General features: G+C 73.2%; 57 protein-coding genes and 1 pseudogene (2 of these 58 only partly in view). 28 read left to right on the top strand and 30 right to left on the bottom strand.

The genetic code is table 11. The features are described 5' to 3' along the window. Positions 1–482, bottom strand: the 5' portion of a protein-coding gene (locus tag OG299_RS32460; RefSeq protein WP_327363381.1) for a hypothetical protein. 142 nt of this gene lie to the left of the window's left edge; the window shows 482 of its 624 coding nt (coding positions 1–482); its start codon is at positions 480–482; its stop codon lies beyond the left edge, outside the window. Positions 483–758: 276 nt separating this feature from the next. On the opposite strand from OG299_RS32460, the gene OG299_RS32455 reads away from it, so the two are divergent. Continuing rightward, entirely contained in the window at positions 759–1,424 is a 666-nt protein-coding gene (locus tag OG299_RS32455; protein WP_327363380.1) for a class I SAM-dependent methyltransferase, read from the top strand. A 24-nt stretch (positions 1,425–1,448) separates the two neighbouring features. Here the strand turns inward: OG299_RS32455 and OG299_RS32450 are convergent, their stop codons facing one another. Further along, positions 1,449–1,874 (bottom strand): GNAT family N-acetyltransferase, encoded by a 426-nt coding sequence (locus OG299_RS32450; RefSeq protein WP_327363379.1) that lies wholly within the window; start codon positions 1,872–1,874, stop codon positions 1,449–1,451. A gap of 195 nt (positions 1,875–2,069) precedes the next feature. Between OG299_RS32450 and OG299_RS32445 the strand changes: the two genes are divergently transcribed. From OG299_RS32445 to mug, 5 genes are all read left to right on the top strand, one after another. Then, positions 2,070–3,410 carry a hemolysin family protein gene (locus tag OG299_RS32445; protein WP_327363378.1) on the top strand — a complete coding sequence of 447 codons (1,341 nt, stop codon included), beginning with the start codon at positions 2,070–2,072 and terminating at the stop codon, positions 3,408–3,410. Further along, positions 3,407–4,432: a hemolysin family protein gene (locus OG299_RS32440; protein WP_266631442.1), complete on the top strand. Its 1,026-nt coding sequence runs from the start codon at positions 3,407–3,409 to the stop codon at positions 4,430–4,432. Before OG299_RS32445 ends, OG299_RS32440 begins: the two co-directional genes overlap by 4 nt. Positions 4,433–4,501: 69 nt before the next feature. Next, on the top strand, positions 4,502–5,293 hold the full coding sequence (locus OG299_RS32435; RefSeq protein WP_266631440.1) for an SGNH/GDSL hydrolase family protein: 792 nt from the start codon (positions 4,502–4,504) through the stop codon (positions 5,291–5,293). 71 nt (positions 5,294–5,364) lie between these two features. After that, the gene (gene purB / locus OG299_RS32430; RefSeq protein WP_030300188.1) at positions 5,365–6,798 is read left to right on the top strand and encodes an adenylosuccinate lyase; all 1,434 of its coding nucleotides are present in this window, start codon (positions 5,365–5,367) and stop codon (positions 6,796–6,798) included. Further along, complete coding sequence (mug, locus tag OG299_RS32425; RefSeq protein WP_266633715.1) at positions 6,795–7,349, top strand: G/U mismatch-specific DNA glycosylase; 555 nt, start codon at positions 6,795–6,797, stop codon at positions 7,347–7,349. Before purB ends, mug begins: the two co-directional genes overlap by 4 nt. On the opposite strand, the gene OG299_RS32420 is transcribed toward mug, so the two are convergent. The 3 genes from OG299_RS32420 to OG299_RS32410 are packed head-to-tail and all read right to left on the bottom strand — an operon-like array spanning position 7,346 to position 9,508. Next, positions 7,346–7,780 carry a hypothetical protein gene (locus tag OG299_RS32420; protein ID WP_327363376.1) on the bottom strand — a complete coding sequence of 145 codons (435 nt, stop codon included), beginning with the start codon at positions 7,778–7,780 and terminating at the stop codon, positions 7,346–7,348. The two genes, mug and OG299_RS32420, sit on opposite strands and share 4 nt — an antisense overlap. A 40-nt stretch (positions 7,781–7,820) precedes the next feature. After that, the gene (locus OG299_RS32415; RefSeq protein WP_327363374.1) at positions 7,821–8,570 is read right to left on the bottom strand and encodes an ABC transporter permease; all 750 of its coding nucleotides are present in this window, start codon (positions 8,568–8,570) and stop codon (positions 7,821–7,823) included. 26 nt (positions 8,571–8,596) lie between these two features. Continuing rightward, positions 8,597–9,508 carry an ABC transporter ATP-binding protein gene (locus OG299_RS32410; protein ID WP_327363373.1) on the bottom strand — a complete coding sequence of 304 codons (912 nt, stop codon included), beginning with the start codon at positions 9,506–9,508 and terminating at the stop codon, positions 8,597–8,599. Positions 9,509–9,616: 108 nt separating this feature from the next. Between OG299_RS32410 and OG299_RS32405 the strand changes: the two genes are divergently transcribed. From OG299_RS32405 to OG299_RS32395, 3 genes are all read left to right on the top strand, one after another. Next, positions 9,617–10,792 (top strand): sensor histidine kinase, encoded by a 1,176-nt coding sequence (locus OG299_RS32405; protein ID WP_327363372.1) that lies wholly within the window; start codon positions 9,617–9,619, stop codon positions 10,790–10,792. A 4-nt stretch (positions 10,793–10,796) separates the two neighbouring features. Continuing rightward, on the top strand, positions 10,797–11,447 hold the full coding sequence (locus OG299_RS32400) for a response regulator (protein ID WP_266631429.1): 651 nt from the start codon (positions 10,797–10,799) through the stop codon (positions 11,445–11,447). Positions 11,448–11,563: 116 nt separating this feature from the next. Further along, positions 11,564–12,721: an ROK family transcriptional regulator gene (locus tag OG299_RS32395; protein WP_266631427.1), complete on the top strand. Its 1,158-nt coding sequence runs from the start codon at positions 11,564–11,566 to the stop codon at positions 12,719–12,721. 414 nt (positions 12,722–13,135) lie between these two features. Here the strand turns inward: OG299_RS32395 and OG299_RS32390 are convergent, their stop codons facing one another. Further along, the gene (locus OG299_RS32390; protein ID WP_266631425.1) at positions 13,136–13,897 is read right to left on the bottom strand and encodes a GntR family transcriptional regulator; all 762 of its coding nucleotides are present in this window, start codon (positions 13,895–13,897) and stop codon (positions 13,136–13,138) included. A 344-nt stretch (positions 13,898–14,241) separates the two neighbouring features. Between OG299_RS32390 and OG299_RS32385 the strand changes: the two genes are divergently transcribed. From OG299_RS32385 to OG299_RS32370, 4 genes are all read left to right on the top strand, one after another. Further along, positions 14,242–15,093, top strand: a complete 852-nt coding sequence (locus tag OG299_RS32385; protein WP_327363371.1) for an alpha/beta fold hydrolase — start codon at positions 14,242–14,244, stop codon at positions 15,091–15,093. 106 nt (positions 15,094–15,199) lie between these two features. Beyond that, a complete protein-coding gene (locus OG299_RS32380) occupies positions 15,200–16,795 on the top strand; it encodes an alkaline phosphatase D family protein (RefSeq protein WP_327363369.1) in 1,596 nt (531 codons plus the stop codon). 165 nt (positions 16,796–16,960) lie between these two features. Beyond that, positions 16,961–18,424: a GNAT family N-acetyltransferase gene (locus tag OG299_RS32375; RefSeq protein ID WP_327363367.1), complete on the top strand. Its 1,464-nt coding sequence runs from the start codon at positions 16,961–16,963 to the stop codon at positions 18,422–18,424. Positions 18,425–18,586: 162 nt separating this feature from the next. Next, entirely contained in the window at positions 18,587–20,290 is a 1,704-nt protein-coding gene (locus tag OG299_RS32370; protein ID WP_266631417.1) for a DUF885 domain-containing protein, read from the top strand. A gap of 86 nt (positions 20,291–20,376) precedes the next feature. Here the strand turns inward: OG299_RS32370 and OG299_RS32365 are convergent, their stop codons facing one another. Continuing rightward, positions 20,377–20,904 (bottom strand): rhodanese-like domain-containing protein, encoded by a 528-nt coding sequence (locus OG299_RS32365; RefSeq protein ID WP_327363365.1) that lies wholly within the window; start codon positions 20,902–20,904, stop codon positions 20,377–20,379. Between the two features lie 94 nt (positions 20,905–20,998). Here OG299_RS32365 and OG299_RS32360 point away from each other — a divergent pair, with 94 nt between their 5' ends. Further along, entirely contained in the window at positions 20,999–21,445 is a 447-nt protein-coding gene (locus tag OG299_RS32360; protein ID WP_327363364.1) for an Lrp/AsnC family transcriptional regulator, read from the top strand. Here OG299_RS32360 and OG299_RS32355 read toward each other — a convergent pair. From OG299_RS32355 to OG299_RS32345, 3 genes are all read right to left on the bottom strand, one after another. Next, a complete protein-coding gene (locus OG299_RS32355; RefSeq protein ID WP_327363363.1) occupies positions 21,435–24,446 on the bottom strand; it encodes an AAA family ATPase in 3,012 nt (1,003 codons plus the stop codon). The genes OG299_RS32360 and OG299_RS32355 overlap by 11 nt on opposite strands. Beyond that, entirely contained in the window at positions 24,443–25,609 is a 1,167-nt protein-coding gene (locus OG299_RS32350) for an exonuclease SbcCD subunit D (RefSeq protein ID WP_327363362.1), read from the bottom strand. Before OG299_RS32350 ends, OG299_RS32355 begins: the two co-directional genes overlap by 4 nt. 122 nt (positions 25,610–25,731) lie before the next feature. Next, the gene (locus OG299_RS32345; protein WP_266631407.1) at positions 25,732–26,358 is read right to left on the bottom strand and encodes a YigZ family protein; all 627 of its coding nucleotides are present in this window, start codon (positions 26,356–26,358) and stop codon (positions 25,732–25,734) included. 101 nt (positions 26,359–26,459) lie between these two features. On the opposite strand from OG299_RS32345, the gene OG299_RS32340 reads away from it, so the two are divergent. Continuing rightward, positions 26,460–26,864, top strand: a complete 405-nt coding sequence (locus OG299_RS32340) for a CoA-binding protein (RefSeq protein WP_327363361.1) — start codon at positions 26,460–26,462, stop codon at positions 26,862–26,864. Positions 26,865–26,947: 83 nt separating this feature from the next. Beyond that, positions 26,948–27,576: pseudogene (locus OG299_RS32335) on the top strand (EamA family transporter); the annotation flags it as partial. Positions 27,577–27,620: 44 nt separating this feature from the next. Here OG299_RS32335 and OG299_RS32330 read toward each other — a convergent pair. Continuing rightward, on the bottom strand, positions 27,621–28,394 hold the full coding sequence (locus OG299_RS32330) for an acyltransferase (protein ID WP_266631403.1): 774 nt from the start codon (positions 28,392–28,394) through the stop codon (positions 27,621–27,623). A 157-nt stretch (positions 28,395–28,551) separates the two neighbouring features. Between OG299_RS32330 and OG299_RS32325 the strand changes: the two genes are divergently transcribed. Beyond that, on the top strand, positions 28,552–29,103 hold the full coding sequence (locus tag OG299_RS32325; RefSeq protein ID WP_266631401.1) for a gamma carbonic anhydrase family protein: 552 nt from the start codon (positions 28,552–28,554) through the stop codon (positions 29,101–29,103). Between the two features lie 66 nt (positions 29,104–29,169). On the opposite strand, the gene OG299_RS32320 is transcribed toward OG299_RS32325, so the two are convergent. The 4 genes from OG299_RS32320 to OG299_RS32305 all read right to left on the bottom strand — a co-directional run bounded on the left by OG299_RS32320 (position 29,170) and on the right by OG299_RS32305 (position 33,278). Further along, positions 29,170–29,817, bottom strand: a complete 648-nt coding sequence (locus OG299_RS32320; protein ID WP_266631399.1) for a DedA family protein — start codon at positions 29,815–29,817, stop codon at positions 29,170–29,172. A 57-nt stretch (positions 29,818–29,874) separates the two neighbouring features. Further along, the gene (locus OG299_RS32315) at positions 29,875–32,385 is read right to left on the bottom strand and encodes a beta-glucosidase family protein (RefSeq protein ID WP_327363360.1); all 2,511 of its coding nucleotides are present in this window, start codon (positions 32,383–32,385) and stop codon (positions 29,875–29,877) included. A 115-nt stretch (positions 32,386–32,500) separates the two neighbouring features. Then, positions 32,501–32,701 (bottom strand): DUF2191 domain-containing protein, encoded by a 201-nt coding sequence (locus OG299_RS32310; protein WP_266633713.1) that lies wholly within the window; start codon positions 32,699–32,701, stop codon positions 32,501–32,503. A gap of 124 nt (positions 32,702–32,825) precedes the next feature. After that, positions 32,826–33,278, bottom strand: coding sequence for a DUF4442 domain-containing protein (locus tag OG299_RS32305; RefSeq protein WP_327363359.1), 453 nt, complete (start codon positions 33,276–33,278; stop codon positions 32,826–32,828). 96 nt (positions 33,279–33,374) lie between these two features. Between OG299_RS32305 and OG299_RS32300 the strand changes: the two genes are divergently transcribed. Then, positions 33,375–34,409, top strand: a complete 1,035-nt coding sequence (locus OG299_RS32300) for a DUF8017 domain-containing protein (protein WP_266631393.1) — start codon at positions 33,375–33,377, stop codon at positions 34,407–34,409. 102 nt (positions 34,410–34,511) lie between these two features. After that, a complete protein-coding gene (locus OG299_RS32295; protein WP_327363358.1) occupies positions 34,512–35,852 on the top strand; it encodes an MFS transporter in 1,341 nt (446 codons plus the stop codon). On the opposite strand, the gene OG299_RS32290 is transcribed toward OG299_RS32295, so the two are convergent. The 5 genes from OG299_RS32290 to OG299_RS32270 all read right to left on the bottom strand — a co-directional run bounded on the left by OG299_RS32290 (position 35,839) and on the right by OG299_RS32270 (position 39,855). Continuing rightward, complete coding sequence (locus tag OG299_RS32290) at positions 35,839–36,630, bottom strand: spermidine synthase (protein WP_266633711.1); 792 nt, start codon at positions 36,628–36,630, stop codon at positions 35,839–35,841. The genes OG299_RS32295 and OG299_RS32290 overlap by 14 nt on opposite strands. Before the next feature lie 86 nt (positions 36,631–36,716). Next, positions 36,717–37,565, bottom strand: a complete 849-nt coding sequence (locus OG299_RS32285) for a patatin-like phospholipase family protein (RefSeq protein ID WP_327363357.1) — start codon at positions 37,563–37,565, stop codon at positions 36,717–36,719. A gap of 106 nt (positions 37,566–37,671) precedes the next feature. Then, positions 37,672–38,853, bottom strand: a complete 1,182-nt coding sequence (gene tuf / locus OG299_RS32280; protein ID WP_327363356.1) for an elongation factor Tu — start codon at positions 38,851–38,853, stop codon at positions 37,672–37,674. Between the two features lie 101 nt (positions 38,854–38,954). Further along, positions 38,955–39,086 (bottom strand): hypothetical protein, encoded by a 132-nt coding sequence (locus OG299_RS32275; protein ID WP_267000744.1) that lies wholly within the window; start codon positions 39,084–39,086, stop codon positions 38,955–38,957. 52 nt (positions 39,087–39,138) lie between these two features. Beyond that, complete coding sequence (locus tag OG299_RS32270; RefSeq protein ID WP_327363355.1) at positions 39,139–39,855, bottom strand: DNA alkylation repair protein; 717 nt, start codon at positions 39,853–39,855, stop codon at positions 39,139–39,141. A gap of 49 nt (positions 39,856–39,904) precedes the next feature. Here OG299_RS32270 and OG299_RS32265 point away from each other — a divergent pair, with 49 nt between their 5' ends. From OG299_RS32265 to lnt, 5 genes are all read left to right on the top strand, one after another. Next, the gene (locus OG299_RS32265; RefSeq protein ID WP_266631383.1) at positions 39,905–40,630 is read left to right on the top strand and encodes a TVP38/TMEM64 family protein; all 726 of its coding nucleotides are present in this window, start codon (positions 39,905–39,907) and stop codon (positions 40,628–40,630) included. Between the two features lie 48 nt (positions 40,631–40,678). Further along, positions 40,679–41,557, top strand: coding sequence for an undecaprenyl-diphosphate phosphatase (locus OG299_RS32260; protein WP_266631381.1), 879 nt, complete (start codon positions 40,679–40,681; stop codon positions 41,555–41,557). A gap of 124 nt (positions 41,558–41,681) precedes the next feature. After that, entirely contained in the window at positions 41,682–41,858 is a 177-nt protein-coding gene (locus OG299_RS32255) for a DUF8839 family protein (RefSeq protein ID WP_099893904.1), read from the top strand. Positions 41,859–41,927: 69 nt separating this feature from the next. Beyond that, positions 41,928–42,398, top strand: a complete 471-nt coding sequence (locus OG299_RS32250; protein WP_266631376.1) for a nuclear transport factor 2 family protein — start codon at positions 41,928–41,930, stop codon at positions 42,396–42,398. A 69-nt stretch (positions 42,399–42,467) separates the two neighbouring features. Beyond that, positions 42,468–44,060 carry an apolipoprotein N-acyltransferase gene (lnt, locus tag OG299_RS32245; protein WP_327363354.1) on the top strand — a complete coding sequence of 531 codons (1,593 nt, stop codon included), beginning with the start codon at positions 42,468–42,470 and terminating at the stop codon, positions 44,058–44,060. Here lnt and OG299_RS32240 read toward each other — a convergent pair. Beyond that, complete coding sequence (locus OG299_RS32240) at positions 44,005–44,910, bottom strand: Gfo/Idh/MocA family protein (protein ID WP_266631372.1); 906 nt, start codon at positions 44,908–44,910, stop codon at positions 44,005–44,007. The two genes, lnt and OG299_RS32240, sit on opposite strands and share 56 nt — an antisense overlap. An 83-nt stretch (positions 44,911–44,993) precedes the next feature. Here OG299_RS32240 and OG299_RS32235 point away from each other — a divergent pair, with 83 nt between their 5' ends. Both OG299_RS32235 and OG299_RS32230 read left to right on the top strand, forming a co-directional pair. Then, positions 44,994–45,518 (top strand): DinB family protein, encoded by a 525-nt coding sequence (locus OG299_RS32235; RefSeq protein WP_327363352.1) that lies wholly within the window; start codon positions 44,994–44,996, stop codon positions 45,516–45,518. 117 nt (positions 45,519–45,635) lie between these two features. Beyond that, positions 45,636–46,190, top strand: a complete 555-nt coding sequence (locus tag OG299_RS32230; protein ID WP_327363350.1) for a hypothetical protein — start codon at positions 45,636–45,638, stop codon at positions 46,188–46,190. A 67-nt stretch (positions 46,191–46,257) separates the two neighbouring features. On the opposite strand, the gene OG299_RS32225 is transcribed toward OG299_RS32230, so the two are convergent. From OG299_RS32225 to OG299_RS32190, 8 genes are all read right to left on the bottom strand, one after another. Next, positions 46,258–46,782 (bottom strand): hypothetical protein, encoded by a 525-nt coding sequence (locus OG299_RS32225; RefSeq protein WP_266633709.1) that lies wholly within the window; start codon positions 46,780–46,782, stop codon positions 46,258–46,260. Between the two features lie 94 nt (positions 46,783–46,876). Continuing rightward, a complete protein-coding gene (locus OG299_RS32220; protein ID WP_266633707.1) occupies positions 46,877–47,545 on the bottom strand; it encodes a uracil-DNA glycosylase in 669 nt (222 codons plus the stop codon). A 123-nt stretch (positions 47,546–47,668) separates the two neighbouring features. Continuing rightward, positions 47,669–49,252 carry an ABC transporter substrate-binding protein gene (locus OG299_RS32215; protein ID WP_266631366.1) on the bottom strand — a complete coding sequence of 528 codons (1,584 nt, stop codon included), beginning with the start codon at positions 49,250–49,252 and terminating at the stop codon, positions 47,669–47,671. A 152-nt stretch (positions 49,253–49,404) separates the two neighbouring features. Next, the gene (locus OG299_RS32210) at positions 49,405–50,175 is read right to left on the bottom strand and encodes an SDR family oxidoreductase (RefSeq protein ID WP_266631364.1); all 771 of its coding nucleotides are present in this window, start codon (positions 50,173–50,175) and stop codon (positions 49,405–49,407) included. A 21-nt stretch (positions 50,176–50,196) separates the two neighbouring features. Beyond that, on the bottom strand, positions 50,197–50,958 hold the full coding sequence (gene fabG / locus OG299_RS32205) for a 3-oxoacyl-ACP reductase FabG (protein ID WP_266631362.1): 762 nt from the start codon (positions 50,956–50,958) through the stop codon (positions 50,197–50,199). 179 nt (positions 50,959–51,137) lie between these two features. Further along, entirely contained in the window at positions 51,138–51,521 is a 384-nt protein-coding gene (locus tag OG299_RS32200; protein ID WP_327363349.1) for a DUF3037 domain-containing protein, read from the bottom strand. Continuing rightward, entirely contained in the window at positions 51,518–52,363 is an 846-nt protein-coding gene (locus OG299_RS32195) for a HipA family kinase (RefSeq protein WP_327363348.1), read from the bottom strand. The genes OG299_RS32200 and OG299_RS32195 overlap by 4 nt, the downstream gene beginning before the upstream one ends. A gap of 18 nt (positions 52,364–52,381) precedes the next feature. After that, complete coding sequence (locus OG299_RS32190; protein WP_266631356.1) at positions 52,382–52,996, bottom strand: cysteine hydrolase family protein; 615 nt, start codon at positions 52,994–52,996, stop codon at positions 52,382–52,384. A 76-nt stretch (positions 52,997–53,072) separates the two neighbouring features. Between OG299_RS32190 and OG299_RS32185 the strand changes: the two genes are divergently transcribed. After that, positions 53,073–53,531: a pyridoxamine 5'-phosphate oxidase family protein gene (locus OG299_RS32185; RefSeq protein WP_266631354.1), complete on the top strand. Its 459-nt coding sequence runs from the start codon at positions 53,073–53,075 to the stop codon at positions 53,529–53,531. A 21-nt stretch (positions 53,532–53,552) separates the two neighbouring features. Here the strand turns inward: OG299_RS32185 and OG299_RS32180 are convergent, their stop codons facing one another. Then, entirely contained in the window at positions 53,553–54,455 is a 903-nt protein-coding gene (locus OG299_RS32180) for a LysR family transcriptional regulator (protein WP_327363347.1), read from the bottom strand. A 74-nt stretch (positions 54,456–54,529) separates the two neighbouring features. Between OG299_RS32180 and OG299_RS32175 the strand changes: the two genes are divergently transcribed. Beyond that, positions 54,530–54,849, top strand: the start of a protein-coding gene (locus OG299_RS32175; protein ID WP_327363346.1) for a DMT family transporter. The gene runs 613 nt beyond the window's last position; only the first 320 of its 933 coding nucleotides appear in the window; it begins with the start codon at positions 54,530–54,532; its stop codon lies beyond the right edge, outside the window.

The following is a 54,849-nucleotide window of genomic DNA, read 5'->3' as shown; positions in this document are numbered from 1 at the left end:
GATGCGTACACGCCTCCGCCCTCCAGCTTGTAGCCCATCCCGGTCAGGAGCCCGCTGAGCTCCTCCTTCGACTTCGGTGCGCCCTTCCCGTCGTCGCCGCCCAGCGCCTTCTTGATCCGCGCGGCGTGCGCGTCGCCCCGGCACTTGGTCGCAGGCGTGAGCGCGGCCTCGTTCTTGTACGCGTGGTTCTCCGCGTACTTGCGCGCCTCGGGGTCCGTGGGCAGTTCACCGGGCGCGGCCGACCCGGCCGGGGCCGCACTCGCCCTGCCCTCGCACAGCTCGGCCACCTCGGGGAAGAGCTTGTCGTGGCGGGCCACCGCGGCCGCCGCCTCGGCGGCGTAGTCCGGGGTCCGGACGGGCGAAGGCACCGGGGACGGGTCCGCAGCCGCGCCGCTCCCGGACACCGTGGTGCCGCAGGCGGTCAGTGCGAGCAGTCCTGCCGCGAGCAGCACGGCTCCGGCGGGGGTGGTACGGAAGGTCACGGGGTCTCCACTTTCCCTGGGCCGGCCCCGGCGGGCGGGGCGGATCACCCGATTGTCTCCACCGCAGGTCCCGGGCTCCTGAGTACGCGTACTCAATCCGGACGCGGACAGCCGTCCCTGGCGAGCGCCCCGGCGGCGGGCGGCGGGCCGCGGGAGGCGGAGGACGGGCCGCGGAAGCCGGTCCCGCCCGGCGGCGCCGGTTTTGCGGGCCGCCCGGACGGGGAACAGCCCGGCAGGGAAACCGCATCCGCCGCCACCCCGCCCCGGAGACCCGCCATGGCCACGCCGCACCAAAACCCGGACTCCGTCGACCACCCGCTCTTCGCCCGGTTCTACGCCCGGTTCAGCACCGCCGCCGACACCCGCGGAGGTATCGCCGCCCTCCGCAGCGAGCTGCTGCACGGGGTGTCCGGCCGGGTCATCGAGATCGGCGCCGGCAACGGGCTCAACTTCGCCCACTACCCGCGCGCCGTCTCCGAGGTCGTCGCCGTCGAACCGGAGCGGAGGCTGCGCCGGCTAGCGGCCGACGCCGCCCTGCGCGCCGAGGTACCCGTCGACGTCGTGCCGGGTGTCGCCGAGGCCCTCCCGGTCAAGAGCGAGGCCTTCGACGCCGCCGTCGCCTCGCTCGTGCTGTGCACCGTACGGGACCTGCCCCGCTCGCTCGCGGAGCTCCACCGGGTGCTGCGCCCCGACGCCGAGCTCCGCTTCTTCGAGCACGGCCGGGCGCCCACCCGCGGCATGGCCGCCGTCCAGCGCACGCTGGACCGGACCGTGTGGCCGCACCTCTTCGGCGGGTGCCACACCTCCCGGGACCCGGCCGCCGCGATCGAGGCCGCCGGATTCCGGTTCGTCTCGTACCGCAGTTTCCGGCTGCCCGAGCGCGGACCGGCCCTCCCCACCTCGTACTGCGTGATCGGTTCCGCCCGCCGCGGTCCCGCTTAGGGGGTGCCCGGCGCCCGGCGGGCCTCAGCCGCCCAGCGGCTTGACCCAGCGCGTCCAGATGTCCTGGCGGTGGTAGCCGGCCGCGTCCCACGCCCCGTGCGCCTGCTCGTTGCGGTCCAGCACCATCGCGTCCGCACGCCGTCCGCCGAGCGCCTCGAAGCGCTCCTCCGCGGCGGCCAGCAGCGCCGATCCGATGCCCTGGCGGCGGTGGGCCGGGTGGACCGCGAGCCGGTAGAGGTGGCAGCGCCACCCGTCGAAGCCGGCGATCACGGTGCCGACCAGTTCGCCTTCGCGCCGGGCGTGCAGCAGGGCGTGCGGATCGCGGGCGTGGAGCTGCTCGACCCCGGCGAGGTCGTCGCTGATACTCGTTCCCTCGGCAGCGGTCTTCCAGAAGTCGAGCACGGCGGTGAGATCGGCGGCCGACGCAGGACCGACGTGAAGATCGTTCATGTCCGGATCCCATCATCCGGGTGCGCTCCGCCAAATGAATGATCCGTTCTCTTTGCTCGTCCTTTACTCTTGTGACAGCAAGTCGACCGACCCGATCGAAAGGTGTGAGCGTCCGTCCATGGGCGAGCCCCCCAGTACCCGACATCGCGCGATACCCCTCCTCCTGACTGATCATGGAACGGAGGTGACCGACCGATGACCGAAGTGCTCCTGCTCCTCGTGGCGCTGCTGCTCTGCCTTGCCTGCGGAGTCTTCGTAGCGGCGGAGTTCTCGCTGACCACCGTCGAGCGCAGCGAGCTCGACCAAGCCGTCGAGCGCGGCGAGCGCGGAGCCGAGAGCGCCCTCGCGGCCGTGCGCAGCCTGACGTTCCAGCTGTCCGGCGCCCAGCTCGGCATCACCGTGACCGGCCTGGTCATCGGCATGATCTCCAAGCCGTCGATCGCCGCCCTGCTCCAGGGCCCCTTCGAGGCCATGGGGCTGTCGGCCGGCGCCGCCTCCTCCACCGCCCTGATCCTCGGCACGGTGTTGTCGACCGTCGTCCTGATGGTCGTCGGCGAGCTGGTGCCCAAGAACTGGGCGATCTCGTCCCCGCTGGCCATCGCCAAGCGGGTGGCCACCATGCAGCGCGTCTTCAGCCGCGCGTTCCGGCCGTTCATCAGCCATCTGAACAGCACGGCGAACCACATGGTCCGCCGGTTCGGCATGGAGCCGGCCGAGGAGCTGGCCTCCGCGCGCACCCCGCAGGAGCTGGTGGCGCTGGCCCGCCACTCCGCCAAGGCGGGCGCGCTGGAGAAGGACACCGCCGAGCTGTTCGTACGGACCCTGAACCTGGCCGACCTCACCGCGGAGAACGTGATGACCCCGCGGGTCCAGGTCACCGCCCTCGACGTGCACACCACCGCCGAGGACGTGGCGAACGCGACCCTGGCCACCGGCCTGTCGCGCTTCCCGGTCTACCGGGGCGGCCTCGACGCCGTCGTCGGCACCGTCCACATCAAGGACGTGCTCGCGCTGCCCGCCGAGGAACGGCGCCGCAGGCCCGTCTCCCAGCTGCTGCGCCAACCGCTGCTGGTGCCGGAGTCGCTGACCGTGGACCGGCTGCTTGACCTGCTGTCCGGCCGCCAGACGATGGCCGTGGTGATCGACGAGTACGGCGGCACGGCCGGCGTGGTCACCCTGGAGGACATCGTCGAGGAGGTCGTCGGCGAGGTGCGCGACGAGCACGACCCGCACGAGACCGCGGACCTGGCCCCGGCCGGTACGGACGCCTCCGGGCGCAGCCTCTACTCCGCCGACGGCGCCGCGCGCACCGACCAGCTGGAACGGATCGGACTGCGCGTGCCGGACGGCCCGTACGAGACGCTGGCCGGGCTCATAGCGACCGAGCTGGGCCGGATCCCGGCGGTCGGCGACAGCATGGAGCTGGGCGGCTGGCAGATCGACGTGGTGGACGCCGGCGGGCGGCGGGCGGCGCGGGTGCTGCTGCACGCGCCCGTCGAGCCGTCGCAGGACAAGGGTGGGGAGGGAGCGCGATGACGGTGCTCCAATTGCTGATCGGCCTGGCGACCCTGGTCGTCAACGCCGTCTTCGTCGGCGCCGAGTTCGCGCTGATCTCGGTGCGGCGCAGCCAGATCGAGCCGTACGCCGAGCAGGGCGACCGGCGGGCCCGCGCCGTGCTGTGGGGCCTGGAGCACCTGTCGGCGCTCATGGCGGCGGCGCAGCTGGGCATCACGCTGTGCACCCTGGTCCTGGGTGTGGTGGCCGAGCCGGCCATCGCGCACCTGCTGACCCCGCTGTTCGACCTGTTCGGGGTGCCGTCCGGGCTGACGCACGCGATCTCCTTCGTGATCGCGCTGACGCTGGCGACGTACCTGCACATGCTCTTCGGCGAGATGCTGCCGAAGAACGTGGCCCTGTCCGAGCCCGTGCGCACGGCGCTGCTGCTCGGTCCGCCGCTGGTGACCCTGACGCGGGCGCTGAAGCCGGTGATCTTCGCGATCAACGCCTTCGCCAACCTCCTGCTGCGGCTGCTGAGGGTGGACGTGAAGGACGAGGTCTCGGCGACCTTCTCGGACGACGAGCTGGCGCGGATCGTGCGGGACTCGAGCGAGGCGGGGCTGATCGACGACCGGGCGAGCGAGCGGCTGCACGACGCCCTGGAGCTGGGGCGGCGGCCGGTCACCGATGTGGTGCTGCCGCTGGACGGGGTCGTGGTGGCCCGGGAGGGCATCACGCCGGCGGGACTGGAGCGGCTGTCGGCCGAGTCCGGGTACTCCCGCTTCCCGGTGATCGACGCCCAGGCCAGGATCCTGGGATACCTCCACGTCAAGGACGCCCTGGACGCGGACGGACCGGAGCGGGACCAGCCGTTCCCGGTGTCCGTGCTGCGCCCGATCGCCCAGGTGCGGGCCGAGACCCCGCTGGACGACGTGCTGACCGCGATGCGGCGCAGCCGGACGCACCTGGCGGCGGTCATGGGCTCGGGCGGGGCCATGACGGGCCTGGTCACGATGGAGGACGTGCTGCGCGAGCTGTTCGGCAGGCCGGCCTCCGCCTGAGGCGGCTGCCACCGCGGTGGTGCCCCGGCCCTGCGGGGCGGGGGTACCGCGCGGTAGCATCGCTCCGCCATGGAGATGAATGCGTCTTACACCAGTTTCGTCGCGGTCGGCGACTCCTTCACCGAGGGGATGTCCGACCTGCTGCCCAACGGCTCCTACCGGGGCTGGGCCGATCTGCTGGCCGCCCGCCTCGCGGCGCGCGAGCCCGGCTTCCGGTACGCGAACCTCGCGGTCCGCGGGAAGCTGATCGGGCAGATAGCCGAGGACCAGGCCCCGGTCGCGGCGGCGATGCGCGCCGATGTGGTGACCCTGGTGGGGGGCCTGAACGACGCCCTGCGTCCGAAGGTCGACATGGGCCGGGTGCGCGGGCACCTGGAGGAGGCCGTGGGGCTGCTGGCGCCCACCTGCAAGACGCTGGTGCTGATGCGCTCCCCTGGGCGCAACGGGCCGGTGATGGACCGCTTCCGGCCGCGCATGGAGGAGCTCTTCGCCGTCATCGAGGAGCTCGCCGCCCGGCACGGGGCCCTGGTCGTGGACCTGTACGGGGCCGGTGTGCTGGCCGACCCCCGCATGTGGGACGTGGACCGGCTGCACCTGACCGCCGAGGGCCACCGCCGGGTGGCGGAGGCGGTCTGGCAGACGCTGGGACTGCCGCCCGAGCAGGACTGGCGCGCCGAGCTCCCGCCCCCGGTGCCCCCCGGCTGGGCCGTGCGCCGCTCCCAGGACCTGAGCTTCGCGCGGCAGCACCTGCTGCCCTGGGTCGGCCGCCGGCTGACGGGCCGCTCCTCGGGGGACGGCCGCCCGGCCAAGCGCCCGGAGCTGCTGCCGTACGAGGCGGCCGCGGGCGAGCGGCTCTCGTAGCAAGGCACAATCCGGGGCGGGGTCGCCACCTGCGTAAACGCACAGCTGCGGCCCAAGTAGAATCCCTACACGTGACAGCCAAGCCCCGCATCCCCAATGTCCTGGCCGGCCGCTACGCCTCCGCGGAGCTCGCCGTCCTGTGGTCCCCCGAGTACAAGGTGACGCTGGAGCGGCGGCTGTGGCTCGCCGTGCTCCGTGCCCAGAAGGACCTCGGCATCGACGTCCCGGACGCCGCCCTCGCCGACTACGAGCGCGTCCTGGAGACGGTCGACCTCGCCTCCATCGCCGAGCGCGAGAAGGTCACCCGGCACGACGTGAAGGCCCGCATCGAGGAGTTCAACGCCCTCGCCGGCCACGAGCACGTCCACAAGGGCATGACCTCCCGCGACCTCACCGAGAACGTCGAGCAGCTGCAGATCCGGCTCTCGCTGGAGCTGGCCCGCGACCGCACGGTCGCCGTCCTCGCCCGTCTCGGCAAGCTGGCCGGCGAGCACGCCGAGCTGGTCATGGCAGGCCGCTCCCACAACGTCGCCGCACAGGCGACGACCCTGGGCAAGCGCTTCGCCACCGCGGCCGACGAGCTGCTGGTCGCCTACGACCGCCTGGAGGACCTGCTCGGCCGCTACCCGCTGCGCGGGATCAAGGGCCCGGTCGGCACCGCCCAGGACATGCTCGACCTGCTCGGCGGCGACGCCGCCAAGCTGGCCGACCTGGAGCAGCGGATCGCCGCCCACCTCGGCTTCGCCCAGGCCTTCACCTCGGTCGGCCAGGTGTACCCGCGCTCGCTCGACTACGACGTGGTCACCGCCCTGGTGCAGCTGGCCGCCGCCCCCTCGTCGATCGCGAAGACGATCCGCCTGATGGCCGGCCACGAGCTGGTCACCGAGGGCTTCAAGCCCGGCCAGGTCGGCTCCTCCGCGATGCCGCACAAGATGAACACCCGCTCCTGCGAGCGCGTCAACGGCCTGATGGTCATCCTGCGCGGTTACGCCTCGATGACCGGCGAGCTGGCCGGCGACCAGTGGAACGAGGGCGACGTCTCCTGCTCCGTGGTCCGCCGGGTGGCGCTACCCGACGCGTTCTTCGCGTTCGACGGCCTGCTGGAGACCTTCCTGACGGTCCTCGACGAGTTCGGCGCCTTCCCGGCGGTCGTGGCCCGCGAGCTGGACCGCTACCTGCCGTTCCTCGCGACCACCAAGGTCCTGATGGGCGCGGTGCGGGCGGGCGTCGGCCGCGAGGCCGCCCACGAGGTCATCAAGGAGCACGCGGTGGCCTCCGCGCTCGCCATGCGCGAGCAGGGCGCCGAGCGCAACGAGCTGCTGGACAAGCTGGCCGCCGACGAGCGGATGCCGCTGGACCGGGCCCAGCTCGACGCCCTGATGGCCGACAAGCTGTCCTTCACGGGCGCGGCCGGTGACCAGGTCGCCGCGGTGGTCTCCCGTATCGAGGCGATCGCCAAGCAGCACCCGGAGGCCGCCGGGTACACGCCGGGGTCGATCCTCTGACCCCCGAGGAGCTGAGCGCCGCCCGTGACCGCGTCATCCCGGACGTGGTCGCGGGCGGTCTGCGCGTGCTGTTCTGCGGGATCAACCCGGGTCTCCTCTCCGCCGCGACGGGCCATCACTTCGCCCGCCCCGGCAACCGTTTCTGGCCCGTCCTGCACCTGTCCGGCTTCACCCCGCGCCGCTTCGCCCCCGCGGAGCAGGAGGAGCTCCTGACCTACCGGCTCGGCATCACCAACGTCGTCGCCCGCGCCACGGCCCGGGCCGACGAGCTGAGCGCCGAGGAGTTCCGCGAGGGCGGCCGCATCCTGACCGCCAAGGTGGAACAGCTGCGCCCGCAGTGGCTGGCGGTCGTCGGGGTCACGGCCTACCGCACGGCTTTCGGCGAACGAAAGGCCCAGATCGGCCCCCAGGACCGGACCATCGGCTCCACCCGCATCTGGGCGCTCCCCAACCCCAGCGGCCTCAATGCCCACTGGACGGCAGAGTCCATGGCCCAGGAGTACGCCCGCCTCCGCGCGGCCGCCGAGTCAACCCCCGACTCGGCTCCCTAGGGCGGGTCGATCACGGTCACCGCGGCCATGAGCTGCGGTGAGTGGTCGGCCCCCCAGCGGGCCTCGTAGACGGCGACCCAGCGGTCCCCGGCCCGCCACAGGTGCAGGTGGTCGCTCGTGTCCCCGATCTCCTGCCACGGCTGCGCCACCTCCCCGGATTCCGTCCGCAGCTTCAGGCTGTCGAGCGTGAACCGGTCGGGCTTCCCCCACCGCTCCTCCAGCCGCTGGGTCAGGGCCTCGTACTCGGCGGACACCTGGTCCTCGTGCGCCAGGCGGTCGGCCGCGTCCTCGTCCCCGTACCACCGGCTCCCGCCCAGCTCGGCGAGGTGGTAGCCGGGCCCGCTGGTGCCCACTTCGGACCTGCCCCGGACTTCGGGGAAGTCACGCGTCCGGAGCCGGTCGATCGTGTCGAGATGCTCTGCCGTGGTCATGCCGTCAGTATCCCGGGACCCACTGACAACTGGCTCGGCGTCACGCATCCCGTCGGCGCACCGCCGTCCAGCCGCCGGCCACCGCGGCCAGCGCCCACAGGGCCAGCACCCCGAGGCCGCTCCAGGGACCCAGCCGCCCGGCGGAGTCCAGGTGCATGACGAGCTGCCCCGCCTGGTCCGGCAGGAACTCGGCCGCACCGCCGGCGGCCTGGCCGATGAGGAATGGAACCATGACGACGAAGGGTATGAGCACGCTCAGCACGACCGCCGCACTGCGCAGCACTGCTGTCAGCCCGGCCGCGAACAGGGCCATGAGCGTGAGGTACACACCGCTGCCGAACACGGCGCGCAGCACGCCCGGATCCCCCAGCGAAAGCGCGTACCGGCCCATCGACGCCTGGCCCAGGACGAAGGTGAGAAGACCGGTGACCTGCCCGACCACGAAGGCGAGTACACCCACCACGGCGATCTTCGACAGATAGAAGCGGGTGCGGTTCGGCACCGCGGTCAGCGAGGTGCGCAGGGCGCCGTTGTGGAACTCGGCGGACAGGGCGCTCGCCCCGAAGGCGAAGGCCGCTATCTGGCCGAAGTTGATGCCGTAGAAGGCCCCGAGGAGCGGATCGTCCCCCATGCTGCCGGCTTCGGCCCGGCCTATCGCCGCGGCCGCCAGCACCTGGATCCCCACGGTCGCGGCGAAGACGGCGATCAGCGCCCCGAAGGTGCCGCGAAGGGACCGTATCTTGATCCATTCCGAGCGCAGGACGGGGACGGTGGGCAGAGCAGTGCTCATGGCGAAGCCTCCTGAGTCAGGCGAAGTCAGTGGGTGGCGGCGAACTGGGCGTGGTCGGCAGTGAGGTCGAGGTAGGCCTGCTCCAGCGAGGCGCGTTCGTCGGAGAGTTCCAGCACGGGGATGCCCTCACGGGCCGCCATGCCGCCGAGCTGCTCGGCCCGTATGCCGTCCACGGTCCAGCGCCCGTCGTCGGCTCTCGCCATCGCGAAGCCGTCCCGGGCCAGGGCCGCCCGCAGCCGGACCGGGTCGGAGGTGCGCAGGCGTACCTTCGGGGTGCTGCGGGCTTCGATGAACTCCTCCATGGAGGAGTCGGCGAGCAGCCTGCCCCGACCGAGCACGACCAGGTGGTCGGCGAGCGCCGCGGTCTCGGACATCAGATGGCTGGAGACGAGCACCGTGCGGCCCTCGGCGGCGAGGCTCCGCATGAGCTCGCGGATCCAGATGATCCCTTCGGGGTCGAGGCCGTTGGTCGGCTCGTCCAGCAGCAGCACGGCGGGATCGCCCAGCAGCGCGGCGGCGATGCCGAGGCGTTGGCGCATGCCGAGCGAGAAGATCTTGATCCGCCGCCCGGCCGCCGAGGCGACGCCTGCCTGCTCCAGTACCTCCTCGACCCGGCGCACCGGGATGCGGTTGGCGGCGGCGAGGAGGCGCAGGTGGTCCCGGGCGGTGCGCCCGCCGTGGGCCGCCTGTGCGTCCAGGAGTGCGCCGACCCGGCGGAGCGGTTCGGGGAAGTCGGTGAACCGCGCGCCGCCGATGGTGGCCGTCCCCGAAGTGATCCGGTCCAGGCCCAGCAGCAGGCGCATCGTGGTGGACTTCCCGGCTCCGTTGGGGCCGAGGAATCCGGTGACCCGCCCGGGCAGTACGTCGAAGGTGAGGTGGTCCACGGCCCGGGTGCGGCCGTATTCCTTGGTCAGTTCTCGGATCTCGATGCTGTTCATGGCTCAAGACTCGCCGCCCGGCCCACCCCCCTCCCTCCCCCGTGCGAGGGTGCCGTCTCCCCCACGTGGGGGAGACGCGGCCGAGCAGTGCACTGCCACGATGGGGGCATGTACCGACTGCTCCGTGCCCCGCTCCAACCGGTGACCTACTCACGCTGGTTGCACCTGTGCGTGCCCACGCTGCTGCTGGCCCTGTGGATGTTCATAGAGCCCGCGTGGCCGTGGATGCCGTTGGTCATCGTCATACCGTTCGGCCTGGTGCCGTGGGTGCGGCTGGCGGAGGGACTGCAGGCGCAGTTCCTGCTCACGCCGCACGACCGCGGCAACCCCGACAGCGGCATCAGTGCCGCGCCGTCGGCGCGGTGGGGCGACCGGTGGCGGACGCTGCTGTGGCTCGAGGCACGGCTCGTCATCGCGCTCGCCGCCATGGCCGCGACCGTACTGCTCCCGGTGAAGACGGTCGAACTGATCGCGGCGGCGCTCGGGCACCCGCTCAACTCGGACCTCTTGATCCCCTTCGCTCCACCGCGTTGGGCCGCCGCGCTCCTCGTTCCGGTGCCGCTGGTCCTTCTCGTCGTCATAGTGGTGCTGCTGGGCGAGCTGGTCACGTCCGTCGCGCACCGGCTGCTGGGGCCTTCGGCCGCCGAGCGGCTCACCGCCCTGGAGGCCCGCACCGAGCAGCTGTTGGAGCGGACCCGCATCGCGCGCGAGCTGCACGACTCGATCGGGCACGCCCTGACCGTTGCCGTGTTGCAGGCGGGAGCGGCCCGGGCCGCCGGCGACCCGGAGTTCACCGACCGGGCTCTGGGCGCGATCGAGGAGACGGGCCGGGTCGCGCTGGAGGATCTGGAACGGGTCCTGCTGGTCCTGCGGGAGTCGCCGCAGCCCGCCTCGCAGCGGCCGACGCTGGCTGAGGCCGACCGGCTGCTGGAGTCGGCCCGGGCCTCGGGGGCGGAGGTGGACGCGCAACTGAAGGGGCGACTGGAGTCGTTGCCGGGCCCGGTCACCCGGGAGGGTTACCGGATCCTGCAGGAGGCACTCACGAACGTGCTGCGGCACTGCGGTCCGGTACCGGTGCGGGTCCGGGTGGAGATGGCCGTCGGCAGGCTGGACATGGAGGTGACGAACCCGCTGCCGGAGGGCCCCACGTTCATGCCCGGCAGCGGGAGCGGGCTGCGCGGGATGCGGGAGCGGGCCGCACTGCTCGGCGGGGAGGCCGAGACCGGGCCGTTCGAGGGTGGTTGGAGAGTGCGCGCTCGGCTTCCGCTGGAGCGAATACGCTGACCGGATGCCGGTTACCGTTCTGCTCGTCGATGACGAACCCCTGGTGCGTGCGGGTCTGCGTGCCGTCTTGGATGCCCAGCCCGACATCGAAGTGGTGGGTGAGGCGGCCGACGGGGCCTCCGTCATCCCGCTCGTCCGGCAACTGAGGCCGGACGTGGTGGCGATGGACGTGCGGATGCCGCTGCTCGACGGGATCGAGGCGACCCGGGCGGTGCTGCGGATGGTGGACTCCCCGCCGAAGATCCTCGTGGTGACCACGTTCGAGAACGACGAGTACGTGTACCAGGCCCTGCGGGCCGGGGCGGACGGGTTCCTGCTGAAGCGGGCCCGCCCCTCCGAGATCGTGCACGCGGTACGGCTGGTGGCGGAGGGAGAGACGCTGCTGTTCCCCGCGGCCGTGCGGGCCCTCGCAGCGGAGTACGGGAACCGGCAGGCGCGGGCGGTACTGGAGCGGGCCGCGCTGACCGAGCGGGAGGAGGCGGTGCTGCGGCTGATGGCGCGTGGGCTCACGAACGTCGAGATCGCCCGCGAGCTGATCGTGGGCACGGAGACGGTGAAGTCCCATGTGAGCGCGATTCTGGGCAAGCTGGGGGCACGGGACCGGACCCAGGCCGTGATCGCGGCGTACGAGTCGGGATTCGTCGCCCCGGCGTGAGCCGCCCCGGCCTGAAGGGAACAGCCGGTTCCGGCCGATGGGGGGCTGGTTCTCGCCCCGGCCCCAGGGGCGCAGTACCATCCGGCAGACAAGCTCGCTAGCTGGGAGGACACACGTTGGGGCAGCTGACCGGCGGGGATCCCTCTCTGCTCCGGCGGATCAATTCGGCCGTGGTGCTGCGTGCGCTGCGGGCGGCGGAATCGCCGACACTCACCGACCTCACCCGGGTGACCGGGCTGTCCCGGCCGACCGTCGAAGGCGTCGTCGAAGGGCTGATCGGGACCGGGCTCGTCGTCGAGGCGGGCGCGGAGGAGGGTGCGCGGCGCCAGGGGCGGCCGGCCAGGCGCTACCGGTTCCGTGCCGAGGCGGGGCACCTCCTCGGCATCGAGATCGGCTCGCACCGGGTCGCGGTGCTGCTGTCCGGGCTGGACGGTCGGGTGATCGGCGCCGGTACCAAGGAGGTCGCCGAGACGGCTTCCGCCGACGAGCGGCTCGAGCGGGTGCGGGCGGCGGTGGCCGATCTGCTGCGGCGGGCCGGCGTACCGCGCGATTCCCTGCGGGCCGTCGGCGTCGGCAGCCCCGGGATCGTGGAGGCGGACGGCACCGTACGCCTCGGCACGGCCCTGCCGGGCTGGACCGGTCTGCCGCTCGGCGAGCGGCTGCGGCGCTCGTTCCGCTGTCCGGTGCAGGTGGAGAACGACGCCAATGCGGCCGCGGTCGCCGAGCACTGGAAGGGCGCCGCGCAGGACACCGACGACATGGTGTTCGTGATGGCGGGGCTGAGCCCCGGGGCGGGCTCCCTGATCGGGGGCCGGCTGCACCGCGGGTTCGGCGGGGCGGCCGGCGAGATCGGCGCCCTGCACCTGCTGGGCCGCGACGTCACGCCCGAGAAGCTGCTGTCCACGACCGGCGAACCGCTGCATCCGCTGGACGAGCAGGCGGTGGCCGAGGTGTTCGCCATGGCCAGGCGGGGCGACGAGCAGGCCGTGGCCGCGGTGGAGCGCTTCCTCCAGCGGCTGGTACACGATGTGGCGGCGCTGGTGCTGGCCATGGATCCGGAGCTGGTCGTGGTCGGCGGCTGGGCGGCCGGCCTGAACGGGGTGCTGGATCCCCTGCGCCGGGAGCTGGAGCGCTACTGCCTGCGTCCGCCGCGCGTGGCGCAGTCCCTGCTCGGCGAGGCCGCGGTGGCCACGGGAGCCCTGCGCCTGGCGCTGGACCACGTGGAGGAAGAGCTCTTCGCGGTGGAGAAGACGGTCACGACCCGCCGCCGCTGACCGCGATCCGGCCGGCCTCCGCGGCCACCACCGGGGAGGTGCCCCGGGCTCTGGGCCTGGGGCCCGGCGGCGACTGCGGCCGGCGGCGCCCCGGCGAGCTGCAGCAGCCACCGCCGAGCGGCCCTGGGCGCAGGTCCGCCCCCGGGCTCCCCGGCCCGCCGCTGACTCCGTCCCTGTCGGGTCCCGCAGTCACGGCCGGGAGAACCCGGCCCCTCGCCATCCCGGCCTGCCGCGCGACTCCGGGCCTCGAACTTCGGCCCGCCGGGGGCCGGAAGCCCGGTAGCCGGAAGCCCGTAGCCCGTAGCCCGTAGCCCGCAGCCCGCAGCCCGCAGCCCGCAGCCCTGGCAACGCCGAACGGCCCTGTTCCGGTTGGTGCCGGGGCAGGGCCGTTCGGGTGTGGGCAGGGTGCGGGCGTCAGGAAGCGACGCGGGCTTCGTGGGTGATCTCCACGTCGCCGGTGTCGCCGAAGGTCAGGCGGCAGGTGTCCGCACGGTACGTGGCGACCGAGACGGCGGCCGTTCCCGCGGCGGTGAAGTAGCGGGTGGTGACCACGAGCACCGGGGCGCCCGGCAGCCGGTCCAGTTCCTTGGCGTCGTCGGCACGCGCCGAGCCGAGCTCCACGGAGCGGTCCTGGCCGTCCAGGGCGAGCCGCTGGAGCTCGCGCAGCACGGCGCGGGCCCGGGCGGGTCCGGCCGGGGCGTCGATGGCGGAGAGGCCGGGCACGGAGGCGGCCGGCACGTACAGCAGCTCGGCGGCGACGGCCTGGCCGTGGGAGACCCGGGTCCGGCGCACGGTGTGCACGGGCTGGTCGGCGGAGCCGCCGAGGAGCTTCAGGACGGCGGCGGACGGCAGGACGGCCTGGGCCACGTCCACGATCTCCCAGCCGTCGGCGCTCTCGCCGGGCCAGCTGTGCCCCGTGCTGCCGACGGCCACGCCGACCCGCGGCGGGGCGACGGTGGTGCCGACGCCGCGGCGGCGCTGCAGGCGGCCTTCGAGTTCGAGCTGTTCCAGGGCCTGTCGCAGGGTCGCGCGGGCGACTCCGAAGCGGGCGGCGAGCTCACGCTCGTTCGGCAGGATCTCGCCCACGGAGAAGTCGCGGTCGAGCGCCTCGCTGAGGACGGTCTTGAGGTGCCAGTACTTCGGCTCCGGCACCGTTTCGAGCTGCGTGGTCCCCACCCTGACTCCTCCTGCCATCGCTGCAATCGCCGTGTTCCAGCGGCAGTTCCGCGCCTTTGTTTATTAAAGGTTCCTGCACTATCCCTGCGACGATAGGACGGCACACCCCCTTGGTCAAGACCAATCCTCACCCCTTTACCGGGCAGATCGGGCATACGTATCAAGCCGTTCATGCGATGTTCTCGCTCACTCCGACGGGCACCCCGACGGACAACGCCGACACGCACACCGACACGCACGCCGACATTCACCGAAGGGCTGTCGCGCGGGCTACCGGGCGGTAATGATGGCGTCAGGCATTACTGACAGCCTGTCTCACACGCGTCCACCCGACGAGGAGCAGCATGACCGCCACGGTCTCCTTCCCGATCGAATCGCCGCTGGGCCCCCGCACCGCCACCGTCGCCTACGAGCGCAAGGGCGCCGGCGCACCGCTTCTCCTGCTGCACGGCATCGGCCACCACCTCCAGGCCTGGCACCCGGTGACCGACATCCTGGCCGCCGAGCACGACGTGATCGCCGTCGACCTCCCCGGCTTCGGCCTCTCCGAGCCCCTGCCCGCGGGGGTCCCGTACGACCTCGGAAGCTTCGTCCCCGCACTCGGCGCGCTCTGCGCGGCCCTCGGCGTCGAACGTCCGCACGTCGTCGGCAACTCCCTCGGCGGCCTCCTCGCGCTCGAGATGGGCCGCAACAACCTGGTCCGCTCGGTCACCGCACTCTCCCCCGCCGGCTTCTGGACCGAGGCCGAGCGCAAGTACGCCTTCGCCACCCTCCGCGCGATGCGCGTCGGCGCGCTCACGCTGCCCCACTCCACCCTGGAGCGGCTCGCACGCAGCTCCGCCGGCCGGGCCGCGCTGACCGGCACCATCTACGCCCACCCGGCCCGCCGTTCACCGGAGGCCGTGGTCGCCGAGACGCTCGCCCTGCGCGACGCCACCGGCTTCGACCAAACCCTGGCCGCGGGCCGCTCCGTACGGTTCACCTCGGACGTGCCCGGCCTGCCGGTCACCATCGCCTGGGGCTCCCGCGACCGGCTGCTCCTGCCGCGCCAGGGCGTACGCGCCAAGCGCGCGGTGCCCGACGCCCGGCTGATCCGGCTCCGCGGATGCGGTCACGTCCCGATGAACGACGACCCGGCGCTGGTCTCCCGCGTGGTTCTGGACACGGTGCGCGCCACAACCAGCCAGGCGGGCTGAGCGGCTGACGGCTGTTCATCCACGGTTCGGTTGCGCGACGCGGGCGGGCCGGTGTGCGGCGGCACACTGGTCCGACCCGTCCCCGCCGGCCCCTGGAGACGCTCCGATGGCACCGATTCCGCACACCCGACGGTCCCTGCTCGGCGGTTCACTCGCCGTGCCGGTGGGCCTCGCCCTGTCCGGCGCGCTGGCCGCGTCCGCGTTCGCCGCGCCCGCCAGCGCCCCGGCGTTCACCCGCTCCGGGCGCCCGAGCGCGCCGTGGGGCACCCAGTCCGGTGAGATCACCGCGCACTCGGCCACCGTCTGGACGCGCTCCGACCGGCCGGCGCGGATGTACGTCGAGACCTCCCCGAGCGAGTCGTTCCGCTACGGCGTCCGGCGCCACGGCGGCCCGTTCCTGGGCCCCGCCACCGACTTCACCGGCACCACCACCCTGCGCGACCTCCCGCCCGGGCAGCAGATCCACTACCGGGTGGTCCTGGCCGACCCTGACGACCCGCGCCGCACCGGCGAGCCGGTCCGCGGCACGTTCCGGACCACGCCGGTCTCCCGCCGCCACGACGTGCGCTTCCTGTGGTCGGGGGACCTCGCGGGCCAGGGCTGGGGCATCAACCCGGACCTCGGCGGCTACCGCGTCTTCGACGAGATGCGGCAGCGCGACCCCGACTTCTTCCTCTTCAGCGGGGACACGATCTACGCCGACGGGCCGATCCAGGCCGCCGTCCCGCTGCGCGACGGCGGCATCTGGCGCAACATCACCACCGAGGAGAAGGCGAAGGTCGCCGAGACCCTCGCCGAGTTCCGCGGGAACTTCCGCTACAACCTGCTCGATCGCAACCTGCGCGACTTCAACGCCCAGGTGCCGATCCTCGCCCAGTGGGACGACCACGAGGTACGCAACAACTGGTACCCCGGCCAGGTCATCGACGACCCCCGCTACACCGTGCGGGACATCGACACGCTCGCCGGCCGCGCCCGCCAGGCCTTCGGCGAGTACTTCCCCGTCACCGACCTCCGCGGCGGCCGCGCCGAGGGCCGGATGTACCGGGTGATGCGGTACGGGCCGCTGCTCGACGTCTTCGTCCTCGACATGCGCACCTACCGCGACGCCAACTCCCCCGGCCGCCAGAGCGTGGACCCGATCGGCATCCTCGGCCAGGAGCAGCTGGCCTGGATCAAGCGCGAGCTGTCGCGCTCCCGCGCCACCTGGAAGGTCGTCGCCGCCGACATGCCGCTGGGCATCGTCGTACCCGACGGGACGGCGAACTTCGAGGCCGTCGCCCAGGGCGACCCGGGCGCCCCGCTCGGCCGGGAGCTGCAGATCGCCGAACTCCTGCGCCACATCAAGCACCAGCGCATCACGGGCACCCTCTGGCTCACCGCAGACGTCCACTACACGGCCGCGAACCACTACGCCCCCGAGCGGGCCGCCTTCACCGACTTCGCGCCGTTCTGGGAGTTCGTGTCCGGTCCCATCGGCGCGGGCGGGTTCCCCGCCGGGAAGCTGGACGCCACGTTCGGGCCCGAGACCGCGTACGTCCAGTCGGCCCCGCTCGCCAACATGTCACCGTCCGAGAACCCCCCGTACTACGGGGAGGTCGACATCGACGGGGAGTGCGGGGATCTCACCGTCCGGTTGCGCCGCCAGGGCGGCGGCGTGCTCTTCACCACCACGCTCCAGCCCGGGCGCGTGGGCCAGTAGGACCACAGGCCCAGGGGGCCGGCGGGATCCCGGAATCCCGGATCCCGGAATCCCAGATCCCGGAATCCCGCCGGAAAACAGGGCGAAATCGGCCAGACGGACACTTAACCAGTCGGTCACAGATCGTTCGTGATCACGCAACACCCCTGCGCCACAGTGGCATGCATGACTGAACGCATCCACACCCCCGCACACCGCCACCACCGCCACCACTGGCGCCGCGACGTCGTCGAACTGGCTGCGCTGTTCTGCGCCGTCGCGGTCGCCGACAGCATCGCCAATCTCGTGGTGCACGGCCCGAGGGGCCCGATCCTGCTCGTCGCCTCGGCCGTCGCACTCCTGGTGACGGCGGCGTTCCACACCTGGTGGGCGCGCCGCCACAGCCATGCGCCGCCGCCGCTCAGTACGGCGCCCTCCGATACCGCCCCCGGCGCGGTCCGGGCCGGGGCCGAGTCCGGGTCCACGTCGGAGTCCGCATCGCAGACCGCGACCGGCGCCACCACCTCCCTGTGGCGGATGCGGACGACCGTACGGGACGAGCCGGGCAGCCTCGCGGCCGTCAGCACCGCGCTCGCCCACCACGGCGTCGACATCCTGACCCTGCAGACGCACCCGCTCCCCGAGGGCGGCACCGTCGACGAGTTCCTGCTGCGCTCCCCGCAGCAGCTGGCCTCCGCCGACCTCACCCGCGCCATCGCCGGCGCCGGCGGCCACAGCACCTGGATCGAGCGCGCCGACGCGCACGACCTGGTCGACACCCCGACCCGCGTCCTGGGCCTGGCCACCCGCACCGCCCTGGACGCCGCCGAGCTGCCCCTCGCGCTGCGCCAGCTGCTCGGCCGCTGCACCATCCACTCGATCCCGGCCACCACCCTCTCCGGCCGCCCCAACGCGGCCGCCGACGCCCCGGTCGAGGGGGTCCTGGAGGCGACGGTGATGCGGCTGCGCGACCCCTCGGGCGGTGCCATCACCGTGGAGCGCCCCTACCTGCCCTTCACCCCGACCGAGTTCGCCCGGGCCCGCGCCCTCGTCGAGCTCGACACCCGGCTCGGCCCGCGCATCCCGCGCAGCCAGGACGTACTGACCCTCCCCGAGGGCAACGAGATCACCGTGCGCCGCGCCGACGGATCCGACCTCGCCTCCGCCCGCGCGATGCACGACCGCTGCTCCGAGCGCACCCTCGGCCTGCGCTACCACGGGCCCGTCGCCGACGCAGACCGCTACCTCGGCCACCTGCTGAGCCCCCGCTTCGGCCGCACCCTCGCCGCCACCACGGCCTCCGGCAAGCTCGTCGCCCTCGGCCACCTGCTGTGGGACGGCGACGAGACCGAGGTCGCGCTGCTCATCGAGGACGACTGGCAGCGCCGCGGCATCGGCTCCGAGCTGCTGCGCCGCCTGATCGCGATGGCCGTCGAGACCGGCTGCGACAGCGTGTACGCCGTCACCCAGGCCGCCAACACCGGCATGGTCGCGGCCATGCGCGGCCTCGGCCTCCCCCTCGACTACCAGATCGAGGAGGGCACCCTGGTGATCACGGCCCGGATGGACGCCACGCCGGTCGTCTCCCGGGTCCCGTACGAACTGCCCCGCGCGCAGCACCCGTACGGGCAGCAGAACCACCCCCGCTGAACCCGGCCCGGGGGGGGTCCGGCCGGGTGGCGTGAACTCGCCCCCGGACGGGCCCGCTCGACGGCGCGGGGGCAGGGGCCCGGTCCGCCGTTCCCGCGCACGTCAGCAGGCTGACAGCGAACGGTGATGACGCGGGGCGGTCCGCCGTACGAAGATGGCCGCATGTCAGAGACCCTTCGCAGCGACAGCGCCTCCCGGCTGCCCCGCCAGGTCGCCGACGCATACGTCGACGACCTCATCGCCATCGACCCGATCACGGGCACCTATCTCGGTGTCGCCGCGAGCTCCAGCCGGCTCCCGGACTTCTCCCCGGCCGGCCGTGCGGCCGCCGCCGACCTGTCCCGCTCCACCCTCGCCCGCCTCGACGCCGCCGAGCGGCTGCCCGGCGCGGACAGCGACGCCGAGCGCCGCTGCGCCCGCCTGCTGCGCGAGCGCCTCACCGCCGAACTCGCCGTGCACGAGGCGGACGAGGACCTGCGGGCCGTCAGCAACATCCACTCGCCCGCGCACTCCGTCCGCGACGTCTTCACCCTCACCCCGGCCGAAACCGACGAGGACTGGGCGGCGATCGCCGAGCGGCTGCGGGCGGTTCCCGCCGCCCTCGCCGGCTACCGCGAGAGCCTCGGACTCGGCCTGGACCGCGGCCTGTACGGGGGCCCGCGCGCCACCGAGACCTTCATCGGACAGCTCACCACCTGGGTGGGCGAGGACGGCGGCGGCGAGGGCTTCTTCGGCGAATTCGCGTCCCGCGGCCCGGAGTCGCTGCGCTCCGGGCTGGAGGAGGCGGCCGCCGGGGCGACCGCGGCGCTCGCCGGGCTCCGCGACTGGATGCGCGACGTGTACGCACCCGCCGTCTCCGGCGCCCCGGACCCGGTGGGCCGCGAGCGCTACGCCCGCTGGTCGCGGTACTTCAACGGCACCGACCTGGACCTGGACGAGGCGTACGCCTACGGCTGGTCGGAATACCACCGCCTCCTCGCCGAGATGAAGGCCGAGGCGGCCAAGATCCTGCCGGGCGTGGGCCCTTGGGAGGCGCTGAAGCACCTCGACGAGCACGGCACCCACATCGAGGGCGTCGAGGAGGTCCAGGCCTGGCTGCAGGGCATCATGGACGAGGCCATCGAGAACCTCGACGGCACGCACTTCGAGCTCGCCGAGCGCGTGAAGCGGGTGGAGTCCATGATCGCCCCGCCGGGCGGCGCGGCGGCCCCGTACTACACCAGCCCCTCGGAGGACTTCTCGCGCCCGGGGCGCACCTGGCTGCCGACGATGGGCCAGACCCGCTTCCCGGTCTACGACCTGGTCTCCACCTGGTACCACGAGGGCGTTCCGGGCCACCACCTCCAGCTCGCGCAGTGGGCGCACGTCGCGGACCAGCTCTCCCGCTACCAGGCCAGCGTCGGCCTCGTCAGCGCCAACGTCGAGGGCTGGGCGCTGTACGCGGAACGCCTGATGGACGAGCTGGGCTACCTCAAGGACGCCGAGCAGCGCCTGGGCTACCTGGACTGCCAGATGATGCGCGCCGCGCGGGTCATCGTGGACATCGGCATGCACCTGGGTCTGGAGATCCCGGCGGATTCGCCGTTCCACCCGGGCGAGCGCTGGACGGTGGACCTGGCACAGGAGTTCTTCGGCCTGCACAACGGCCGGCCGGCGGACTTCATCGAGAGCGAGCTGACCCGCTACCTGTCGATGCCGGGACAGGCGATCGGCTACAAGCTGGGCGAGCGGGCCTGGCTGCTCGGGCGGGACAACGCCCGCGCCGCGCACGGCGACTCCTTCGACCTGAAGGCGTGGCACATGGCGGCGCTGTCACAGGGCTCGCTGGGCCTGGACGACCTGGTGGACGAGCTGTCGAAGCTCTGACCGGCGGCCGTCATACGTACGGGCCGCCCGCTCCCCGAAGGAGCAGGCGGCCCGTACCGCGCTGCGGCGCGCGCGGAATCGCAGCGTCAGCAGCCGCAGTCGTCGGAGTCGGTCGGCGCGGTCAGCGGGTCCGCCTCGGCGCGCTGCTCGCTGCCCTGCCAGGTCTCGACCTCGAAGCCCTCGCGGATCCAGTACTCGATGCCGCCGAGCATCTCCTTGACCTGGAAGCCGAGCTGGGCCAGGGCGAGGGCGGATCGGGCGCCTCCGTTGCAGCCGGGGCCCCAGCAGTACGTGACCACGGGAAGGCTCTTGTCGAGGAGCTGCTCGGCCTGCTCGGGGATCAGCGCGGTTGGCAGGTGGATCGCGCCGGGCACGCGGGCCTGGTCCCAGGCCGGGGTGGAGCGGGAGTCGACCAGCTGGAAGCCGAGCTCGGCGCCCTGCTCGCGGTGGGCCTTGAAGGCGGCGGCGACATCGGACACGTCCGCGTGGAAGGCGAGGCTCGCGGCGAAGTAGGCGGCGGCCGCGGCCGGGGCGGCCGGGGGCACCCGGAGCACGGGGTTGGCGGCGGGAGCGGGGGCGGCGGCCGGGGCGTCGGTGTTCTGTGTCGTCGTCATGGCTGAGAATCTACGAGCCGCTGATCATCTCGGGAAGTGCCTTTTCCCGGCCTTCCTCTTGTTCGGCCGGGGATTCCCCTGCTACATCTGCTCCATGACCGACCATTCCCCTGACGCCACCGACTGGCGCATCCTGACGGCCCTCCAGGAAGACGGCCGGGCCAGCTTCGCCGAGCTCGCACGCGCCGTCTCCATGTCCTCGAGCGCGGTCACCGAGCGGGTGCGCCGTCTGGAAGAGGCCGGCGTGATCACCGGGTACACCGCGGTGGTGGACCCGGAGAAGCTGGGCAAGTCCATCCTGGCGCTGGTCCGGCTGCGCTATCCGCACGGCAACTACAAGCCGTTCCACGACCTGTTGGAGGCCACCCCGGAGATCCTGGAGGCCCATCACGTCACGGGCGACGACTGCTTCGTGCTCAAGGTCGCCGCCCGCTCGATGGGGCATCTGGAGGAGGTCGCGGGCCGGATCTCGGGCCTCGGCTCCGTCACCACCAGCATCGTGTACTCCTCGCCGCTGCCGCGCCGCCCGCTCAGTCCGTGAGGGCCGCGGTGCGGTGGCGCACCACGGAGCCGCCGCGCTGCTTGACGATCTCCAACTGCGCCTGCACCCGGGTCCGCAGGTCGGCGACGTGGCTCACGATGCCGACGCTGCGGTCCCGTTCGCGCAGCGAGTCCAGGACGTCGAGCACCTCGTCCAGCGCCTGGTCGTCGAGGCTGCCGAAGCCCTCGTCGATGAAGAGGGTGTCCAGGCGCATGCCGCCCGCCTCGTCGGTGACCACGTCGGCCAGGCCCAGCGCGAGGGCGAGCGAGGCGAAGAAGGTCTCGCCGCCCGACAGCGTGGCGGTGTCGCGCTCGCTGCCGGTCCAGGCGTCCACCACGTGCAGCCCGAGGCCGGAACGACCTCGTCCGCTCGCCTTGGCGTCGGAGTGGACGAGCGTGTAGCGGCCGCCGGACATCCGCAGCAGCCGTACCGTCGCGGCGGCGGCGACCTGCTCCAGGCGGGCGGCCAGGACGTACGCCTCCAGCCGCATCTTGCGCTCGTTGTCGGCGGAGGTGCCGGCGGTCAGCCCGGCCAGCCGGGCCACCCGGTCGTACGCCTCGCGCAGCGGGCCGAGCGCCCGCAGCTCCTGCTCCGCCTGCCGGGAGAGCCGGTCCAGCTCCGTGCAGCGAACCCGGGCCGCGTCCACGGCGGACCCTGCCGTACGAAGCTTCGCGGCGGCCCGGGCTTCGTACGCCTCGGCGGCATCCGGCGCGGCCGGGGGCAGCGTAGCGGCCGCGGCGGTGTCGCTCTCGCCGAGGCGGTCCGCCAGCATGGCCTCCTCCGCCTGCCAGGTGTCCATCCTCCGCTGGAGCCCGGTGCGTTCGTAGTCCGGGAGCACCGCGTCGGCGGCGGCGTCGACGGTGTCGAACCCGGCCTTGAAGGCGGCGTCGGCGAGCCGGGCGTCGGCCTCCTTCAGCCGGGCCGCGGTGTCCTCGGCCCGGCGCAGCGTGGCGGCCGCCCGGGTGACCATCCGTACCCGCTCCTCCAGGAGCCTGGCGCGCGCGGCGACCGTGGGCGCGTCCCCCCGGACGAGGGCCAGCTCGGCCTCCAGCTTGGCCTGTTCCTGGTCCAGGGAGTCGCGCAGGGTGGCCCGGGCGGCGGAGCGGCGCTCGGAGTCGAGCCGGTCGGAGCTGCGTACGGCGTGCTCGCGCTCGGCGCGGGCCAGCCGCTCCCGGGCGGCGTGCAGTCCGGCGGCCGCGGCATGGGCGGCGGCGTGCCGGGAGCTGAGGTCCGAGGTCAGCGCGAGGAGCTCCTCGGTGGTGGCCTCCCCGGCGGCCGCAGCGGCCTCGGCCCGGGCCTCCTGGACGGCGGCGAGTTTCCGCTCGACGGCGGCCCTGCGCTCCTCGGCCTGCTCGTAGCGGCCGTGGGCGGCGTCCTCGGCGGCCCGGTCCACGTGCCCGGGGGCCGGGCGCGCCGGAGCGGGGTGCTCCGCCGATCCGCACACCGTGCACGCCTCCCCCGCCACCAGCGCCTCGGCGAGCTCGGCGGCGATCCCGCGCAGCCGGCTCTCCTTGAGCTCCAGCCAGCGCTCCCGGGCGGCGGTCGACTCCTCGCGTACGCAGAGCAGTTCGCCCTCGGCGCGCTCCGCGGCGGCATCCAGTTCGTCCCGGCGCCGGGCGGCGGTCAGGTGCATCCGGGCCGGCTCCAGCCGCCCCGCGAGCTGCTCGGCCAGCGTCGCGGCCTGCTGGGCGGCGTCCACCCGCTCCGCCAGCGCGGTCCGGGTGGCCTCCCAGCGGTCGAGCCAGTCGGCGGACTCCCGCAGCTGCTCCTCGGCGTCGCGGGCCTCCCGCTCCAGGGTGGCCCGCTCGCGGCCGATCTCGGCGCTGCGCTGCTCCGCCCGCTGGGCGGCGCCGAGGGCGCCGAGGTCTTCGCGCAGCCGCTGCTCCACGGCGGAAAGCTGCTCGGTGCCCGCCTCGGCGAGGGTCTGCGGGAGCTCCGCCCGGGCGGCGGCCTCCGCGTGGGCGGCGGACAGGTGGGCCGCGGACGCGGCTCCGCGCAGTTCCAGGGCGGGGGCCACCAGGGCGCCCCGGCGGGCCCGGTCCAGCAGGGCCCGGACCCGGTCCCGCTCGGGCTCCGCCTCGGCGAGCAGGGCGGTGCGGCGGGCCGTCTCGGCGTGGCGGCGCTGGAGGCGGTCGAGCTCGCGCGCCTCCTCGGCGGCCCGCCGGGCGGCGGCGTGCCGGCCCTCGACGGCGGCCAGCGCGTACTCGGCGACGGTCAGCCACTCCCGGGCCGCGCAGCGCGCGACGGCCGCCCAGGCCCGGATCGCCCCGGCCAGCCCGGGGTCGCCCGGCTGGTGCCCGGGCAGCGGCCAGGCCCGCAGGTCGGCGCTGTCCCCCGCGGCCTGGGCGAGCCGCTGGGCGGTGCCGAGCACCTTCTCGTCGCCGGCGCGCACCTTGGCCTCGGCGGCGCGGCGGCGCTCGGCGAGCAGGGTCTCGACGGCGGCGAAGCGGCGGGTGTCGAAGAGCCGGCCCAGCAGCCGGCCCCGCGCCGCCTCGTCGGCCCGCAGGAACTTGGCGAACTCGCCCTGCGGCAACAGCACGACCTGGCAGAACTGCTCGCGGCTCATGCCGAGCAGCTGCTCGATCTCCTCGCCGATCTCCTGGTGGGAACGGCTGAGCCCCTGCCAGCGTTCCCCGTCGTACTCGCGCAGCCAGCTCTGCGCCTTGTCCTTGGTGGTGCCGGCGCCGCGCTTCTTCGGCCGGTCCTGCTCGGGGCGCCGGGTGATCTCCAGGCGCCGCCCGCCCGCGGCGAGTTCGAGGGTGACCTCGGTCGGGATCCCGGCGCCGGCGTGGTCGCTGCGCAGGCTGGTGCCGGGGGCCTGGCGGGGGCCGGGCACCGATCCGTACAGGGCGTAGCAGACGGCGTCGAGGACGGAGGTCTTGCCCGCGCCGGTGGGGCCGTGGAGCAGGAAGATCCCGGCGCCGGAGAGCGCGTCGAAGTCGATCTCCTGGGGTTCGGCGAAGGGCCCGAAGGCGGTGATCCTGAGCCGGTGCAGCCTCATCGGCGGGTCTCCTGCCGGCCGTCGTCCGCCCGGACGTCCTCGAAGGCGCCCTGCAGCACGGCCCGTTCGGCCTCGTCGGCGACCCCGCCGCCGCGCACGTGGGCGACGAAGTCCTCGGCGATCTCCTGGTCGCTGCGCCCCTTGAGGCGCTGGGCGTACGAGGTTCCGCCGTCGCCCTCGCGGCCCTCGGGGTCGAAGGCGAGGCTGAGGGTGTGCGGGAAGCGGGCGGCGAGCCGGGCCATGGGGTCCTCGGGCCGGACCGGGTCGGTGAGGGTGGCCTCGATCCAGGAGTCCTCGTACGCGGCGTACGACGCCTCCTCGAGCAGCTCGTCGAGCCGCCCCCGGACCCGGGCGAGCGGCCGCGGCACGGGGGTGTCGATGCGCTCGGCGGTGATCTCCCCGGCCGGGCCGAGGTCGACCAGCCACATGGTCTTGCGGTGGTCGGCCTCGGAGAAGGAGTAGGCGAGCGGGGAACCGGAGTAGCGGACCCGTTCGTTGATCGTCTGGCAGCCGTGGAGGTGGCCGAGGGCCGCGTAGTCCACCCCGTCGAAGACGGCGGCGGGCACGGCCTCGACCCCGCCCACGGCGATGTCGCGCTCGCTGTCGCTGGCCTGCCCGCCGGTGACGAAGGCGTGGGCGAGGACGACGGAGCGGGTGCCGGGGGCGCGGGCGGCGAGGTCGGCCCGGACGAGGTCCATGGCCGCGCCCAGCACGGCCTCGTGGCTCACCTTCTGCGCGCCGAAGCGGTCTTTCACCAGGGCGGGCTCCAGGTACGGCAGTCCGTACAGCGCCACCTCCCCGTGTACGTCGGCCAGCACCACGGGGTCGGCGCAGCCCTCGGGGTCGGTCCGCAGGTGGATCCCGGCCCGGCCGATGAGCCCGGCGCCGACGCCGAGGCGGCGGGCGGAGTCGTGGTTGCCGGAGATCATCACGGTGGGCACGCCGAGGTCGGCGAGCCGGTGCAGGGCCCGGTCGTACAGCTCGACGGCGGGCAGCGGGGGCACGGCCCGGTCGTAGACGTCGCCGGCGACGAGGACGGCGTCGACCTCGTGCTCGCGGACGGTCTCGACCAGGTGGTCGATGAAATCGGCCTGGGCCCCGAGCAGGTTCACGCGGTGGAAGGACCGGCCGAGATGCCAGTCGGAGGTGTGCAGGAGCCTCACTCGCCGGCCCCGCCGGACGTCTCGCCGCACATGTTTCTTCCGTCCCCCTGGTCGTCCCGGTCGTCTCCCGCTCGCTGAGCCCCTCTACGCTAACGCGTCACCGGGGCCCCCGGGCCACGTCCTCAGGACGCGTACGTCTCCCCGCCGAGGGTGAGGGTGGCGCTTCCGGCCGTACTGTCGGCGAGCCAGGCCTCGAAGGCGGGCAGGTCCGCCTCGGGCAGGGCGACCTCGATCTCGACGGCGGCCCCGTAGCGCAGGTCCACCACGGTCCGGCCGGTGGAGCGCAGGTCGTTCTGGGTCTTGCCGGCCCGCTGGTGGTCCACGGTGACGGTGGCCAGCCGGTAGCGCCGCCGGGTGACGGTGCCGAGCTCGTCGAGGGCCTCGCCGACGACTCCCCCGTAGGCCCGGATGAGCCCGCCGGCGCCGAGCTTCACGCCGCCGTAGTACCGGGTGACGACGGCCACGGCGTACCGCACGTCGCGGCGCATCAGCATCTGCAGCATGGGCACCCCGGCGGTCCCGCCGGGCTCCCCGTCGTCGCTGGCCTTCTGGACGGAGGCGTCGGCCCCGATGACGTACGCGAAGCAGTTGTGCGAGGCGGTGGGGTGCTCCTTGCGGATGCGCGCGATGAACTCCTGCGCCTCCGGCTCGGTCGCGGCGGGCGCGAGCGAGCACAGGAAGCGCGAGCGGTTGATCTCGGACTCGTGCACGCCCTCGCGGGCCACCGTCACGTACTGGTCTGCCTTCACCGCTCCACCCTACGGGGAATCGGACATGTGTCTTTTCGGTTGATCACGGGTGCGGGCCGGAGCACCGGGTCGCGTCCGGAAGGCAACAGGAGGCGGCACCCGTGTACGGCGACCAGGCAACCATCCGCAGGATCCTCACCGAGCTCGGCGACACCTGGGCCGTGGTGGGCCTCTCCAACAACCAGGACCGGGCGGCCTACGGAGTGGCCCGCACTCTCCAGCGGTTCGGCAAGCGGGTGGTTCCCGTGCACCCGAAGGCGGAGACGGTGCACGGCGAGCAGGGCTACGCCTCGCTCCAGGAGATCCCGTTCAAGGTGGACGTGGTGGACGTCTTCGTGAACAGTGCGCTCGCCGGGGCGGTCGCCGACGAGGCCGTTGCCGTCGGCGCGCAGGCCGTCTGGTTCCAGCTGGGCGTGCTCGACGACGAGGCCTTCGCCCGCACCCGCGAGGCCGGCCTGGACATGGTGATGGACCGCTGCCCCGCCATCGAGATCCCGGCGCTGTAGCCGTCCGCTGCATGCCGTCGACGGGCGGGATGGAGACGGCCAGGGTCATCTCCACCGGCCCGCGCCGGTCGTCGCCGAGCAGCATGCTCGCACCGCTCCCCGCGCCGGTCTCCGACTTCGGCGGCGGGCTGCTGACCCGCCGGCTGCCGGCGCTCACGGTGGTCGTGGTCTCGCAGGCCCTCGCCGCCGTCGCGCTCGGCGCGGTCGTCCTGGGCACCGGGGCCTGGCGGGAGGCCGGGCCGCAGCTGTGGTTCGCGGTCGCCGCGGGCCCGGTCGGGCCGGTCGCCATGCTCTGCTTGTACAAGCCTTCGGGTTCGGCTCGGTGATGGCGCTGATCGCGCACGCCTCCGGCAGCATCGCCGGGCTGTTCCTCGCCCTGTTCGTCCAGCGGGTCACCAACGTGGCCGCGGGCGGCACCGCCCTGTGGGTCCGGACCCGGCGCGACACCCCGGCCCTCCCGGCCGGCGCGCGCCCGCGGATCCTGTGGGCTCTGGTGCCGGCGCTGGCCTTCGTCGGCCTCGCGGACGTCGCGGCGAACGGCACGTACTCCATCGCCGCCCAGCACGGTCCGGTGACCGTGGCCGCCGTGCTCTCCTCGCTCTACCCGGTGATCACCGCGCTCGCCGCCTTCGCCGGACTGAAGGAACGGCTGTGGGCCGTCCAGGCGGCCGGCGCCGGCACGGCCATCGCCGGCACGGCCATCGCCGGCACGGTCCTGCTGGCCGCCGGCCAGGCCGTCTGGGATCCGGACCAGGATCAGGCGGGTTCCGCCGCCGCGTCGGCGGAGCACTGCTCGGCCTCCACCAGCTGCGCCACCGCGCGCAGCTGGTCCGGTGTCACCCCGTCCGGTATCGGTACGGGCGTCGGAGTCCGCAGCGGCGGCTGCCAGCCCGTCTCCGGCTGCCACCGGCGGACGATCCGTGCGGGCGCCCCGGCCACCACGGCGTGGTCCGGCACCTCGCCCCGTACGACGGCCCCCGCGGCCACCACCACGTTGCGGCCCAGCCGCGCCCCCGGCAGGATCACCGCGCCCGTGCCGAGCCAGCAGCCGGGGCCTATCTCCACCGGTGCGCTGCGCGGCCACTGCTTGCCGACGGGCTCGTGCGGATCGTCGTAGCTGTGGTTGGTGGAGGTGATGTAGACCCCGGGCCCGCAGAACGTGTCGTCGCCGATGGTGATCCGGGTGTCGGCGATGACGTGGGTGTCCCGGCCGAGCACCACTCCGTTGCCGAGGACCAGCACCGGCTCGGTGCCGAGGTCGAGGCCGGGCATCATCCCGGCGGTCAGCGTGACCTGCTCGGCGATGATGCAGTGCTCGCCGAGGCGGATCCACGGCTCCCCGAAGACCGTGCCCTGGGGGAACGCGAGGCGGGTGCCGTGCCCGATCGCGCCGAACCGCAGCCGCCCGGGGGTCTGCGCGGTGACCGCACCGGCCTGCTGCATCCAGCGCCAGCCGGCGTGGACCGCGCGGTTGGCGAGTCTGCGGCGCAGGGCCGTCAGGGATGAGAACGTGTTCTGGTTCTTCGGCACCGGGCCACCGTAACGCGCAGAGCGCCCCGAGCGCGCCGTGATCTTCACCCCATCGCCGTTCGCGCGGGGCGCGTGCCCTACCGTGCCGGTAGGGCGACACGGCAGGGCACGGCAGACACGGCCCGGCAGGGCCGGCACAGGACTGAGGAAGAGAAACATGACGTATCAGGCGGACCAGGGCCGGGCACTCGTCGCGGGCCTGGGCGGCAAGAACCCGCAGATCGACCCCACGGCCTTCACCGCGCCCACCTCGGTCGTGATCGGCGAGGTCACGATGGCCCCGGGCGCGAGCATCTGGTACTCGGCGGTGCTGCGCGCCGACTGCGGCCCGATCTCGCTCGGCGCGGACAGCAATGTGCAGGACAACTGCACGCTGCACGTCGACCCCGGGTTCCCGGTCTCGATCGGCGAGCGCGTCTCCATCGGCCACAACGCCGTGGTGCACGGCTGCACCGTCGAGGACGACTGCCTCATCGGCATGGGCGCCACCGTCCTGAACGGTGCGGTGATCGGTGCCGGTTCGCTGGTGGCCGCGCAGGCGCTGGTCCCGCAGGGCATGGTGGTCCCGCCCGGTTCGCTGGTCGCGGGTGTGCCGGCCAAGGTGCGGCGCGAGCTGACCGACGAGGAGCGCGAGGGCATCAAGGTCAACGCCCTGATGTACGCGGACCTGGCCAAGCAGCACCGGGCCGCCGTCCAGCCCCCGCAGTAGCCGTACGCACGCCCGCGGCCGGAGGGCATCCGGCCGCGCGGCGGTCGTCTACTCGGCCGCGGCCGTCTACTCCGCCGCGGCCGTCTCCGCCTCGGCCGGCGCCGACGCGGCAGCCGCCTTCTTCATACGGCTGCGGAGCACCAGCGTCACCGTGAGGCCGATCAGCAGCGCCAACAGCAGCGCCACCCAGGAGAAGCCCTTCAGCCAGGGCTCCGCGACGATGCCGATCGAGTAGATGACGGCGGTGGTGCCGCCCGCCCAGAGGATGCCGCCGAGGATGTTCGCGATCAGGAACCGCCAGTACGGCATGTGCAGCACGCCGGCCAGCGGGCCGGCGAAGATCCGCAGCAGCGCCACGAACCGCCCGAAGAAGACGGCCCACATGCCCCACCTGTCGAAGGCGCGCTCCGCCTGGGCCACGTGCTCCGGCCCGAAGTGCTTGGGGAACCGCCGGCCGAGCCGCTCCAGCAGCGGCTTGCCGCCCCTGCGCCCGATCGCGTAGCCGATCGAGTCGCCGACGATCGCCCCGGTGGACGCACAGATCCCCAGGACCACGGGGTCGATCTCGCCGTGCTGAGAGGCCAGCAGCGCCGAGCTGACCAGGATGATCTCCCCTGGCAGCGGGATGCCGAGGCTCTCCAGCCCGATGACCAGACCCACCAGGAGATAGATGCTGACCGCCGGAATCGTCTCCAGCCATTCCTGGATGTGCACCGGTACGTCCTCCCGTAGCGCGGCGGCGCGTCCCCTGTGACATGCCGAACGGGCAGCCTATCTGCTGTTGACCACAGCCTTTGCCGTCAGGTGGAGTTCGCGGGAGGAACGGCCCGCGAACACTTCACGACGGCCTGAACCCAGCACCCAGGCGTGCCGTTCGGGATCCCAGGAGGACAGCGCGCGGGCGTCGACGTCGAGGACCACCTGCTGAGCCTCGCCCGGCTCCAGGGTGAGCCGCCGGTAGCCGGCCAGCGCGCGCACGGGCTGGTCGAGCTTCAGCTCCGCGGAGGGGCCGACGTACACCTGGGCCACCTCGGTGCCCTTGCGGCGCCCGGTGTTGCGGACCGTGAACTCCACGCGCAGGCCGCCGCGCTCCGGCCGGACGCTCAGCTTCTCGTACTCCCACGTCGTGTACGAGAGCCCGTGCCCGAACGGGAACAGCGGCGCCACCTGCTGCGCGTCGTACCAGCGGTGCCCGACGTGGATGCCCTCGGTGTACTCCTGCCGGCCGCCCACCCCCGGGTAGCGCCGCGGGTCGCCGGCGACCGGGGTCGCGTGCTCGTCGGCCGGAAAGGTCTGGGTGAGCCGGCCGCCCGGATCCACGTCTCCGAAGAGGATGTCGGCGGTGGCTGCGGCCCCCTCCTGGCCCGGGTAGTACATCTGGAGGACCGCTCCGGTACGGGGGAGCCACGGCATCGTCGTACCGGAGGAGGTGTTGAGCACGACCGCGGTGCGGGGGTTCGCGGCGGCGACCGCCTCGATCAGCCGGGCCTGCCCGCCGGGCAGGCCCAGCGAGGTCCGGTCGGTGCCCTCGGTGGCGTCCTCGTAGGCGAACAGCACGACGCTGCGCGCCTGCTCGGCGGTCTTCACGGCCTCGGCGAGATCGGCGGCCCGGGTCGCCTTCGTGGTGTGCCGCAGCCGGAACCGCTGGCCCTTGTCCCCGCCCTCGGCGAAGACGGCGAGCCGGTGGGTGCCCGCCGTCAGGGCGAGGGTGCGGCGGCGGACGGCGAGCCCGTCGGGCGCCCTGCCGACGAGTCCGCCGGCGAAGTACTCGGCCACGCCCTGCCGGATCGGGAACAGCTCCTCGCCGTCGAGGCGCACGCCCGGCCGCTTCCCGGTGTAGTGGACGAGCAGCGTCCACTCGTCGTCCGCGGTGAGCGTGAACTCGCCCTCGTGGCTCCAGCTCCGCCCGGCGTCCACCCGCCGCTCGTCGAGGTCGGCGGCCGGGGTGAGCAGCTTCGCCGGGAGCGGGCGGCCGTACAGGTCCTCGCCGAGGGCGTGGAGCACCGTACTGCCGTTCCCGGCGCGCTGCCGGATCGCGTCGAGCGGGGAGAGCGCCTTGTCGGGGACCACGTGCGCGCTGCCGCCGCCGCTGACGAAGGGCACCCGGCCGGTGGGTCCGATGACGGCGATCGAGCGGGCCGCGGCGCCGGTCAGCGGCAGGGTGGCGTGCTCGTTGTGCAGCAGCACCGCACCCGCGGTGGCGACCCGGCGGGCGACCCGGGCCCCGGCGGCGGCGTCCCGGGCGGGCCGGGCCGGCGGGTGCGCCGAGAGCAGCCCGAAGCGGTCCATGGTGGCCAGGATCCGGCGTACCGCGAGGTCCACGGTGTCCTCGTGGACGGAGCCGCCGCGCACGGCCTCCTGGAGCGAGCCGCCGAAGTGGGTGCCGCCGGGCATCTCCATGTCGAGGCCGGCGCCGATGGCGGCGACGGTGCTGTGGGCCGCGTCCCAGTCGGACATCACCCAGCCGCCGAACCCCCAGCGCCCGCGCAGCAGTTCGTCGAGCAGGGGCTTGTTCTCGCACGCGTACGTGCCGTTGACCTTGTTGTACGCGCCCATCACGGCGCCCGCTCCGGCGGCGACGGCGGCCTCGAAGCCGCGCAGCTCCGTCTCGTGCAGGGTCTGTTCCGCGGCCACGACGTCGACGGTGTCGCGGCCCTGCTCCTGGTTGCCCAGGGCGAAGTGCTTGACGGTGGCGATGAGCCCTTCGTCCTGGATGCCGCGGACCGTCTCCGCGACGAGGTCCGCCGTGAGCCGGGGGTCCTCGGCGAAGGTCTCGAAGTTCCGCCCGGCGTAGGGGGTGCGGATCAGGTTGGCCATCGGGGAGAGCAGCACGTCCTGGCCGAGCGCCCGGCCCTCGCGGCCGATGACCCTGCCGTACTCGCGGGCCAGCGCCGGGTCGAAGGCGGAGGCCAGCATCACGGGTGCGGGCAGTGCGGTGGCCGGTCGGGCGACGCGTACCCCGGCCGGCCCGTCGGCGAGCCGCAGCGCCGGGATGCCGAGGCGCGGTACGCCGGGCAGGTACCCGGCCTGGCCGAGCGGGGCCGGGTCCCGGCCGCCGTGCAGCAGGGCGGTCTTCTCCTCGAGGGTGAGCCGCTCCAGGAGGACGTCGATGCGGGCGGTGCTGCCGGGCCGGGCCCCGGCCGGGGCGGCTGCGGCCGTCGCCGGGGCCGTACGGGGGACCGCGCCGGGCGGTACCGCGGCCACGCAGCCGCCCGTTCCCAGGGCGGCCCCCATGGCCCCGAGCAGCCGCATCGCGCAGCGTCTGGACACGGCCTCGCTCATGGCGCTCCCTGCGGCTGCGGTCGGCGGGAGCGGCCCGCGCCGGACCGCTCCCGCGCCCACTGTGCGCCGCCGACCCGCCCGGGTCGACTCAGACGCGCCACCGCTGCGCCGAGGTTCAGCCCTGCGGCGGCGGCTCCAGCGCGTCGGCGTCGCGGCGCGGCCCGTCCTGTGCCTGGACGCGCGCCTCGGTGCGGTGCCCGCGCGCGATGTAGTCCCGTACGACGGCCTCGACGGCGTCCTGGGGCGAACCGATCCCGGCGAGGACCATCACCTCCACCACGAGCTCGGCGTCGAGACTGATGCCGACCTTGGCCACGGCCACCTCCTGATCGTCGGACGCGGACTCTAGCGTCCCCCGCGCTCCACCGCGGAAACACGGAACCCGCCCGGGACGGCGGTTCTCCTTCGTCCTCGGGCGGGTCCTCGACCGGCGGCGTCGGCTACGCGTTGGGGCGCAGCGTCCAGACCACGGTCATCTCGCCCGTCACGGCCTCGTCCTCGCGCTGGATGGCGATGGTGACCGGGAACTCCGGGCGGCCGCCCGCGTCGAGTTCGGCGACGACCTCGGCGGCCGGGCGGCCGAGGGTGGCGGTGGCCGTCACGACGCCCTTGGCGAGCTTCTTGTAGCCGATCTCGGCCCTGACGGCGAGGGGCACGGCGCGCGAGAGCTGGTCGCCGAAGGCGGCCAGGACGATCGCGCCGCTCGCGGACTCGGCGAGGGTGAACATGGCTCCGGCGTGCGGGCCGCCCACGTGGTTGTGGTAGTCGGGCTGGTCCGGCAGCCGGACGACCGCGCGCTCGGGGGTGGTCTCCAGGAACTGGAGGTTCAGGGTCCGGGCCATCGGCACCGTCGCGGCGAGCAGTTCGCCCACGTTCATCTGATCTGCGCTCATGAAAGACGATGTTACCCGCGAGTAGATGTGCTTGGCCAGACCTGACCCGGGGGCGGACGTGGCCCCTGTCAGCCCCGCCCACTATCGTTACCGGCCATGTGGCCAGGACAGCAGCAGCCGCCCGGGGGAGAACAGAACCCTCAGGACGCGCATCAGAACCCGTACCAGCAGCAGCCGGAACAGCCGGGACAGCAGCCGAACCCGTACCAGCAGCAGCAGCCCGGCTACGGGTACCCGCAGGCGGGTTACCAGACGCCCCCGCCGGTCCAGCCGTGGGGCCAGCCCCAGCAGGCCGTGCAGCAGCCGCAGGGCGGCGGCGGGAGCCCGTACGCGACCAAGACCGTGGCCATCGTCGCGGCGGCCGCGGTCATCGTGGTGGCCGCCGCGACCGGCGCGTTCGTCCTGACCCGGGACGACAAGAAGAACGACGAGGCCGACAACAAGCCCGCCGCCGCCTCCTCGGCTCCGGCCACCTCCGAGGCCCCGGCCTCGCCCGGCGCCAACCCGCGCGCCGGCGGCGACGCCAAGCCGGTGATCCCGGGCTGGAAGGTCGTCCTCAACCCGAAGTACGGCACCGCGTTCGACGTCCCGCCGGAGTGGAACGTCGCGAGCGCCGGCGTCATCTCGGGCTTCGAGGACGACACCAAGAACGACGGCATGCCGATCATCAGCTTCTCCGCGCCCGCCTTCCTCAAGGAGGACTGGTGCAAGGTCGACTCCAACAAGGACGGCCGTGAGGAGTCGACCGGGCTCGCCGGCACCGGCACCAAGGGCGGCCAGGGCGCCAAGGACACCGCCGAGGCGGTGAAGAACGAGGCCGGCAACTGGGCGTACGCCGCCTTCGCCCAGAAGGCGCCCAAGGGCACCGTGAAGGTATCGGAGCCCAAGGAGTACACCACCTCCTCCGGCCTCAAGGGGCACATGGCGACCGCGACGGCGATCGGCGTGCCCAAGGAGAACAAGTGCTCCTCCGACGGCAAGTCCATCGCCTTCAGCTTCAAGACCGCCAACGGTGACTTCTCCAGCTGGGTCCTCTACAGCGCCGCGGGCGTCCAGGGCGAGGTTCCCCAGGAGACGATGGAGAAGATCCTCAGCTCGGTGCGACTGAACGGCACCGCCGGCAACAGCTGACCCGCGCGTCCCGGATCCGTCCTGTTCGCACCATCCGTCCGACCCCGCGCCCCGGGCCGCAATCCGTTTGGATTCTCGGCCCGGGGCGTGGATAGTCCGGGGGTGAGCTCTCCCCCCACCACCCCGTCCCGGACGACCGCACACCGCCGCCGGCCCGCCTGGGCCGGCCGCAACTACACCCTGCTGACGGGTGCCGCGGTCGTGACGAACATCGGCAGCCACGGAGCTCTCATCGCGTCGGCCTTCGCCGTCCTGGAGGCGGGCGGGTCCGGCGGCGACGTCGGCCTGGTGGCGGCGGCCCGTACGCTCCCGCTCGTCCTCTTCCTGCTCATCGGCGGCGCGCTCGCCGACCGGCTGCCGCGCCACCGGGTGATGGTCGCGGCCAACGCCCTCAACTGCGTCTCGCAGGCGGCGTTCGCCGTGCTCGTCCTGACCGGGCACCCGCAGCTGTGGCAGATGATGCTGCTCACCGCGCTCTGCGGCACCGGCACGGCCTTCTTCAACCCCGCCGCCGAGGGCATGCTGCTCTCCAGCGTCTCCGGCGAGCACGCCAACCGCGCCTTCGCCCTCTTCCGGATGGCCATGAACGGCGCCGGCATCGGCGGGGCGGCGCTCGGCGGGGCCATGATCGCCGCGATCGGCCCCGGCTGGGTCCTGGCCGTGGACGCCGCCGCGTTCGCTCTGGCCGGAGCCCTCCGCGCCTTCCTGGACGTCAGCCACGTCCCCGACCGGGCCGCGGGGGGCGGCCTGCTGGCGGACCTGCGCGAGGGCTGGGTGGAGTTCCGGACCCGGCCCTGGCTGTGGAGCATCGTGCTCCAGTTCTCCGTGGTCGTCGCCGTCGTCGGTGCGGCCGAGGCGGTCTACGGTCCGCTCGTCGCCCGCGACCAGCTGGGCGGGCCCGCCCCCTGGGGCCTTGCACTGGGCTTCTTCGGCATCGGCACCATCGCCGGGGCCGTCCTGATGATGGTGTGGAAACCGCGCCGGCTGCTGCTGGTCGGCACCGTGTGCGTGTTCCCGCTGGCGCTGCCGTCGGCGGGTCTGGCGGTCCCGCTGCCGGTGTGGGGCCTGTGTGCGGTGATGTTCGTCAGCGGCACGGCCATCGAGGTGTTCGGCGTGAACTGGATGACGACCATGCACCAGGAGATCCCGGAGGAGAAGTTCTCCCGGGTCTCCGCCTACGACTGGTTCGGCTCGGTGTCCATGCTCCCGCTGGCCACCGCCGTGGCCGGTCCGGCCGAGTCGGCCTTCGGCCGTACCTCCGCCCTGTGGGGCTGCGCCACGCTGGTCGTCCTGGGCACCGCGGCGGTCCTCTTCGTTCCGGACGTACGCCGGCTGACCCGCAAGCCCTCGCCCCCGAAGGCCTCCTCGATCCCGGCCGCCGCCGCACCCGACCCGGCGGCCGCGCCCACCGGGAGTGGGGTGTGTCCGGCTAGCCGAGGCTGAACGCGCCCTCCGGCGGCTCCGGCGAGGCAACGGCGTCCGCGTCCCCGACCGGCGCCGCCCCCTTCATGAACCGGGCCAGGGCCGCCCCCTCCTCGACCCGCGCGGGAAACGCGTCCGCCGCGCACAGCCGCGACAGCGCAGCCACCGGCAGCTCCGCGTCCGAGGCGAGCAGCACCGCGTTCCCGAACCGCCGCCCGCGCAGCACACCCGGCTCCGCGACCAGCGCGAGCTGCCCGAACGCCGCCCCGAAGTTGGCGAGCTGGGCCCGCAGGAACCCGAACGGCGCCCCGTCGGCCAGGTTCGCCGCGTAGACCCCGCCCGGCCGCAGCACCCGGGCCGCCTCCCGCGCGTACTCCACTGAGGTCAGCTGCGCTGGCACCCGCGAGCCGCCGAACACGTCGGCGACCAGGACGTCCGCACTGTCGGCGGCCGCGCCCTCCAGCCAGGCCCGCGCATCGGCGGCGTGCACCGTGACTCCCGACCCGGCCGGCAGCGGCAGGTGCTCCGCCACCAACTCCACCAGAGCGGCGTCGAACTCCACCACCGCCTGCCGGGAGCCCGGCCGGGTCGCCGCCGCGTACCGGGGCAGCGTCAGCGCGCCGCCGCCGAGGTGCAGCACGTCCAGCGCGGTCCCGGGGTGCGCCACGCAGTCCAGGACGTGCGCGAGCCGGCGTACGTACTCGAACTCCAGGTATTCGGGATCGTCGAGGTCCACGTACGACTGCGGCGCGCCGTCGACGGTCAGCAGCCAGGCCCGCTCCCGGTCCACGTCCGGCATCAGCTTGGCGGTGCCCTGGCCCACGTCCCGGACGACCGGGATCTGTTCGTCGCTCACCGCACCATTGTCCGGCAAGCAGCAGTACGTCAGCCCGCCCAGACGGCGGCCGCCTCGGCCGCGTGCTCCGCCGCCTGCGCGAGCCCGGCACGCGCCGCCGGGTCCCGCCGCGCCGGGTCGAGGACGTTGCGCCCGATGGCCTTGCGGGCCTGCGCAGACGCGGTGATCAGCAGCACCCGGGCCCCCGCCTCCCGCAGCCGCGCCGCCTGGGCGGTCGGTGACGGGAGGCGCCCGGATCCGAGCGGGAGCGGCGCGAGGATGACCACCCGCGCACAGCCGGAGGCGAGGTCGGCATTGGTCGCCGACCGGATCCCGCCGTCGATGAACCGGCGTCCGCCCACGGTGACCGGCGGCCACACCCCGGGCACCGCGCAGCTCGCCGAGACCGCGTCGACCAGTCCGGCGCCGCTCTCCCGGTCGAAGGCCGCGGGCTCGCCGGTGAGCGCGTCGACGGCAGTGACGACGAGCCTGCGCTCGGGCCACTCGTGGGAGACGAGCCGGGCCTCCAGCACTTTGCGCCGCTCCGCCTCACCGCCGGTGTCGGCGGCCAGCGCGAAGGCGCCGACCCGCCTGCGGTAGCTCTCCGGGTCCCGCGAGCGCGCCATCGCGACGGCGTAGCGGGCGAGGAGCCCCGCCCCGAACCGGGCCACCGGCTCTCCGGCGGGGTCGCCGAGCTGGCGCTCGTATAGCTCCTGCGGGGTGAGCAGCCCGGAGGTGAGCTGGGCGCCCACCACCGAGCCCGCCGAGGTGCCGACGACGAGGCCGGCGTCGGTCAGATCCACGCCCGCCTGCGCGAGCCCGTACAGGATCCCGGCCTCCCAGCCGACGCCGGTGAGTCCTCCGCTGCCCAGCACCAGTGCCGTACCGCCGCCGCTCATCCCGGCCCACCCTTCCTCGTACGCCCGTGGTGACGGCAGTCTGGCGCAACCGGACCGCCACCATCACGGCGGGGTGTGAGTCCGCCGGGGCGATACGGGCGGCGATTCAGTCGAGCACGGCCGTGACCGTCCCCGCGCCGACGGTGCGCCCGCCCTCGCGGATCGCGAAGCCGAGCCCCGCCTCCAGCGGCACGTCCCGTCCGAGCTCGACGGTCATCGCGACCGTCTCGCCCGGCCGGGCCACCGCCGCCGCGCCCAGGTCCACGTTCCCCACCACGTCGGCGGTTCGGATGTAGAACTGCGGCCGGTACCCGGACGCCACCGGTGTCGTACGGCCGCCCTCCCGCGCGGAGAGCACGTACACCTGCGCGGTGAAGCGGCGCCTGGGCACGACGCTCCCGGGCGCGGCGACCACCTGCCCGCGGCGTACGCCGTCCCGCGGCACCCCGCGCAGCAGCAGCGCGACGTTGTCCCCGGCCTCGGCGGACTCCATCGGCTTGCCGAAGGTCTCCAGGCCGGTCACCACGGTCTCGACGGGCTCGCCGTCGCCGCCGAGGACGCTCACGCGGTCGCCCATGCGCACGCTGCCGCGCTCGACGGCGCCGGTCACGACCGTCCCGCGTCCGGTGATGGTCAGCACGTTCTCCACCGGCAGCAGGAAAGGCGCGTCCGTGTACCGCACGGGCATGGGCACGTACGTGTCCACGGCGTCGAGCAGTGCCTCGATCGCCCCGGTCCAGCGCGGGTCGCCCTCCAGCGCGCCGAGTCCGGAGACCCGTACGACCGGCGCGCCGTCCCCGCCGTAGCCGTTGGCGGTGAGCAGCTCGCGGACCTCCAGCTCGACCAGGTCGGTGAGCTCGGGGTCCCCGGCGTCGGCCTTGTTGAGCGCGACGACGATGTGGTCGACGCCGACCTGCCGGGCGAGGAGCACGTGCTCGGCGGTCTGTGGCATGACCCCGTCGAGCGCGGAGACGACGAGGATCGCCCCGTCGAGCTGCGCGGCGCCGGTGACCATGTTCTTGACGTAGTCGGCGTGCCCGGGCATGTCCACGTGGGCGTAGTGCCGGGTGTCGGTCTCGTACTCGACGTGCGTGAGGTTGATGGTGATGCCGCGCCGGGCCTCCTCGGGGGCCCGGTCGATCCGGTCGAACGGCACGAAGGAGGCGCCGCCGCGCTCGGACAGGACCTTGGTGATGGCGGCGGTGAGGGTGGTCTTGCCGTGGTCGACGTGACCCATGGTGCCGATGTTGAGGTGCGGCTTGGTGCGCACGAAGGCCGTCTTGGCCATGATGCCTTTTCCCGTTGGTTCGATGATCCGAAACTGCGACGGGACCCCGGAAGCCGAGCCGACCCTCCCCCTGCGGGGTCCGCCGGACTGTCCGGGAAGGGTCAGCTTCGTGCGCCGTCGAATGCGGCGAAGGCAGTTGCCTCGAAGGTTTCGAATGCCTCGAAGAGGAAAGCGGCAGCCTTCGGCGCGTCCGCGACTGCGGACGGCGCTGCGGGGAAGGCGTACCGGGACATGCCCCTGATCCTGCCGGTCCGGCCCCGCTCCGTCTAATGAATTTCCCTGCGGTCAGAGGTTCTTGAGCGCTTCGCGCACGGACAGGGGCGACAGGGCGTCCCGCTCCGCCGCGACGAAGGCGCGGACCGCCTCCGGGTCCGTCTTCGCGTACTCGCGCAGCGCCCAGCCGATCGCCTTGCGGATGAAGAAGTCCGGGTGCCCGCACTGGCGGCGGCAGTAGTCGAAGAGGCGCCCGGTGTCCGTCGCGGACCTGTAGCGCAGCTGGTGGAGGAGGGCGGTGCGGGCGAGCCAGAGGTCCTCGTCCCCGATCCAGTCGTCCATCACGGCCGTGAGCGCCGGGTCGGCGGCCACGAGCGGGCCGACCGCGTGGGCCGCGAGGAGGTCGACGGTGTCCCACCACGGGACGGTGACGATCAGCTGCCGGACCACCGGCAGGAAGCCGGAGGAGCAGACGCGGACGTGGCGGCGCAGATAGTCCACCGCGAAGTAGTGGTACTCGCGTTCCGGGAGCTCCCAGCAGCGCAGCGCGAGCGCTGCCACGTCCGCCTCCGCCGGCTTGGGGGTGTGCGCGGTCACGGCTTTCGACAGCTCGCGCCGCAGCGGGGTGCGGATGCCCAGGAAGGGCGCGACGTCCTTCATGTACGCGGCCATGGACCGGGCCTGCGCCGGGTCGGCGGCCGCTCCGTACGTCGTGGTGAGGCGGTCGAGGAGGGTGTCCGCGAGGGCGCTGTGCGGGACCTTCGGGGGGCGCTGGTCGTTCGGCCGCATGAGGCCCAGATTACGGCGCGGCGCCGCATCGGTCGGCTAGTCTCCCGGGATGTCCCTCCTCCTCGCGCCGTGGACCCGGCTGTCGCTGCTCGTCGTGCTGCTGCTGGCGGCCGGCGTGTGCGTCGTGCTGTACGAGCCCCAGCGCATCCTGTCGGAGGGCTGGCCCCCGGGTCTGCCGGTGGGCACGGCGGTCCTGCTGTTCGCGGCCGCGTACGGGGTGGCCACGGCGGCCCTGGTGCCGCGCCCGCTGCTCAACCTGGCGGCGGGAGCCGTCTTCGGCATCCCGTTCGGCCTGGTCGCGGCGGTCGGCGGCTCCGTCATCGGCGCCGGGATCTCCTTCGGGCTGGGCCGGATGATGGGCCGGGACGCCGTACGGCCGCTGCTGCGCGGCCGCTGGCTGCAGGCGGCCGACGACCAGCTGGCCCGGCACGGCTTCCGCTCGATGCTGGCGGTCCGCATCTTCCCTGGCCTGCCGTTCGCGGTCGCCAACTACTGCGCGGCCGTGTCCCGCTGCGGCTGGCTGCCCTTCCTCCTCGCGACGGCGATCGGGGTCGTCCCGAACACCGCCGCGTACGTGGTCGCGGGTGCGAGCGCCTCCTCGCCGGACTCCCCCGCCTTCCTCGCCTCGTTCGGCTTCATCGCCGTCTCGGCGGTGGCGGCAGCGGTCGTCGGGTGGCGCAAGCGGCACCGGCTGGCGCCCGTACCGGTGTGTGAAACGTACGATCATGCACCGCAGCACCCCCCTGTGGTCAGTGCCGCTCCCCACGGGCCCTAGCATCGGACCCGAACTGCCCGACGATCACAAGGACGAGCGCACCCCGACATGAGCTGGTTCGAATCCCTAATCCTCGGTCTCGTCCAGGGGCTTACGGAGTTCCTCCCGATCTCCTCCAGCGCCCACCTCCGGCTGACCGCGGCATTCGCCGGCTGGCAGGACCCGGGCGCGGCCTTCACCGCGATCACGCAGATCGGCACCGAGGCCGCCGTGCTGATCTACTTCCGCAAGGACATCGCGCGGATCATCTCCACCTGGTTCCGCTCGCTGTTCACGAAGGCGCTGCGCTCGGAGCAGGACGCCAAGATGGGCTGGCTGGTGATCGTCGGGTCGATCCCGATCGGTGTCCTCGGTGTCGCGTTCAAGGACCAGATCACCGGCCCGGCCCGTGATCTTCGACTGACCGCCACCACCCTGATCGTGATGGGCGTCGTACTCGGCATCGCGGACCGGCTGGCCGCCCGCGACGAGGAGGGGGGCCGGCACCGTGCCATCCGTGAGCGCAAGACGCTCAAGGAACTGGGCGTCAAGGACGGCCTGGTCTTCGGTCTGTGCCAGGCCATGGCCCTGATCCCGGGCGTCTCCCGCTCCGGTGCGACGATCTCCGGCGGTCTGCTGCTGGGCTTCACGCGTGAGGCGGCGGCGCGCTACTCCTTCCTGCTCGCCATCCCGGCCGTGCTGGCCTCGGGCGCGTTCGAGATCAAGGACGTGATCGAGAGCCCGGGTCACATCACCTGGGGGCCGACGATCCTCGCCACGGTCATCGCGTTCTTCGTGGGCTACGCCGTCATCGCGTGGTTCATGAAGTTCATCTCCAGCAAGAGCTTCATGCCCTTCGTGATCTACCGGATCGCCCTGGGCATCGCACTGTTCGTACTGATCGGCATGGGCGTGCTCAGCCCCTTCGCCGCCCAGTCGGCCGGCTGACACCGCTGCCGCTCACCGCTTCGCGTGAACCGGAGGCCGCTCGGGAACGTTCCCGGGCGGCCTCCGCGTCGTTGTGCCTGAAGAGACCTGAAGAGACCGGAAGGCAAGCAGCAGGGGGTGTCCCATGGGTCGAGTGGTGCTGGAGCGATTTCCGGCCGGAAGTCCGAGGGGAAGCTGGCCCGCCGAGGAGTACGCCGCCGAGCGGATGCGCGAGGGCGTGCCGGCCGAAGTGGTGATGGACCTGGCCACCGACGCGTTCCTCGTCGTGGTCCGGCAGCGGGAGGCGCATTCCGGTCACTGATCATCCGCGCGGAGATCCGGTGCGCGCACGCCCCTTGGCCTCGCCGCCCCGCGCCCCCACACTGACCCGATGACGCAGCGTGTGGACCTCGCCACGGTCATGGACCGGCTGGCGATCGACGAGGTGGTCACGGGGTACGCGGTGGCCGTGGACGACGGCGACTGGGCGGCGTACCGCGCGCTGTTCGCTCCCGCAGGACGGGCCGACTACAGCTCGGCGGGCGGGATCGAGGGCCCGGCCGCCGAGGTCGCGGACTGGCTCGCGCAGACCATGAGGCTGTTCCCGGTGCGCCAGCACCTCATCGTCAACCGGCTGATCCGGCTGGAGGACCTCGGCGGCTCCCCCGGCGACCGTGCCGAGGTGCGCGCCGACTTCCTCAACCCGATGCGGCTGGCCGGCGAGGAGTTCGACGGGTCGGTGACCGCGCCGAATTTCGTCGCCGCCGGCCGCTACACCTTCGATCTCGCCCGCACCGCCCGCGACGGCTGGCGGCTCACCCGTGTCACCGTGCACGAGAAATGGCGGCACATGTCCGCGTAGACCGTCTCCGGACCCTGCTCGAACGGCCGCCCGGGCGGCCCTGTTCCACACTGGAAGCGGAGGCGCGTCATGCTCTCGAAGCGGACCCGGTGCTGGCGTGCGGCGGCCGCGGCCGCCGCCGGGGCACTGGCTTGCCTCGCCTTTCCCGCCCCCGCGCTCTGGTGGTTCGCGTACGTCGCCCTCGTGCCCTGGATGCTGCTGCTGAGGACGGCACCGACCGGGCGGCGCGCCGCCCTGGAAGGCTGGCTCGGCGGCGCCGGGTTCATCGTCGCCGTCCACCACTGGCTGTGGCCCAGCCTGCACGTGTTCCTGCTGCTCGTGGCGGCCCTGCTGGGGCTTCTCTGGATCCCCTGGGCCCTGCTGGTGCGGGAGTTCCTCGGCGGGGTCCCGGATCCGGGCCGGGCGACGGCCGCACTGTTCCTCGTACCGGCGGGCTGGCTGCTGTCGGAGCTGGCCCGGTCCTGGCAGGGGCTGGGCGGGCCGTGGGGCCTGCTGGGGGCGAGCCAGTGGCAGGTGGCGCCCGCACTGCGGCTCGCCTCGGTGGGCGGGGTGTGGCTGGTGAGCCTGCTGGTGGTGGCGGTGAACTGCGGGCTGGTGCTGCTGATCGCGGTGCCGGGCGCCCGGGTCCCGGCGGTGGCCGGGATGGCGGGGTGCGCGGTGCTGACCGGGGTCGTGTGGCTGTGGGTGCCACGGCCCGAGGTGTCGGGCACGCTCCGCGTGGCCGTCGTCCAGCCGGGCCTGGTGGCGGACGGCCCGGACAGCACCGACCTCCGGTTCGCCGCCGGGGAGCGGCTGACGCGGACGCTGGCCGGGCAGCCGGTGGACCTGGTGGTGTGGGGCGAGAGCAGCGTCGGGGCGGACCTGGCGGCGCGCCCGGACCTGGCCCGGCGCCTCGCTTCGCTCTCCGCCGAGGTCGGCGCCCCGCTGCTGGTCAACGTCGACGCCCGGCGCCCGCCGGGCCCGGACGCGGCGCCGGCCGCAACGGCGGCTGCGCTGCCCGACGGCGGCATCTACAAGAGCTCCGTCCTCGTCGGCCCCCACGGGCCGACCGGCGACCGGTACGACAAGATGCGCCTGGTCCCCTTCGGCGAGTACATACCGGCCCGGTCCCTGCTCGGCTGGGCCACCTCGGTCGGCAAGGCCGCCGGCGAGGACCGCCGGCGCGGCGAGGGCCCGGTGCTGATGCACCTGCCGGGGCGGCCCGGTGTCCGCTTCGGCCCGCTGGTCTGCTTCGAGTCCGCCTTCCCCGACATGAGCCGCCGGCTGACCCGCGACGGGGCCGCCCTGCTGATCGCCCAGTCGGCCACCTCGAGCTTCCAGCACAGCTGGGCCCCGGCGCAGCACGCCTCGCTCGCCGCCGTGCGCGCCGCCGAGGACGGCCGCCCCGTGGTGCACGCCACTCTCACCGGGATCAGCGAGGTGCACGGTCCCTCGGGCGAGCGGATCGGCCCGGCACTGGCGACCTCCGCGCGTGCGGCGCAGGTGTACGAGGTCCCGCTCGCCCGCGGCACGACGCTCTACGTCCGCTTCGGGGACTGGCCCGTGGGGGCCGCCCTCGCGCTGCTGGCGGCGTACTGCACGCTCGAGGGCACCCGGTCGCTCGGGCTCAGGAAGCCTGCTCCAGAGCCGACGACACCACCTGCTCGCACAGCTCGTGGGTGAGCAGCGCGTCGCGGGCACCGACCGTCCTGCCCGCCGCGACCGACTCCAGGAACGCGTCCACGGCCTGCTCGATGCCGCGCTGGCGGGCGACCGGCACCCAGTCCCCGCGGCGCCGCACGGTCGGCTGGCCCCGGTGGTCGATGATCTCGGCGAGGTTGACGACCTGCCGCTTGGTCTCCTGCCCGGACACCTCGAGGATCTCCTCGGTGGACCCGGACAGCCGGTTCATGATGCCGAGCGCGGTGAAGCCGGCGCCCGACAGCTGGAGGACGACCTGGTGCATCAGCCCGTCGCGCACCTGGGCCCGGACGTCGATGTGGTCGGTCTCGCCGGGCAGCAGGAAGCGCAGGGTGTCGACGACGTGGATGAAGTCGTCGAGGACGAAGGTCCGGGGGTCCTCGGGCAGCCCGATCCGGTTCTTCTGCATGACGATCAGGTCACGCGGGTGGTCGGCGCACTGCACGTAGCCGGGCGCGTGGCGGCGGTTGAAGCCGACGGCGAGCGACACCCCGCGCTCCTCGGCCAGTTCGACCAGCCGCCGCGATTCCACGAGCTCGTAGGCGAGGGGCTTGTCCACGTATGTCGGCACGTCGGCCGCGAGCAGCCGTGTCACGATCTCGGGGTGAACGGCCGTCGGGGCGTGCACGAATGCCGCGTCGAGGCCTTCGGCCAGCAGTCCGTCGAGGTCGGTGTGCCGGCGTGCGGCCGGGATGTGGTGCATCTCCCCGATCCGCTCCAGCGTGGCCGGAGTACGGGTCTGCAGGTGCAGCTCGACGCCCGGGCGGGCGGTGAGGACGGGCAGGTACGCCTTCTGGGCGATGTCGCCGAGTCCGATGACGCCGACCTTCACCGGGAACCTCCAGGTTGATCCATACAGGACTTCCGCAGCTTAATCCCTGGTGGCGGGGCCCGCGTTCGCCGAGGATGTCGACCATGACCACCACCACCGGATCCCATCGCACCGAGCCCTCCACCACCGCCGACGAGCGGGAGATGCTGGACGGCTGGCTCGACTACCACCGCTCCACCCTCGCCTGGAAGTGCGAGGGGCTCGGCGACGAGCAGCTGCGCCGTGCCCCGCTCGCCCCCTCCGAACTGAGCCTGCTGGGCCTCGTACGGCACATGGCGGAGGTGGAGCGGTACTGGTTCCGGGAGATCATGCTGGGCGAGGACCTCCCCGAGCTGTACTGCACGCGCGAGGACCCGGACGGGGACTTCCACTTCGGCGCGAACGAGACCTGGTCCCTGACCGAGCAGACCTGGCAGACCGAGGTCGAGCTGGCGCGCCAGGCCGCGGCGGGCCGTTCGCTGGACCTGCTGTCGGATCCCGACAGCCACCACCGCGGCGAGGCGTTCAGCCTGCGCTGGGTCTACACGCACATGATCGAGGAGTACGCGCGCCACAACGGGCACGCGGACCTGCTGCGCGAGCAGATCGACGGCGCCACGGGCGACTGAGGCCCTCCGGTGCGAGCGGGTGCCGGGCCGGTGTCCGGCGGATGTCCGTCACCCGTGCGGGGTCAATATCGGCTCCGGGTTTTCGCAACGGGGTCCTCACACAGCAGAGTTGCGCGAGTGCATCCAACGCGAACCACGACAAAGCTGCTGCTCGGAGTCGCCTGTGCCGTCTCGGCCGTCTCCGGCTGCGTGAATGTGACCCCCGCCCCGATGCAGCCGGCGGCCGCCCCCGGCACCACGGGGGCGCCGCCGCGGTACGGGCCGCGGGGCGGGCCGGGGGCCGCGCCGGTGGCGGTCCAGGCACCCGCCCTGGAGGCGCTGAAGGCCGTACCGGGGCAGTCCGCGCAGCCGGCGGCCGCAGCCGCGAGCCGGCCGGCCGCCCCCCGCAGCGCGGCGGCTCCGGCGGGCACGGCGGCCGCGGCGCCCGAGGGGCCCTCACAGGCCGCCCCGCCGGTGCCGGACATCCCGGAGCCGCACCGGCCCGCCGCACGCCGCCCAGCGGGCCAGGGGGGCCCTACGGACCCGTCGGGGCCGGATGCGCAGGTGCCGCGCGAGCTGGTGAAGGAGCTGCCGGTCCGGCCCGCCGACGTGTGCGCGCTGGGCCGCCGGCACGGCCGCTGGCACCCGGACAGCCCGGAGGCCCGCATCTGCGCGGGCGTCCACGGCGACTGAGCGGGTCAGGGGTGTCTTGCCGATCAGGCCGGACGCCGCGAACCCGGGCCGATCGGCACGACACCCCCTAGGGGTACTGCTCCGGGAACGGCCGGGGGGCCCTGCCCGGTTCCGCGGCCAGGCGCCGCTCCAGCCGGGCGATGGCGGCCCGTACGCCGTTCCCGTACCCGTCGTCGGCCAGGGCCCCGGTGGCGGCCCGGGCCCGGGCCAGGTGCACCCGCGCCGCCTCCGGCCGCTGGAGTTTGACGTAGTCGGCGGCCAGGCTGAGGTGCAGCGACGGGTAGAACACGCGCACCGCGGGATGCGGCTCGTGCCGCGCGGGCAGCCCGTCCCGCGGCCCCCTGCCCCGGCCGTCGGCGGCGGTCAGGGCCCGCAGGTCCCAGGCCAGTTCGTCGGCGGGATCGTCCTGGGCGTCGGCCATGTAGTGCGCGAGCGTGCACCGGTGGAGGCAGTCGCCGTCCTCGCCGATCTCGTTCCAGATCTCGCCGAGGCGGTTGCGGGCCTCCTCGCGGTCACCGGCGTGCAGCAGGATGACGGCCTGGCCGATCCTGGTCATGACGGCGTCCTCCGACGCCTCCTGCTGCTCCGTCACGGCGGCCTCCGGCCTGCTCTGCCAGACCTGCTCCGGTCCGGTCGTCACGACGCTAACCGGAGGCACCGGCAATGGCACCGAGGCGCGTGCGGCGTCAGCCGAGGTTCGGGATCGTCCAGTCGATCGGCGCATGGCCCTGGGCCGCGACGGCCTCGTTGATCTGCGTGAAGGGCCGGGAGCCGAAGAACTTCTTGGCCGACAGCGGGGAGGGGTGGGCGCCCTTGACGACCGCGTGCCGCTCCTCGTCGATGAGCGGGAGCTTCTTCTGGGCGTAGGCGCCCCACAGCACGAAGACGGCCGGGTCGGGCCGGTCGGCCACCGCGCGGATCACCGCGTCGGTGAACTTCTCCCAGCCCTTGCCCTTGTGCGAGTTGGGCTCGGCCTCGCGGACGGTGAGCACCGCGTTGAGCAGCAGGACGCCCTGCTCGGCCCACGGCATCAGGTACCCGTTGTCCGGGACGGGCGTGCCCAGCTCCGCGTGCATCTCCTTGTAGATGTTGCGCAGCGAGGGCGGGGTCTTGACCCCGGGCTGCACGGAGAAGCACAGGCCGTGGCCCTGGCCGGCGCCGTGGTAGGGGTCCTGGCCGAGGACGAGGACCTTCACCTTGTCGAAGGGAGTGGCCTCGAGGGCAGCGAAGACCTGCTCGCGGGGCGGGTAGACCGGCCCGTTCGCCCGCTCCTTCTCGACGAACTCGGTGAGCTCTTTGAAGTAGGGCTGGTCCAGCTCGTCGCCGAGGACGGGGAGCCAGGACTCGGGCAGCATCTGGGTCACGTCTACAACCTCCGGTACAAGTTCGCGCAACTGCGTGGTGCAACAGCTCAGAACCTACCGGGGGCCACTGACAACGCCTCATCCGCGGGCGCCCGGGGGCGCCCGCGGCAGGGGCTACCAGCTGGTCTTGCGGTACAGCTCCCACATCTGGAAGACGGTCTGCGGGTCGAGCGCCCGCTCGGCGCCGGCGATGTCCTCACGGGCGGCGACGTACAGCTTGCCCTGCCACAGCGGCAGCAGCCGGACGTCCTCGGCGAAGATCTGCTGGGCCTGCTCGAACTCGCGGACGCCTGCCGCGCGGTCGCTCTCGCGGCGGGACTTGGGCAGCAGGTCGGTGAGGATCTCGGCGGGCTCGTACGGGGTGCCGACCGCGTTGTCCTTGCCGACGAACGGCGCGATGAAGTTGTCCGGGTCCGGGAAGTCGGGGAACCAGCCGCGGCCGAAGACCGGGTACTCGCCGTTCTTGTAGCCGACCTGGAAGACCTTCCAGGGCTGGCCGCGCAGGGTCACCTTGAAGAGGTTGCTCTCGTCCAGCTGGCGCTTGAGCTCGGTGAACTCGTCGGCGGTGGAGGCGCCGTAGCGGTCGGTGGTGTACCAGAAGGTCAGCTCCACCGGCTGGGTGATCCCGGCGTCCTTGAGGATCTTCTGGGCCTTCTTGACGTCGCCCTGGCCGTACTTGTCGTAGAACGGCGTCTTGTGGCCCACGACCCCCTTGGGGACCATCGAGTACAGCGGCTCGGCGGTGCCCTGGTAGACCTTGGAGACGATCGCGCCGCGGTCGATGATCTGGGCGATCGCCTGGCGCACCGCCAGCTTGGCGACCTGCGGGTCCTTGGGGTTGAAGACCAGGTAGCGGATCTCGGCGCCGACGTTCTCGACGACCTGGACGCCCAGCCCGTGCGAGGCGGGGGTCTGCAGGTCCTTGATCTCCGGGGCCGACAGACCGCGGTAGGTGGCGTCGATCTCCTTGTCCTTGAGCGCGGCGACCATCTTGGTGGAGTCCGCGAAGTAGCGGATGGTCACCCCGTCGTTACGCCGGTTCGCGAAGCCGTTGTAGGTCCCGTTCTTGCCGAGGACCGCCTCGCTGCCTTCCTTGTACGAGTCGAGCACGAACGGGCCGGAGCCGGTGACCTTGCCGTCCTCCCGCACCTTGTCGGCCGGGTAGTCCTTGGGGGCGACCAGCGAGGCGGCCGGCGAGCCGAGGACGAAGGGGAAGGTGGCGTCCGGGGTCTTCAGGTGGAAGACGACCGTCAGCGCGTCCGGGGTCTCGATCTTGTCCAGGCTGCCGAACAGGCCCAGCGGACCGGTCTGGGAGTTGATCGTCCGGATCCGGTCGAGCGAGTGCTTGACGGCCTTGGCGTCGAGCGCCTCGCCGTCGGAGAACTTCAGGCCCTTCTTCAGGGTGCACCGGTACGACTCGTTCGCCGCGTCGGTGAACTCGCAGTTCTGGGCGGCGTCGGGCTGGGGCTTGGTGGATCCCGTGGGGAACGCCAGCAGGGTCTGGTAGACGTTCCGGTACAGCTCCCAGGAGCCGTCCCAGGCGGCGGCGGGATCGAGGGTGCTCGGGGAGCTCGTCGTGCCGACGACGATCCTCTTCGCGGCGTCACTGCTGTCGTCCGAAAGCAGACCGCATCCGGCGAGCAGGGATATGGACGCAAGGGCCGCAGTGATCTGCAGGCATCTGGTCCGGATGAACACGTGCACGCTCCTCGATCAGCCAGGGGTGCGGCAGACCCTACCGCAGTGACACACAAATCCAATGGGCAGGTTTCATGTGACACTTGACCGATTTCGTGCATATTAGGTACGCATTTGCCTCCCCTCAGGAGGCAAATGCGTCCGATTACCGATCAGTGCACTCCGGCATTGAGGAACATTCCTCCGTCAACGACGAGAGTTTGTCCCGTGATCCATTCCGCTTGTGCAGATGTAAGAAAAGCCGCGGCCCCGCCGATGTCCTCGGGGAGCCCGAGCCGGCCGAGCGGGTAGGCCGCCGAGGCCTCCTGCTCCCGGCCCTCGTAGAGCGCCTGGGCGAATTTGGTCTTGACCACCGCGGGGGCGATCGCGTTCACGCGGACCCCGGGTGCCATCTCGTGGGCGAGCTGGAGGGTGAGGTTGACCATGGCGGCCTTGCTCATCCCGTACGCGCCGATGAAGGGCGAGGCGGAGACGCCCGCGATGGACGCGATGTTCACGATCGCACCGCCGTTGTCCTTCTGCCAGGCGTGCCAGGTCCGCTGGGCGAAGCCGAGCGCCGAGATCACATTGGTCTCGAAGACCTTGCGCGCGATGGCGAGGTCCAGGTCCGCGATCGGACCGAAGACCGGGTTGGTGCCCGCGTTGTTGATCAGGAAGTCGACCCGTCCGAAGGCCTCCATCGTCCGCTCGACCGCGACGACCTGGTGGGCCTCGTCGTGCGCCTTGCCGGCGACCCCGATCACCCGGTCCGCGCCGAGCGCCTCGACGGCCTCCTTGAGGGCGTCCTCGTTGCGCCCGGTGATGCACACCCGGTCGCCGCGGGCGACGAGCGCCTCGGCGATGCCGTAGCCGATGCCCCGGCTCGCACCGGTGATCAGTGCGACCTTGCCGCTGTCCGGTGCGTTCGTGCTGCTGTTCGTCATGAGCCTGCGCCCTGCCTCTCGTCAGTTGAGCGGGCCGCCGGCCACGTACATGACCTGGCCGGAGACGAAGCCGGCGGCCTCGCCCGTGAAGAACGCGATCGCGTTGGCGATGTCGTCCGGGCGGCCGACGCGCTGGACGGGGATCTGCGAGGCCGCGCCGGCCTGCAGCTCCTCGAAGCCCACGCCCATGCGCGCGGCCGTCTGGGCGGTCATCTCCGTGGCGATGAAACCGGGGGCGACGGCGTTGGCGGTGACGCCGAACTTGCCGAGCTCGATGGCCAGGGTCTTGGTGAAGCCCTGCAGGCCGGCCTTGGCCGCGGAGTAGTTGACCTGGCCCCGGTTGCCCAGCGCCGAGCTGCTGGAGAGGTTGACGATGCGGCCGAACTTGGCCTCCACCATGTACTTCTGACAGGCCTTCGACATCAGGAACGCACCGCGCAGGTGGACGTTCATGACGGTGTCCCAGTCGTTCTCGCTCATCTTGAAGAGCAGGTTGTCGCGCAGCACACCCGCGTTGTTGACCAGGATGGTCGGGGCGCCCAGGGTGCTCGCGACGCGCTCGACGGCCGCCTCCACCTGCGCCGCGTCGGAGACGTCGCAGCCGACCGCCAGGGCCTTGCCGCCGGCCGCGGTGATCGCCTCGACGGTGTCCTTGCAGGCCGCCTCGTCAAGGTCGAGCACGGCGACCGCCCGGCCTTCGGCGGCCAGACGCGCGGCGGTGGCCGCGCCGATGCCCCGGGCCGCCCCGGTCACGATCGCGACGCGCTGCTCGGTGGTGGACATGGTGGATCTCCTCGCGCTCGGAATCCTCATCAGCGGCTCCCCGTGGGTGAGCAACCGCTTAGTAGCTTCAGCTGAGGAGACGCTAGGAGCCCTGGCACCCGGTGTCAACGGCACCCGGCCCCAAGGCTCCTCACGTCATGAAGACCGCCGTCCGGTTCGCCGTACGGCCGCCGTCCGGATCAGCGCACCAGCAGGTCCAGCAGCCGTTCCACCTCGGCCTCCGGGTCGGTCGTCAGTCCGGTGTGCACCGGCCCGGGCTGCACCACCGTGCTGCGCGGGGCGATCAGCCAGCGGAACCTGCGGCCCGCGTCGTCGCCCGCCGCCTGGCCGGCCCGCTCGCCGCCGGTGCACACGCCCTCGACCCCGCGCAGGGCGGCGCGTACGCCGGCCACGTCGGCCTCCGGGTCCAGGACGAGGAGCTTGGCCTCGTCCAGGTGGGTGCGCGCGGCCACGTAGGAGCGCGCCCGGCAGTAGACGATCACTCCGGCGTTGAAGCACTCGCCGCGCTCCATCCGGGGCACCACGCGCACCAGCGCGTACTCGAACACGTCCCGCTTGGTCACTCGCCGTCGCTCTTCTTCTTGGTCTTGTGGGGCCATTCGGTCAGATGGTCGGTCAGCCACCCGGGCGGCTCGGAGGGGGCCTTCACCTCGGCCTCCATCGAGATCCTCTCGTGGATCGTGGCCGCGCGCGGCAGCAGCACCTCCACGTAGGCGCGGCGCACCGCGTCGGTGGAGTCGAAGCCCGGCTCGTCGACCAGCCACTCGTCGGGCACGTCGGCGACGACCTCCTCGAGCAGGTCCCGGGTCACCAGGGGCGCGAGCGCGGCGGCGGCCGACGCGATGTCCGGGCCGACGGGGGCCAGGACGTGGTCGGAGGCGTTGTACGGCTTGGCCGCGGCGCTCTGGGCAGTGGGCCAGTTGTGGTGCCAGATCATGGTGGCGCCGTGGTCGATGAGCCACAGGTCCCCGTGCCAGACCAGCATGTTCGGGTTGCGCCAGGACCGGTCGACGTTGTTGATCAGCGCGTCGAACCAGACCACGCGTCCCGCCTCGGCGGGGTCCACCTGGTACGCGAGCGGGTCGAAGCCGATCGACCCGGGCAGGTAGTCCATCCCGAGGTTGAGCCCGCCGCTGGCCTTCAGCAGCTCCTGGACCTCCTGGTCGGGTTCGCCGAGCCCGATGACGGGGTCGAGCTGCATCTGCACCAGCCGCGGGACCCGCAGGCCCAGCCGCTGCGCCAGGCGCCCGCAGACGACTTCGGCGACCAGGGTCTTGCGGCCCTGGCCGGCTCCGGTGAATTTCATGACGTAGGTACCGAGGTCGTCGGCCTCGACGATCCCCGGGAGCGAGCCGCCCTCACGCAGGGGCGTGACGTAACGGGTCGCGATCACTTCGGACAACATCCGCCCAGGTTACGGGGGTCAGTGCGCGGGAGCCCACTGCGCGAGCAGGGCTTCGGCCGTGGTGACGGTCGCGACGAGCGCCAGGCAGTTGCGGATCACCTCGGCGGTGTACGCGGCGGGCACCCCCGCGATGGCGTCGGACGGCACCACCACCCGGTAGCCGAGGTTGACGGCGTCGAAGACGGTGTTCGGGATCGCGATGTTCGAGGAGACCCCCGCGACGACGAGGGTGCGGATGCCGAGGTTGCGCAGGAGGGCGTCCACGTCGGTGCCGGAGATCGGCGAGAGCCCGTGCAGCCGGCGGACCACCAGGTCGTTCTCGGCCACTTCGATCGGGGCCGCCACCTCCACCGCCCGGCTCCCGGACAGCTGCCGGACGGGCAGCTTCCCGGCGGCCCGGAACAGCCGCGCATTGGCGTTGGCCGCCAGCCCGTCCGGCCGCCGCTCGGCGATCGCGTGCAGCACCTGGACGCCGGCTGCGTGCGCGGCGTCGACCAGCGCGGCCACCCGCCCCAGCATCCCCGAGTCCCGGGCCTCCTTGGCGAGCTCGGGCAGGGCGCTCTCCTCGCCGACGACGCCGTTCTGGCATTCGACGGTGAGCAGCGCGGTGGTGGCGGGATCGAGTTCCGGCATGGCTCCCCCTGGCGTGACGACCATCGATCCCGCATGATTCCTGACACTCAGTCAGATGTGAAGGGGTGCGGGACGGATGGACGGATCACAGCGGCGGGGCCGCCGCATCATGATGACCGACGCAGAAGTGGACGGCTTCCTGCGCGAGCAGCGCACCTGCCGGGTGGCGACCGTCTCGCCGGACGGCCGCCCGCACGTGGGCGCCCTGTGGTTCGCCTGGGACGGCAGCTCCCTGTGGCTGTACTCGATCACGCGCAGCCGCCGCTGGTCCGACCTGCGGGGAGACCCGCGGATCTCGGTGGTCGTGGACGCGGGCGAGACGTACGACGAACTGCACGGGGTCGAACTCTCCGGCAGCGCCGTCTTCGTGGGCGAGGCCCCGCGCACGGGCGAGGCCTGCCCGGAGCTCGCCGAGGTGGAACGGCTGTTTCCCGCCAAGAACTTCGGCATCGAGGAGATGCCGCACGACGGCCGCCACGCGTGGATCCGCCTCACCCCGGAGTCGATCGTCTCCTGGGACTTCCGCAAACTCTGACGCCCCTTGGGCCCTGATGTCCTAGAGCACCGCCGCGGCGGCCTGCCGCAGGGCCTCGACGGCGGCCCGGATCGAGGGCCGCCGGTCGGCGTCCGCCCGCCAGACGACGTACACGTGGCGGCGCACCGCGTCGCTCACGGGCAGCAGCCGGACCCCGGGCGGCACCGGGCCGCGCCCGAGCCTGGGCGTCACGCACACCCCGAGCCCGGCCTCCACGAAGGCCAGCTGGGTGTGGTGCTCCTCGGCGATGTGCGCGATGCGCGGCTCGATGCCGGCGCCGCGCAGGGTGTACACGAGCCACTCGTGGCAGAACTGGCCCTCGTTCCAGGAGATCCAGTCGTCTTCGGCGAACTCGGAGAGGGAGATCCGGTCGCGGTCGGCCAGCCGGTGCGCGGCCGGCACGGCGATGTCGCAGGAGTCGTCGAGCAGGTGCGCCCGAGTGAGCTCGGCGGGCACCGGCATCCGCTTGTTGTGCCAGTCGATGGCCAGCGCCAGGTCCAGGTCGCCGCGCACGACGGCCGCCATGCTGTCCTCGGGCTCCCGCTCCCTCACCAGGGGTCGCAGTTCGGGGTGTCCGGCGCGCAGGGCGGTCAGCGCCTGGGGCAGCAGCCCGCGCATGGCGGTCGGGAAGGCGCCGATCCGCAGCTCGCCGACGGCGCAGCCCCGCTGGGCCTCCACATCGGCCTGGGCGAGCTCCACCTGGGAGATGATCCGGGCCGCGTGATCGGCGAGCAGCCGGCCCGCGTCCGTGAGCCGGACCCCGCGGCCGTTCTTGGCCAGCAGCGGCTGGCCGACCTCCCGCTCCAGCTTGGCCATCTGCTGGGAGACGGCGGAGGTGGTGACGTGGAGCCCGTCGGCCGCGCCGCTGACCGAGCCGTGGCGGGCGAGGGCGTCGAGGGTACGCAGGCGCTCCAGGTTCAACATGTAAGCGATGCTACGCCGTCACCGCGAAGAAGTCTCGCTTGTCCTACGCGGTTGGGCGGAGCAGAGTACCCCGCATGAGCGCACCCGCCACCCCTCGCCCCACTCTCTCCCCACCGGTCGCCCCCGCCCGGACCAGGCGGGTGGACTGGCGGCTCCGCTTCGCGGTCCTCTCGGTGGTCTGGGGCTTCAGCTTCCTGCTGATCAAGGTGGGTACGGAGGCGTACGCCCCGTTCCAGGTCGCCCTCGGCCGGGTGCTGTTCGGTGCGCTGGCGCTGCTGGCCGTGCTCGCGGTCCGCCGCGAGCCGCTCCCCCGGGGCCGCCGCACCTGGGCGCACCTGGCCGTCTCGGCGCTCCTGCTCAACACCGCCCCGTTCTCGCTCTTCTCGTACGCCGA

Source organism: Streptomyces sp. NBC_01296 (genome assembly GCF_035984415.1).
In the GTDB taxonomy this organism is placed as follows: Bacteria; Actinomycetota; Actinomycetes; order Streptomycetales; family Streptomycetaceae; genus Streptomyces.
Note: the sequence above shows the minus strand (reverse complement) of the source record. Positions and strands in the feature narration are given on the sequence as shown.

Bases quoted from the DNA above. Each gene is read 5' to 3' on its own strand.
- OG299_RS32250 (WP_266631376.1), top strand. From the start codon at position 41,928: ATGACGCAGCGTGTGGACCTCGCCACGGTCATGGACCGGCTGGCGATC.
- OG299_RS32415 (WP_327363374.1), bottom strand. From the start codon at position 8,570: ATGAGCACTGCTCTGCCCACCGTCCCCGTCCTGCGCTCGGAATGGATC.
- OG299_RS32405 (WP_327363372.1), top strand. From the start codon at position 9,617: ATGTACCGACTGCTCCGTGCCCCGCTCCAACCGGTGACCTACTCACGC.
- OG299_RS32315 (WP_327363360.1), bottom strand. From the start codon at position 32,385: ATGAGCGAGGCCGTGTCCAGACGCTGCGCGATGCGGCTGCTCGGGGCC.
- OG299_RS32325 (WP_266631401.1), top strand. From the start codon at position 28,552: ATGACGTATCAGGCGGACCAGGGCCGGGCACTCGTCGCGGGCCTGGGC.
- OG299_RS32260 (WP_266631381.1), top strand. From the start codon at position 40,679: ATGAGCTGGTTCGAATCCCTAATCCTCGGTCTCGTCCAGGGGCTTACG.
- OG299_RS32210 (WP_266631364.1), bottom strand. From the start codon at position 50,175: ATGACGAACAGCAGCACGAACGCACCGGACAGCGGCAAGGTCGCACTG.
- OG299_RS32410 (WP_327363373.1), bottom strand. From the start codon at position 9,508: ATGAACAGCATCGAGATCCGAGAACTGACCAAGGAATACGGCCGCACC.
- OG299_RS32290 (WP_266633711.1), bottom strand. From the start codon at position 36,630: ATGCCGGACGTGGACCGGGAGCGGGCCTGGCTGCTGACCGTCGACGGC.
- OG299_RS32455 (WP_327363380.1), top strand. From the start codon at position 759: ATGGCCACGCCGCACCAAAACCCGGACTCCGTCGACCACCCGCTCTTC.
- OG299_RS32305 (WP_327363359.1), bottom strand. From the start codon at position 33,278: ATGAGCGCAGATCAGATGAACGTGGGCGAACTGCTCGCCGCGACGGTG.
- OG299_RS32420 (WP_327363376.1), bottom strand. From the start codon at position 7,780: ATGACCACGGCAGAGCATCTCGACACGATCGACCGGCTCCGGACGCGT.
- OG299_RS32300 (WP_266631393.1), top strand. From the start codon at position 33,375: ATGTGGCCAGGACAGCAGCAGCCGCCCGGGGGAGAACAGAACCCTCAG.
- OG299_RS32355 (WP_327363363.1), bottom strand. From the start codon at position 24,446: ATGAGGCTGCACCGGCTCAGGATCACCGCCTTCGGGCCCTTCGCCGAA.
- OG299_RS32385 (WP_327363371.1), top strand. From the start codon at position 14,242: ATGACCGCCACGGTCTCCTTCCCGATCGAATCGCCGCTGGGCCCCCGC.
- OG299_RS32265 (WP_266631383.1), top strand. From the start codon at position 39,905: ATGTCCCTCCTCCTCGCGCCGTGGACCCGGCTGTCGCTGCTCGTCGTG.
- OG299_RS32195 (WP_327363348.1), bottom strand. From the start codon at position 52,363: ATGTTGTCCGAAGTGATCGCGACCCGTTACGTCACGCCCCTGCGTGAG.
- OG299_RS32370 (WP_266631417.1), top strand. From the start codon at position 18,587: ATGTCAGAGACCCTTCGCAGCGACAGCGCCTCCCGGCTGCCCCGCCAG.
- OG299_RS32220 (WP_266633707.1), bottom strand. From the start codon at position 47,545: ATGCTGCCCGAGTCCTGGCTCCCCGTCCTCGGCGACGAGCTGGACCAG.
- OG299_RS32185 (WP_266631354.1), top strand. From the start codon at position 53,073: ATGGACGGATCACAGCGGCGGGGCCGCCGCATCATGATGACCGACGCA.
- fabG (WP_266631362.1), bottom strand. From the start codon at position 50,958: ATGTCCACCACCGAGCAGCGCGTCGCGATCGTGACCGGGGCGGCCCGG.
- OG299_RS32375 (WP_327363367.1), top strand. From the start codon at position 16,961: ATGACTGAACGCATCCACACCCCCGCACACCGCCACCACCGCCACCAC.
- OG299_RS32275 (WP_267000744.1), bottom strand. From the start codon at position 39,086: ATGTCCCGGTACGCCTTCCCCGCAGCGCCGTCCGCAGTCGCGGACGCG.
- OG299_RS32365 (WP_327363365.1), bottom strand. From the start codon at position 20,904: ATGACGACGACACAGAACACCGACGCCCCGGCCGCCGCCCCCGCTCCC.
- OG299_RS32235 (WP_327363352.1), top strand. From the start codon at position 44,994: ATGACCACCACCACCGGATCCCATCGCACCGAGCCCTCCACCACCGCC.
- OG299_RS32435 (WP_266631440.1), top strand. From the start codon at position 4,502: ATGGAGATGAATGCGTCTTACACCAGTTTCGTCGCGGTCGGCGACTCC.
- OG299_RS32190 (WP_266631356.1), bottom strand. From the start codon at position 52,996: ATGCCGGAACTCGATCCCGCCACCACCGCGCTGCTCACCGTCGAATGC.
- OG299_RS32440 (WP_266631442.1), top strand. From the start codon at position 3,407: ATGACGGTGCTCCAATTGCTGATCGGCCTGGCGACCCTGGTCGTCAAC.
- OG299_RS32360 (WP_327363364.1), top strand. From the start codon at position 20,999: ATGACCGACCATTCCCCTGACGCCACCGACTGGCGCATCCTGACGGCC.
- tuf (WP_327363356.1), bottom strand. From the start codon at position 38,853: ATGGCCAAGACGGCCTTCGTGCGCACCAAGCCGCACCTCAACATCGGC.
- OG299_RS32445 (WP_327363378.1), top strand. From the start codon at position 2,070: ATGACCGAAGTGCTCCTGCTCCTCGTGGCGCTGCTGCTCTGCCTTGCC.
- OG299_RS32400 (WP_266631429.1), top strand. From the start codon at position 10,797: ATGCCGGTTACCGTTCTGCTCGTCGATGACGAACCCCTGGTGCGTGCG.
- OG299_RS32285 (WP_327363357.1), bottom strand. From the start codon at position 37,565: ATGAGCGGCGGCGGTACGGCACTGGTGCTGGGCAGCGGAGGACTCACC.
- OG299_RS32380 (WP_327363369.1), top strand. From the start codon at position 15,200: ATGGCACCGATTCCGCACACCCGACGGTCCCTGCTCGGCGGTTCACTC.
- OG299_RS32450 (WP_327363379.1), bottom strand. From the start codon at position 1,874: ATGAACGATCTTCACGTCGGTCCTGCGTCGGCCGCCGATCTCACCGCC.
- OG299_RS32255 (WP_099893904.1), top strand. From the start codon at position 41,682: ATGGGTCGAGTGGTGCTGGAGCGATTTCCGGCCGGAAGTCCGAGGGGA.
- lnt (WP_327363354.1), top strand. From the start codon at position 42,468: ATGCTCTCGAAGCGGACCCGGTGCTGGCGTGCGGCGGCCGCGGCCGCC.
- OG299_RS32180 (WP_327363347.1), bottom strand. From the start codon at position 54,455: ATGTTGAACCTGGAGCGCCTGCGTACCCTCGACGCCCTCGCCCGCCAC.
- OG299_RS32270 (WP_327363355.1), bottom strand. From the start codon at position 39,855: ATGCGGCCGAACGACCAGCGCCCCCCGAAGGTCCCGCACAGCGCCCTC.